The sequence below is a fragment of the Paraburkholderia largidicola genome, from assembly GCF_013426895.1.
Taxonomy (GTDB): Bacteria; Pseudomonadota; Gammaproteobacteria; order Burkholderiales; family Burkholderiaceae; genus Paraburkholderia; species Paraburkholderia largidicola.
On record NZ_AP023174.1, the window covers coordinates 3332229 to 3389029 of the forward strand.

The 56801-nt window shown below is 63.1% G+C and carries 52 protein-coding genes and 1 riboswitch (2 of these 53 cut by a window edge); of the genes, 16 read left to right on the plus strand and 36 right to left on the minus strand.

All coding sequences use genetic code 11. From position 1 onward, the window contains the following. The 10 genes from PPGU16_RS14805 to PPGU16_RS14850 form a co-directional block, all read right to left on the minus strand. Positions 1-125: the beginning of an STAS domain-containing protein gene (locus PPGU16_RS14805; RefSeq protein ID WP_180720677.1), read on the minus strand. It extends 181 nt beyond the left edge of the window; 125 of the gene's 306 nt are visible here — the first part of the coding sequence; the start codon lies at positions 123-125; its stop codon lies off the left edge, out of view. Further along, positions 122-754 carry an MlaC/ttg2D family ABC transporter substrate-binding protein gene (locus PPGU16_RS14810; RefSeq protein ID WP_180720679.1) on the minus strand — a complete coding sequence of 211 codons (633 nt, stop codon included), beginning with the start codon at positions 752-754 and terminating at the stop codon, positions 122-124. Before PPGU16_RS14810 ends, PPGU16_RS14805 begins: the two co-directional genes overlap by 4 nt. Before the next feature lie 137 nt (positions 755-891). Then, the gene (locus PPGU16_RS14815) at positions 892-1824 is read right to left on the minus strand and encodes an MlaA family lipoprotein (protein ID WP_180720681.1); all 933 of its coding nucleotides are present in this window, start codon (positions 1822-1824) and stop codon (positions 892-894) included. An 11-nt stretch (positions 1825-1835) separates the two neighbouring features. Beyond that, on the minus strand, positions 1836-2387 hold the full coding sequence (mlaD, locus tag PPGU16_RS14820) for an outer membrane lipid asymmetry maintenance protein MlaD (RefSeq protein WP_180720683.1): 552 nt from the start codon (positions 2385-2387) through the stop codon (positions 1836-1838). 77 nt (positions 2388-2464) lie between these two features. Beyond that, positions 2465-3232 carry a lipid asymmetry maintenance ABC transporter permease subunit MlaE gene (gene mlaE / locus PPGU16_RS14825; RefSeq protein WP_180720685.1) on the minus strand — a complete coding sequence of 256 codons (768 nt, stop codon included), beginning with the start codon at positions 3230-3232 and terminating at the stop codon, positions 2465-2467. Further along, positions 3229-4050, minus strand: coding sequence for an ABC transporter ATP-binding protein (locus tag PPGU16_RS14830; protein ID WP_180720687.1), 822 nt, complete (start codon positions 4048-4050; stop codon positions 3229-3231). Before PPGU16_RS14830 ends, mlaE begins: the two co-directional genes overlap by 4 nt. Positions 4051-4136: 86 nt before the next feature. Further along, the gene (gene thiE, locus PPGU16_RS14835) at positions 4137-5258 is read right to left on the minus strand and encodes a thiamine phosphate synthase (protein ID WP_180720689.1); all 1122 of its coding nucleotides are present in this window, start codon (positions 5256-5258) and stop codon (positions 4137-4139) included. After that, complete coding sequence (locus PPGU16_RS14840) at positions 5255-6079, minus strand: thiazole synthase (RefSeq protein ID WP_035988932.1); 825 nt, start codon at positions 6077-6079, stop codon at positions 5255-5257. Before PPGU16_RS14840 ends, thiE begins: the two co-directional genes overlap by 4 nt. A 41-nt stretch (positions 6080-6120) precedes the next feature. Beyond that, positions 6121-6318 (minus strand): sulfur carrier protein ThiS, encoded by a 198-nt coding sequence (gene thiS / locus PPGU16_RS14845; RefSeq protein ID WP_009771314.1) that lies wholly within the window; start codon positions 6316-6318, stop codon positions 6121-6123. A 10-nt stretch (positions 6319-6328) separates the two neighbouring features. Further along, entirely contained in the window at positions 6329-7468 is a 1140-nt protein-coding gene (locus PPGU16_RS14850; RefSeq protein ID WP_180720692.1) for an FAD-dependent oxidoreductase, read from the minus strand. 231 nt (positions 7469-7699) lie between these two features. Beyond that, a riboswitch (TPP riboswitch) is annotated at positions 7700-7810 on the minus strand. 317 nt (positions 7811-8127) lie between these two features. Between PPGU16_RS14850 and PPGU16_RS14855 the strand changes: the two genes are divergently transcribed. From PPGU16_RS14855 to PPGU16_RS14875, 5 genes are all read left to right on the plus strand, one after another. Next, a complete protein-coding gene (locus tag PPGU16_RS14855; RefSeq protein WP_180720694.1) occupies positions 8128-9861 on the plus strand; it encodes an ABC transporter ATP-binding protein/permease in 1734 nt (577 codons plus the stop codon). Beyond that, positions 9858-10631, plus strand: coding sequence for an SDR family NAD(P)-dependent oxidoreductase (locus tag PPGU16_RS14860; protein ID WP_180720695.1), 774 nt, complete (start codon positions 9858-9860; stop codon positions 10629-10631). Before PPGU16_RS14855 ends, PPGU16_RS14860 begins: the two co-directional genes overlap by 4 nt. A gap of 196 nt (positions 10632-10827) precedes the next feature. After that, entirely contained in the window at positions 10828-11334 is a 507-nt protein-coding gene (locus PPGU16_RS14865) for a hypothetical protein (protein ID WP_180720697.1), read from the plus strand. A gap of 110 nt (positions 11335-11444) precedes the next feature. Further along, positions 11445-11972 (plus strand): hypothetical protein, encoded by a 528-nt coding sequence (locus tag PPGU16_RS14870; RefSeq protein WP_224032756.1) that lies wholly within the window; start codon positions 11445-11447, stop codon positions 11970-11972. Between the two features lie 817 nt (positions 11973-12789). After that, positions 12790-13536, plus strand: coding sequence for a response regulator (locus PPGU16_RS14875; protein ID WP_180720702.1), 747 nt, complete (start codon positions 12790-12792; stop codon positions 13534-13536). A gap of 100 nt (positions 13537-13636) precedes the next feature. On the opposite strand, the gene PPGU16_RS14880 is transcribed toward PPGU16_RS14875, so the two are convergent. From PPGU16_RS14880 to PPGU16_RS14895, 4 genes are read right to left on the minus strand one after another with little or no spacing between them, the layout of a single operon-like run. Beyond that, positions 13637-14323, minus strand: a complete 687-nt coding sequence (locus PPGU16_RS14880; RefSeq protein ID WP_180720704.1) for a flagellar basal body L-ring protein FlgH — start codon at positions 14321-14323, stop codon at positions 13637-13639. 54 nt (positions 14324-14377) lie between these two features. Continuing rightward, positions 14378-15103, minus strand: coding sequence for a hypothetical protein (locus PPGU16_RS14885; protein ID WP_180720706.1), 726 nt, complete (start codon positions 15101-15103; stop codon positions 14378-14380). Between the two features lie 30 nt (positions 15104-15133). Then, entirely contained in the window at positions 15134-15343 is a 210-nt protein-coding gene (locus PPGU16_RS14890; protein WP_180719566.1) for a DUF6726 family protein, read from the minus strand. 16 nt (positions 15344-15359) lie between these two features. After that, the gene (locus PPGU16_RS14895) at positions 15360-15551 is read right to left on the minus strand and encodes a hypothetical protein (protein ID WP_180720708.1); all 192 of its coding nucleotides are present in this window, start codon (positions 15549-15551) and stop codon (positions 15360-15362) included. A gap of 408 nt (positions 15552-15959) precedes the next feature. Here PPGU16_RS14895 and PPGU16_RS14900 point away from each other — a divergent pair, with 408 nt between their 5' ends. Beyond that, entirely contained in the window at positions 15960-16697 is a 738-nt protein-coding gene (locus tag PPGU16_RS14900) for a response regulator (protein ID WP_007739205.1), read from the plus strand. A gap of 16 nt (positions 16698-16713) precedes the next feature. Beyond that, positions 16714-18027, plus strand: a complete 1314-nt coding sequence (locus tag PPGU16_RS14905; RefSeq protein ID WP_180722638.1) for an ATP-binding protein — start codon at positions 16714-16716, stop codon at positions 18025-18027. A 209-nt stretch (positions 18028-18236) separates the two neighbouring features. On the opposite strand, the gene PPGU16_RS14910 is transcribed toward PPGU16_RS14905, so the two are convergent. Beyond that, a complete protein-coding gene (locus tag PPGU16_RS14910) occupies positions 18237-19196 on the minus strand; it encodes a tyrosine-protein phosphatase (protein ID WP_238270293.1) in 960 nt (319 codons plus the stop codon). A 371-nt stretch (positions 19197-19567) separates the two neighbouring features. On the opposite strand from PPGU16_RS14910, the gene PPGU16_RS14915 reads away from it, so the two are divergent. Further along, complete coding sequence (locus PPGU16_RS14915; protein WP_180720711.1) at positions 19568-20839, plus strand: MFS transporter; 1272 nt, start codon at positions 19568-19570, stop codon at positions 20837-20839. An 8-nt stretch (positions 20840-20847) separates the two neighbouring features. Continuing rightward, positions 20848-22116 carry a D-amino acid dehydrogenase gene (locus PPGU16_RS14920; RefSeq protein ID WP_180720713.1) on the plus strand — a complete coding sequence of 423 codons (1269 nt, stop codon included), beginning with the start codon at positions 20848-20850 and terminating at the stop codon, positions 22114-22116. A 34-nt stretch (positions 22117-22150) separates the two neighbouring features. On the opposite strand, the gene thpR is transcribed toward PPGU16_RS14920, so the two are convergent. The 4 genes from thpR to PPGU16_RS14940 all read right to left on the minus strand — a co-directional run bounded on the left by thpR (position 22151) and on the right by PPGU16_RS14940 (position 30943). After that, positions 22151-22765, minus strand: coding sequence for an RNA 2',3'-cyclic phosphodiesterase (gene thpR, locus PPGU16_RS14925; protein ID WP_180720714.1), 615 nt, complete (start codon positions 22763-22765; stop codon positions 22151-22153). 878 nt (positions 22766-23643) lie between these two features. Continuing rightward, complete coding sequence (locus tag PPGU16_RS14930; RefSeq protein WP_180720716.1) at positions 23644-25110, minus strand: glutamate synthase subunit beta; 1467 nt, start codon at positions 25108-25110, stop codon at positions 23644-23646. A gap of 111 nt (positions 25111-25221) precedes the next feature. After that, positions 25222-29925: a glutamate synthase-related protein gene (locus PPGU16_RS14935; protein WP_180720718.1), complete on the minus strand. Its 4704-nt coding sequence runs from the start codon at positions 29923-29925 to the stop codon at positions 25222-25224. A gap of 310 nt (positions 29926-30235) precedes the next feature. After that, on the minus strand, positions 30236-30943 hold the full coding sequence (locus PPGU16_RS14940) for a transposase (RefSeq protein WP_035988887.1): 708 nt from the start codon (positions 30941-30943) through the stop codon (positions 30236-30238). A 187-nt stretch (positions 30944-31130) separates the two neighbouring features. On the opposite strand from PPGU16_RS14940, the gene PPGU16_RS14945 reads away from it, so the two are divergent. Together PPGU16_RS14945 and PPGU16_RS14950 are read left to right on the plus strand one after the other, a co-directional pair. Next, positions 31131-31853 carry an OmpW/AlkL family protein gene (locus PPGU16_RS14945; protein ID WP_180720720.1) on the plus strand — a complete coding sequence of 241 codons (723 nt, stop codon included), beginning with the start codon at positions 31131-31133 and terminating at the stop codon, positions 31851-31853. A gap of 341 nt (positions 31854-32194) precedes the next feature. Continuing rightward, a complete protein-coding gene (locus PPGU16_RS14950) occupies positions 32195-32581 on the plus strand; it encodes an ElaB/YgaM/YqjD family protein (protein WP_180720721.1) in 387 nt (128 codons plus the stop codon). A gap of 153 nt (positions 32582-32734) precedes the next feature. Here the strand turns inward: PPGU16_RS14950 and PPGU16_RS14955 are convergent, their stop codons facing one another. The 7 genes from PPGU16_RS14955 to pilM all read right to left on the minus strand — a co-directional run bounded on the left by PPGU16_RS14955 (position 32735) and on the right by pilM (position 39848). Beyond that, entirely contained in the window at positions 32735-33931 is a 1197-nt protein-coding gene (locus PPGU16_RS14955; protein ID WP_243460596.1) for a deoxyguanosinetriphosphate triphosphohydrolase, read from the minus strand. Positions 33932-34016: 85 nt separating this feature from the next. Continuing rightward, the gene (gene aroB / locus PPGU16_RS14960; RefSeq protein ID WP_434064420.1) at positions 34017-35099 is read right to left on the minus strand and encodes a 3-dehydroquinate synthase; all 1083 of its coding nucleotides are present in this window, start codon (positions 35097-35099) and stop codon (positions 34017-34019) included. Between the two features lie 16 nt (positions 35100-35115). Then, on the minus strand, positions 35116-35667 hold the full coding sequence (locus tag PPGU16_RS14965; protein WP_180720727.1) for a shikimate kinase: 552 nt from the start codon (positions 35665-35667) through the stop codon (positions 35116-35118). Positions 35668-35804: 137 nt separating this feature from the next. Beyond that, positions 35805-37376, minus strand: coding sequence for a type IV pilus secretin PilQ (locus PPGU16_RS14970; RefSeq protein WP_180720728.1), 1572 nt, complete (start codon positions 37374-37376; stop codon positions 35805-35807). Continuing rightward, positions 37373-38284 (minus strand): type 4a pilus biogenesis protein PilO, encoded by a 912-nt coding sequence (locus tag PPGU16_RS14975; RefSeq protein ID WP_180720730.1) that lies wholly within the window; start codon positions 38282-38284, stop codon positions 37373-37375. Before PPGU16_RS14975 ends, PPGU16_RS14970 begins: the two co-directional genes overlap by 4 nt. After that, positions 38281-38892: a fimbrial assembly protein gene (locus PPGU16_RS14980; protein WP_180720733.1), complete on the minus strand. Its 612-nt coding sequence runs from the start codon at positions 38890-38892 to the stop codon at positions 38281-38283. Before PPGU16_RS14980 ends, PPGU16_RS14975 begins: the two co-directional genes overlap by 4 nt. Next, positions 38889-39848 (minus strand): type IV pilus biogenesis protein PilM, encoded by a 960-nt coding sequence (gene pilM / locus PPGU16_RS14985; RefSeq protein WP_180720734.1) that lies wholly within the window; start codon positions 39846-39848, stop codon positions 38889-38891. The genes PPGU16_RS14980 and pilM overlap by 4 nt, the downstream gene beginning before the upstream one ends. A gap of 253 nt (positions 39849-40101) precedes the next feature. On the opposite strand from pilM, the gene PPGU16_RS14990 reads away from it, so the two are divergent. Further along, positions 40102-42495 carry a penicillin-binding protein 1A gene (locus tag PPGU16_RS14990; protein WP_180720736.1) on the plus strand — a complete coding sequence of 798 codons (2394 nt, stop codon included), beginning with the start codon at positions 40102-40104 and terminating at the stop codon, positions 42493-42495. Between the two features lie 106 nt (positions 42496-42601). Here the strand turns inward: PPGU16_RS14990 and cyaY are convergent, their stop codons facing one another. Then, a complete protein-coding gene (cyaY, locus tag PPGU16_RS14995) occupies positions 42602-42919 on the minus strand; it encodes an iron donor protein CyaY (protein ID WP_180720738.1) in 318 nt (105 codons plus the stop codon). Between the two features lie 35 nt (positions 42920-42954). On the opposite strand from cyaY, the gene lptM reads away from it, so the two are divergent. Together lptM and lysA are read left to right on the plus strand one after the other, a co-directional pair. Further along, the gene (gene lptM, locus PPGU16_RS15000; protein WP_180720740.1) at positions 42955-43272 is read left to right on the plus strand and encodes an LPS translocon maturation chaperone LptM; all 318 of its coding nucleotides are present in this window, start codon (positions 42955-42957) and stop codon (positions 43270-43272) included. A 9-nt stretch (positions 43273-43281) separates the two neighbouring features. After that, positions 43282-44544, plus strand: a complete 1263-nt coding sequence (gene lysA, locus PPGU16_RS15005) for a diaminopimelate decarboxylase (RefSeq protein ID WP_180720741.1) — start codon at positions 43282-43284, stop codon at positions 44542-44544. 104 nt (positions 44545-44648) lie between these two features. Here the strand turns inward: lysA and msrQ are convergent, their stop codons facing one another. The 5 genes from msrQ to PPGU16_RS15030 all read right to left on the minus strand — a co-directional run bounded on the left by msrQ (position 44649) and on the right by PPGU16_RS15030 (position 50755). Next, on the minus strand, positions 44649-45347 hold the full coding sequence (gene msrQ, locus PPGU16_RS15010; RefSeq protein WP_408429156.1) for a protein-methionine-sulfoxide reductase heme-binding subunit MsrQ: 699 nt from the start codon (positions 45345-45347) through the stop codon (positions 44649-44651). An 11-nt stretch (positions 45348-45358) separates the two neighbouring features. Further along, the gene (gene msrP / locus PPGU16_RS15015; protein ID WP_180720745.1) at positions 45359-46351 is read right to left on the minus strand and encodes a protein-methionine-sulfoxide reductase catalytic subunit MsrP; all 993 of its coding nucleotides are present in this window, start codon (positions 46349-46351) and stop codon (positions 45359-45361) included. A 175-nt stretch (positions 46352-46526) separates the two neighbouring features. Then, complete coding sequence (gene ccsB / locus PPGU16_RS15020; protein ID WP_180720747.1) at positions 46527-47744, minus strand: c-type cytochrome biogenesis protein CcsB; 1218 nt, start codon at positions 47742-47744, stop codon at positions 46527-46529. 4 nt (positions 47745-47748) lie between these two features. Then, positions 47749-49983, minus strand: coding sequence for a cytochrome c biogenesis protein ResB (locus PPGU16_RS15025; protein WP_180720749.1), 2235 nt, complete (start codon positions 49981-49983; stop codon positions 47749-47751). Between the two features lie 118 nt (positions 49984-50101). Continuing rightward, positions 50102-50755: a c-type cytochrome gene (locus PPGU16_RS15030; protein ID WP_180720751.1), complete on the minus strand. Its 654-nt coding sequence runs from the start codon at positions 50753-50755 to the stop codon at positions 50102-50104. 267 nt (positions 50756-51022) lie between these two features. On the opposite strand from PPGU16_RS15030, the gene yihA reads away from it, so the two are divergent. Together yihA and hemB are read left to right on the plus strand one after the other, a co-directional pair. Further along, positions 51023-51685, plus strand: coding sequence for a ribosome biogenesis GTP-binding protein YihA/YsxC (gene yihA, locus PPGU16_RS15035; RefSeq protein ID WP_180720753.1), 663 nt, complete (start codon positions 51023-51025; stop codon positions 51683-51685). A 247-nt stretch (positions 51686-51932) separates the two neighbouring features. After that, positions 51933-52931 carry a porphobilinogen synthase gene (gene hemB / locus PPGU16_RS15040; protein ID WP_180720755.1) on the plus strand — a complete coding sequence of 333 codons (999 nt, stop codon included), beginning with the start codon at positions 51933-51935 and terminating at the stop codon, positions 52929-52931. Positions 52932-53075: 144 nt separating this feature from the next. On the opposite strand, the gene dsbD is transcribed toward hemB, so the two are convergent. The 4 genes from dsbD to PPGU16_RS15060 all read right to left on the minus strand — a co-directional run. Further along, the gene (gene dsbD / locus PPGU16_RS15045) at positions 53076-54932 is read right to left on the minus strand and encodes a protein-disulfide reductase DsbD (RefSeq protein WP_180720757.1); all 1857 of its coding nucleotides are present in this window, start codon (positions 54930-54932) and stop codon (positions 53076-53078) included. Then, a complete protein-coding gene (cutA, locus tag PPGU16_RS15050) occupies positions 54925-55257 on the minus strand; it encodes a divalent-cation tolerance protein CutA (RefSeq protein WP_434064400.1) in 333 nt (110 codons plus the stop codon). Before cutA ends, dsbD begins: the two co-directional genes overlap by 8 nt. Positions 55258-55409: 152 nt before the next feature. Further along, positions 55410-55805, minus strand: coding sequence for a 50S ribosomal protein L17 (rplQ, locus tag PPGU16_RS15055; protein WP_007730705.1), 396 nt, complete (start codon positions 55803-55805; stop codon positions 55410-55412). A 145-nt stretch (positions 55806-55950) separates the two neighbouring features. Continuing rightward, positions 55951-56801, minus strand: partial view of a DNA-directed RNA polymerase subunit alpha gene (locus PPGU16_RS15060; protein WP_007730697.1) — the 3' portion only. The gene runs 127 nt beyond the window's last position; only the last 851 of its 978 coding nucleotides appear in the window; the start codon falls outside the window, past its right edge; its stop codon occupies positions 55951-55953.

Genomic DNA, 56801 nt, shown 5'->3' on the forward strand with positions numbered 1-56801 from the left:
GCGCCGCTGCCGATGCGCGCGAGACCCGCCGCGAGCGCAGCCTTCGCGCTCGCGTGAGTCAGGGTGCTGCCGGTTTCGAACGTGTTGACGGGCGTGCTGACCGGCGCGCTTGCAAAGTTGTTCACGACTGTTTGCCGTTCGCGAGTTGCTGGTTGCGTGCCGTCAGGAACTGGATCAGGCCGTCGACACCGCTCTTCTGGATCTGCTCGTTGAACTGCTGCTGGTACGCCTGGATCAGCCATGCGCCGAGCACGTTCAGGTCATACACGCGCCAGCCTTGCGGCGTCTTGTACAGACGGTAGTCGAGTTCGACGGGCGAGCCGTTGTTCATCACGACCGAGCGGACCACCACGTCGGTGTCTTCCGGGCTCGCGCGGAACGGCTTGTACTGGATTTCCTGGTCCTTCACCTGAGCCAGCGCGCCCGAGTAGGTACGGATCAGCAGCGTCTTGAACTGCTCGACGACGGCGTTCTGTTGCTCCGGCGTCGCCGTGCGCCAGTTACGGCCCATCGCAAGCTGCGTCGTGCGGCGGAAGTCCGTGTACGGAAGAATCTTCTCGTTCACGAGCTTCGTGACGGCATTGATGTTGCCGCTCTGGATCGTCTTGTCGGCGCGCACGGCGTCGATCACCTGCTGCGTGACGGTCTTGACCATCGTGTCGGGGTTGCTGCTATCGACGGCCTGTGCGGACGCCGCGCCACTGAATGCAAACAGACCTGCAATAAACGGGATAAGGAAGAAGAATTTTTTCATTTCCAGTCCTGCAAAAAAAATAAGCTTAGGTTGGAGGCGACGATATCACGCGAGTTCAGCCGCAATCCACGCCCAAACTGCGAGAATCGTATCCGAGTGTTACGACAGACGGATACGCCACCCGCATTTGTTATGCCTCAGCGCAGCTTCAGCGACGGATAGCCGAAGTGCGCCGGCGGCACGATCTGGCCACCGGGGACAGTCGGCGGTGCATCGGTGCCCGAGGCGGGCTGTGCGGCACCTGCCGCATCGTTCGTCGACGCGCCCGAAGCCGCCTCCGGCGCCGAAGCCGGCGTGGGCGCAGGCGGTGTCGCCGCGCCGCCGTCGACGTCTTCGTATTTCGGCAGCGGCGCTTCGCTGCCGTAGTCCGGCAGCCCCGTCGATGCATTGCCGCCGGTCAACAGATAGCGGCGACGCTGAAGATACGCGTTACGCACGAAGGAGTATTTGTCGAGCGCCGCGCCTTCCAGCACGTCGCTTGCGTTCAGCAGGTTCGCGCGCGTGTTGACCACGTTCAGACCGTAGAGCGCCCAGCTCACGCTGTCCGGCTTCACGTACGTGAGCGGATTGATGAAGTAGTTGCCCGCCATGCCCACGCCGTCGCGCACCGTGCTCGGCCCGAACAGCGGCAGCACCAGATACGGACCGGGCGGCACGCCATAGTGACCGAGCGTCAGACCGAGGTCGTTGTCGTGCTTCGGCAGCTTGGCGAGCGTCGCAACGTCGAACAGGCCGCCCACACCGAAGATCGTGTTGATCACGATACGCATGATGTCCGATACACCGTCGGCGATCTTCAACTGCAGCAGATTGTTCGCCGCGATGTAAACGTCGCCGATGTTCGAGAAGAAGTTCGTGACGCTGTCACGCACCGGTTGCGGCGTGACGAACACGTAGCCCTTCGCGACCGGCTTCAACGCGTACTTGTCGAGCGTGTCGTTGAACGTGAAGACCGTACGGTTGAAGCCCTCGATCGGATCTTCCTTCGTCGGATTCTGAACAGTTGCGCAACCCGCCAGCGCTGCCACCGCCAGCGTGATCCCCGCGACACGTAAGCGTGTCGAGTTCATTGTTATTCTCCTTATTGGCCGGATGCACCCGAAGCAGCGGCAGCCGAAGCTGCAGGAGCCGGCTCTGCCGGCGCAGGCGCAGCAGATGCACCGGGTTTGGCAGCGCCCGAATCCGCTGCCTTGCTATACAGGAACTGTCCGATCAGATTTTCCAGGACGATAGCCGATTGGGTCATCGTGATCGTGTCGCCGGCTTTCAGCATTTCGCTGTCGCCACCCGGCTCAAGACCGATGTACTGCTCACCCAACAGGCCCGACGTCAGAATCTTCGCGGACGTGTCTTTCGGAAACTGATATTGCTTGTCGAGATCGAGCGTCACGACGGCCTGATACGAATTGCTGTCGAAGCCGATCGATTCGACGCGGCCCACCGTCACGCCCGCGCTCTTCACGGGCGCGCGCACCTTGAGGCCGCCGATATTGTCGAATTTCAGCTTGACCGGGTACGTCGCCTGAAACGACAGCGAGCTCATGTTGCCGGCCTTCAGCGCGAGGAACAGCAACGCGATGAAGCCGAGCACCACGAACAGACCTACCCAGAAATCGAGAGCAGTTTTTTTCATCGTCATCCCAAAGAGAATCTATGCCGCTGCGGCGCGAGCCCTGCGCGGCGCACCGCGCGAGGTTGGCTCGTCACCGCCTAGCTGAACATCAGCGCGGTCAGCAGGAAATCGAGACCGAGCACGGCCAGCGACGCGTAGACGACCGTCTTCGTGGTCGCGCGCGACACGCCTTCCGGCGTGGGCTTCGCTTCGTAGCCCTGGTAGAGCGCGATGAACGTCACCGCGAAGCCGAACACGACGCTCTTGATCACGCCGTTGCCGACGTCGCGATACGCATCGACGCCGCCCTGCATCTGCGACCAGAACGCGCCCGCGTCGACGCCGATCATCAGCACGCCCACGACATAGCCGCCGAGCACACCCACCGCGCTGAAAATCGCCGCGAGAATCGGCATCGAAATGATGCCCGCCCACATGCGCGGCGCGACGACCACTTTCAGAGGATCGACGGCCATCATTTCCATTGCCGTCAGTTGCTCGCCCGCCTTCATCAGGCCGATTTCGGCCGTGAGCGACGTGCCCGCGCGCCCGGCGAACAGTAGCGCCGTCACGACGGGCCCGAGTTCGCGCACGAGCGACAGCGCAACCAGCAAGCCGAGCGCCTGTTCGGAGCCGTAGCGATTGAGCGTGTAGTAACCCTGCAAGCCAAGCACGAAGCCAACGAACAGCCCCGACACCGCGATGATCACCAGCGAATAGTTACCGACGAAGTGGATCTGCTTCGTGACAAGACGCGGACGGCGCAGCAGCGGGAAAAATTCCAGCACGAGGCGCACGAACATGCGCGCCGCATAACCCGTCTGTCCGAGCCCGCAAATGACGGAACGGCCGATGAAGCTGATCATGCGCGGCCTCCGCCAATGCCGAAATCCGCCGCAAGCGGCGTGCTGCTCGGATAGTGAAATTTGAACGGGCCATCAGGCGTGCCGTCGATGAACTGACGCACGGTCGGATCCGTCGACGCACGCAGCTCGGCGGGCGTGCCTTCGGCGAGGACACCGCCGTTGGCGAGGAAGTAGACGTAGTCGGCGATGGCGAACGATTCGGGCACGTCGTGTGTGACGAGGATCGACGTCGCGCCGAGCGCCGTGTTCAGCGCGCGGATCAGGTTAGCCGTGATACCGAGCGAAATGGGGTCGAGGCCGGCGAACGGCTCGTCGTACATCATCAGTTCGGGATCGAGCGCGATGGCGCGGGCCAGCGCGACACGACGCGCCATGCCGCCCGAAATCTCCGACGGCGCGAGATCGCGCGCGCCGCGCAGACCGACCGCGTTGAGCTTCATCAACACGAGGTCGCGGATCAGTTCTTCGGGAAGATCGGTGTGCTCGCGCAGGGCGAAGGCGACGTTTTCGAACACCGACATGTCGGTGAACAGCGCGCCGAACTGGAACAGCATGCCCATCTTGCGACGCAGCTCGTACAGGCCTTCACGCGTCTGCGCGCCGATGTCCTGCCCGTGGAACAGCACCTGGCCGCGCTGCGCGCGCACGAGGCCGCCGATCAGCCGCAGCACGGTCGTCTTGCCGCATCCCGAGCCGCCCATGACCGCGACCACCTGGCCGCGTTTGAAGCGCAGATTCAGGTTGGACAGGACGAGCCGGTCGCCGTAGCCGAAGTCGACGTCGCGCAGCTCAAGGAGGGTCTCGGAAGAGGAAGGCACGTAGCTGACAGTCCTTTTACACGGAAGGCCGAATTATAGGGCCTTCGTGCAAACCCTGCCTTGACGACGCTAACGATTTAACTTTTCTAAACTTTTTGTTGCAAAAACGCTTTTTGCAGCGCCTGGGCGGCCGATGCGGGATCGGCAGCTTCCGTGATCGCGCGGACGACGGCGGCGCTCTTCACGCCTGTCGCGAGTACCTGCGGCAGCACATCGCCACTAATCCCACCGATCGCGACCAGCGGCACGACGCCTTCCAGCAGTTTCACGTAGCGCGCGAGCCTTGCCAGACCTTGCGGCGCGGTCGGCATCACTTTCGTCGTGGTCGGGAACACGGCGCCAAGCGCGATGTAGCTCGGACGGAAGTGCAGCGCGGTCAGCATTTCGTAGTAACCGTGCGTCGACAGGCCGAGGCGCACGCCTGCCTGCGACAAGGCGTGCAGATCCGCTGTATGTACGTCTTCCTGGCCGAGGTGCACGCCATAGGCACCTGCGTCGATGGCGGCTTGCCAGTGGTCGTTAATGAAAACGCACGCGTCGTGCTCACGGCCCGCCGCGATCGAGCGTGCAATTTCCCGCTTCAGTTCGTCCGGTTCCGCCGTCTTGCGACGCAGTTGCAAGGTCTTCACGCCGAAGCTTGCTACGCGCTCGACCCATTCCGCTGTCGGCAACACCGCGTAGATGCCGAGTGCGTCCGGACAGGCGGCAAAAGCTTGCGCAGGCGCGTCCGGCAAACCGGCGACGCGCGGGAAGCGCGAAATGTCACAAGGCCAGGCATCGTCGGATTTCGTTTCGTCGCCGTCGCGCCATGCGAGCGCGAGCACCAGCGCGTCGTGCGGATCGAAGCCGCAATCGAGAAACGCGGCGAGCGCGGCAATCCAGTCTTCGGCCAGATGGCCTTCCAGCTGATAGCGCACGCCGCCCAGATGCAACACCGCGCGGCCCGCCGCCGCCTCGATCACCCCGGCGCCCTGCGTCATCCAGCGCGCGATCTGCTCGAGGTGCTGCTCGCTGCTTTGCTTCAGGTCGGTGAAGACGATCAGGTCGCCGCCATTCACGTCGTCGGGCGCCGTCAGGCAGATGCGCCAGTTGACGTGCGTCGGCGGCCAGTCGCCCAGGCGCGCGCGGATGCGTTCCGCCGCTTCCGTGAGTTCATCGGCGGGCGGCCAGAACAGATCGCGGCCCGCGAGTTTCAGAGTCTCCGTCATGCCGCAGCGCTCCCATCCTGATGCCAGAACGGCATGCCGACGACGGGCGTGCTCGCATGGGCAGTTTCACGTTCGGCCATCGGGCCGGCCAGATAAGCCTCGCGGCCCGCTTCGACGCCCATGGCAAAGGCGCGCGCCATCGTCTCCGGGTGCGTGGCCTGCGAGACAGCCGTGTTCAGCAGCACGCCGTCGAAGCCCCACTCCATCACCTGACACGCATGCGACGGCACGCCGAGGCCCGCGTCGACGATCAGCGGCACATCGGGCAAACGCTCGCGCAGCACGCGCAAGCCATACGGATTCACGACGCCCTTGCCCGTGCCGATGGGCGCGCCCCACGGCATCAGCGCCTCGCAGCCCGCATCGAGCAGACGCCGGCCGATCACGAGATCTTCCGTGCAATACGGCAGCACCTTGAAGCCGTCCTTCACCAATTGCGCAGCAGCTTCAATCAGGCCGACCGGGTCGGGCTGCAGCGTGTAATCGTCACCGATCAGTTCGAGCTTGATCCAGTCGGTGTCGAAGACTTCGCGCGCCATGTGCGCCGTCGTCACCGCCTCGCTCACCGTCTGGCAGCCGGCCGTGTTCGGCAGGAGCGGCACGCCGTGGCGCTTGAGCAGATCGAAGAAGCCGGCTTCCGCGCCGCCTTCGCTCATCTGCCGGCGCAGCGCGACCGTCACCATGCCCGGCTTCGACGCCGCGATCGAATCCGACAGCGACTGCAGCGACGGATAGCGCGAGGTGCCCAGCAGCACGCGGCTCTGGAAGGTTTCGCCGTAAAGCGTGAGCGCGTCGGCGGGGGCGTTCGCGTGTGAGTTCATGTGTGATTCCTTGTCAGTGGCTTGCGTCGCGTGGTCCGGCCTCAGCCGCCCGCGACGGGATGCACGACGTCGAGCTTGTCGCCCGCCTGCAATGCGCGCGCTGCATGCTGCCCACGCGCGACGAAATTGCCGTTCAGCGCCACGGCGAACGGCGGCCGCGCGCCGTACGCGCTGAGCGCGTCGGCGACGGTCGCGCCTTCGGGCAGCGACAGCGGCTTCTGATTGATCTGAATGTCCATGTCCATGAGTTCAAACATTGAGAGTGACAGCGGGCTCGCGATCCAGCCGGAACAGCTCGCTCCAGCGCGCGTTGCGTTGCCAGTCGGCAAAACCGTCGGAATCGGCGACGCGACCATCGAGCAGCGCCGACGCGAGCCGCACCGCTTCGCCCGCGACTTCGGGCACGATCATGTAGCCATGCCGGTACAACCCGTTCACGCGCAGCGTGCTTGCGCCGTCCCATAGCAGCACGGGACGATGGTCGGGCAAAGTCGGCCGGCATTGCGAGTTCAGCTCGAGAATGCGCGCCTCGCCGAAACCGGGATGCACCGAAAACGCCGCGCTCAACAATTCGAGTGCCGAGCGCACGCTGACGGGCGACATGTCCTCGCCTTCCACTTCCGTCGCGCCGATCACGTAAAGATCGTCCTGCTTCGGCGCGATATAGAGCGGATAGCGCGGATGCAATAACCGCACCGGACGCGTCAGATCGATGCCGGGCGCGTGCACGCGTGCGACTTCGCCGCGGATGCCGCGCAACGTCGGCATGACGGGCTTCGCGCCCAGCCCGCGGCAATCGATCGTGATCCTCGCGGGCGGCAGCGCGCCGTCGTCGACGGACGTGTTCCAGTGCGTCTCGACGCCGCGTTGCGCCAGCCCCGCAGCCAGCGCCGACAGCACCTGCCGGTTATCGAGCTGGCCTTCGTGCGGCAGCAGCCAGCCTTGCGAGAAGCGGCCCGCGAGCGCGGGCTCGGCCGCGCCGACCTGCGCGCCTGACAGCGCGACGAGTCCGCCGTCGAGCAGTTCGGCGGGCGCATTGGCGCGCAGCCGTCGCTCGAACAGCGGCGCCTCGGCGCGATCGCCGTGATGCCAGACGATCAGCGAGCCGTTGCGCTGGAAAAACACCGGCTCGGGCAATTGCGCGAGCAAGGTCGGCCAGGTTTCCAGCGACGCCGCGCCCAGCCGCGTAATCAGCAGCTCGGCGCTGGCGGCCTCCGCGAGCGGCGCCAGCATCGCGGCGGCGACCCACGCCGCCGCCTGCGAGCCAGCCGCGTCGCCGCGCTCATAAAGCGCCACGCGATGCCCTTCGCCCGCGAGTTGCCACGCGACGAGGCGTCCGCACAGCCCGCCGCCGATCACGGCGAAATCCGGTTGAGCAGAAGTCCTCATCGTGTGGCTCCGAAGCAAACCCGGAGCGCCGCAAACCGCGCGCCCACGACGGAACGACGGGCGAAACCCGCAGCCATGAAGCCAGAAATTGAAGAATGAGCGGTCATCGAATCCTTTCCGTACGGCAAAAGTGCGCACGTACCCAAGGACGAAACCGGCGGGCGAAGCCGGCCGGGCAAGGGCGTTCACAATGCAACGGGAACGCCGCCCGGCGGAAGGAGAACTTCCAGGAAATACTTCCCGAAAACTTCCCGCGCCGGTATTACCCGGATCGGGTGCGAAGGGTCTCTCTCAGCCTCGCTGCAGCGACTGCCAGCGCACGAAGCACCCCTGTTTCGTCCGGACCATTAGACCATAAAAGCCGCGCGCGCCGCAAACCCGGGCAGACCTCAATCGGCGGCGGCTGATTTTGGCGAGGTTCGCTATTGCTCTGGCACAATGGCACGCGTCAATGCGGACGGAATGCTGCGCCACTGCAAGGCCTTTGTCGGGTTTGGGCAGCCGCGCCGGGGCACGGTGAAACGTCCGCTTAAGTTCAGATTAAGTCGGTGCCGGAACAATCGCAGCCGGGCCACCAACACGACGGGACGCGACAGCGGCGCCATGCCGCTGCGCAATGCACCTCGCCGCCGCCCGGCCGACCGTATGAAAGGATGCTTATGATCGACAATTCGAAAAATCCGGCGGACATCACCGCGTGGGGCCTCATCAAGCCCTACTGGGTGTCCGAGGATCGATGGAAAGCGCGGGGCCTGCTCGCGCTCGTCATCGCGATGAACATGACGATGGTCGCGGCCAACGTCTGGTTCAACACCTGGCAGCGCACGTTCTTCGACGCGATCCAGCAGTACAACTACCCCGTCTTCAAATATTCGCTGCTGCAGTTCACGGTCATTGCGCTCGCGCTGATCCTGCTCGGCTCGTACCGGACCTACTTCCGGCAGATGCTCGAATTCCGCTGGCGGCAGTGGCTCACCAATCGCTATCTGAACGACTGGCTGGGCGACCGCGCGTATTACCGGATCGAGCGCGACAGTCTCGCCGACAACCCCGACCAGCGGGTTTCCGCCGACCTGCAAGGGTTGGCCAGCGCGTCGCTGAATCTGTCGCTCGGCCTGCTGTCGACCACGGTCACGCTGTTCTCGTTCATCGTGATCCTGTGGAACCTGTCGGGCGCGTTCGCGTTCCACATGTTCGGCACGGAGTTTTCGATTCCGGGTTACATGGTGTGGGCGGCGCTGATCTACGCGGCAGTCGGCTCGTGGGTCACGCACAAGGTCAACCATCCGCTGGTGTCGATCAACTACCAGCAGCAGCGTGTGGAAGCCGACTTCCGTTTCTCGCTGATCCGCATCCGCGAAAACGCCGACCAGATCGCGCTGTATCAGGGCGAGCGCTCGGAAGAGCAGCAGCTCAAGGGCGTGTTCTCGCACATCCGGGAAAACTGGCGCCTCATCATGCGCTTCACGCGGCGCTTCAACATCGTCGTCATCAGTTATTCACAACTGGCCATCGTCTTCCCGTACATCGCGGCTGCGCCGAAGTACTTTTCGAAGAGCATCTCGTTCGGCATGTACCAGCAGGTGACGGGCGCGTTCGGCACGGTCAGCGATTCGTTCTCCTGGTTCATCAACAATTACGATTCGCTCGCCGAATGGCGCGCCACCGTCAACCGTCTGCGGGAATTCCATCGCGTGATGCGCTCGCAGCATCTGCATGAGTCGGTTGTCGAAGGCACTGCGCACGGCGGCATCAACGTGCACGTCACGGATACCGATTCGATAGACGTGACGAATCTTCATCTGCAGCGTCCTGACGGCGAGCCGATGGCGAACGTCGGATCGTTCCATATCGCGCCGAAGTCGCGCTGGCTGGTGCGCGGTCCGTCGGGCGCGGGCAAGAGCACGCTGATGCGCACGCTCGCGGGCCTGTGGCCGTTCGGCGAAGGCACGATCGAAAAACCCGCCGACGCGAAACTGCTGTTCATCCCGCAACGCAGCTATCTGCCCATCGGCACACTGAAGGCGGCGCTCTGCTATCCGTCGGAGGCTTCCGCGTATTCGGACGAAGCATGCCGCGAGGTGCTCACCGTGTGCCGCTTGCCGGAACTCGCGGATCGCCTGGGCGAATCGACGCACTGGGAACGCTCGCTGTCGCCTGGCGAGCAGCAGCGTCTCGCAGCAGCGCGCGCGTTGCTGCAACAGCCCGACTTCCTGTTCCTCGACGAAGCGACGAGCGCGCTCGATCCCGAGAACGAAAGCATCATCTACAACGCACTGATCGAGCGTCTGCCGAACGCGGCGATCGTCAGCGTCGCGCATCGCAAGACGCTCGAAGCGTTCCACGACCAGACGCTGTTCATCGAACGCGCCGTCGAGCGCGTGGCGGCGTGAGCGACGCGCCGTTCGAGCGCGTCGTGCTGGTGACGGGCGCAGGTTCCGGCATCGGCGCCGCGCTCGCCCGGCGCATTGCGGCGCCGCGTGTCGCGCTGATGTTGCATGCGCGCGGCGCGGACGAAGCGTCTCGCGTGCGGCTCGATCAGGTCGCGGCGACCTGCGCGGCGAACGGCGCGACATGCGCAACGGTGCTTGCCGATCTCGCCGAACGCGGCGCGTCCGAACACGCTGTCCATCAGACGCTCGCGCGTTTTGGCGCGCTCGACCAGATCGTCGCCAACGCGGGACACGCGCAGCGTCAAACCATCGGCACGCTCGATTTCGATGCGCTCGCGGAGTCGTTCGCGGCGATGCCTGCTGCGTTCGGCGCGCTCGTCAAACGGGCGGCGGCTGCGCTCGAAACCTCGAAACGCGGTCGCGTCGTGGCCGTGAGTTCGTTCGTCGCGCATCGCTATCGTGCGGACTCGGCGTTTGCGGGTACGGCTGCCGCGAAGGCCGCGCTCGAATCGCTGGCAAAAACGGCAGCGGCCGAACTGGCGCCGCACGGCGTCACGGTGAATTGCGTCGCGCCGGGTTACACGCGCAAGGATCGCGGACCGAGCGCGGAGAATGCGCCCGCGTGGACGCGTGCTGCGGAGGCGACACCGCTCGGGCAGGTCGCCGAACCCGACGACATCGCCGCGCTGATCGCCTTTCTGCTTTCCGACTCCGCGCGCCACGTCACGGGTCAGGTGATCCACGTCGACGGCGGGCTGACGCTCGGCTAAGCGACGCGCGAGTCTTACGCGCTTCCAGTCAGCGCAACATCCTGAAAGACTCTCGAACAGTTCGAAAGCACTTCCGAAGCGCATGCGCTGTTCCGTGCTTTGCGCGCGGGCATTTCCAGCGACGATTGCATCGTGGGCCAAACGCTCCCCTGGCGCAGCCCGCGACGCAAACTCAACGTCACTGGAAATACCTGCCATGTCATTCGACCGCCGCCTCCTTTCGCTTTCCCGTTTGTCCCGCCTGTCTGCTGGTATCGCGCAGTCCGGCCGCGACGCCGCGCTGACGGCCACGGCCGTGTTGCTGTTCGCGACGGCCGCGAACGCCGCGCAGACCACGCCCGTGAAACAGGCCGAACCCGCCGACGTCTGCCCGGCGCTGTCGCACATCGTGTCGTCCGCCGACTTCAAGAAACTGCGCGACGAGCCTGCTGCGACGTTGCCGGGTGTCGACCCGATCGAAGACTGCCGTGCCAACTCGCATGCGTACGATTGCCGCTGGCGCGCGCACTGGGAAGCTGACGGCTTCGTCAACGATCCGCTCGAGGAAATCGGCGCGGACATCGCCGCGTGCTTCCCGAACGTCGTGCACGACATCAACACGCCGACGCGCCAGCACTTCATCGTGAAGACGGCCGACCGCCGCGTGAGCGTCACGGCGAGCGTGCAAGGTCAGAACGAACTGCGTCTGCGCATTGCGCGCTGAGCGCTCTTGACCCGACCTGACGTCATCTCAACCAGCCTGCTCGCGAGCGCATCGTGATCGCTTCTTCATTCGCGCATGTCTTGCGGTTCGTGCTCGCGGCGCTGTGTTTGATGTCGCTGGGTGGTTGCGCGTGGACGCTGATTACGGCCGCCGATGCGACGGGTTCTGTGATTCAGGCAGGCTACGCGATCGCGTCGAACTATTCGTCGCCGACTTTTATCAGCGGGCGGCGCGCGAAGATCAGCACGGTGTGCATCGAGGTGAACCAGCTGGTTTCGGTTGGCGACTTCGTGCCTGCTTTGCAGCTTGCGCTCGATAAGCGCGGGATTCGATCTGACGTGTATAACCCGGGGACTTCGCCGGCCGGGTGCGAGGCACGGCTCGTGTATAACGCGTCTGTCGACTATGGGCGCCGCTCGTTCAGCGATGAGCCTACGCAGTATCTTTCAATGATCGATCTCACGCTGATTCAGCATGGGCGGATTCTCGTGACCGCGCGGTATCAGACGGGTGGGCTTGGGGTCGATCGATACTCGAGTGCTTCGGTGAAGCTGGATGGGTTGATCGATAAGATGGTCGTGAATCAGATCGCTGATTTGCAGGTTGAGACTATTCAGACTTCAGCAATCGGGAAGTAGTGCTCTGCAGGGGCTTTGCCGGTCGGTGGGGTTTGCCTTTTCGCTGGCATCCGCGTTTTGTTACTGGTGCTTCAAGCGTTGCCCCTGTGCGGGGCGGCACCTACTTTTCTTTGCCGCCGCAAAGAAAAGTAGGCAAAAGAAAGCGGCTCACACCGCCAGCACGTGTGTTTGCCTGAGGGCCCCCATAGGTTCTTACACTTCAAACGGCAACGCCCCCGTTCGCGCTCGTTGCCAACGCTCTCCCTGTACGCCTCACCCACTTCGTGCCCCGCGTCTCAGCACGCCGTGCCAGACAGTCCTCAGCCGCCCAGGTGGCAAACTGTGTGTAGGCATTCGCGCCATGACCGCATCACTCCGGACTGGGTAGCACGGCTGGTGTTTCTGATAAGAGCACTAACCTGTGCGGTGCGACACCCTACACACAGTTTGCCACCTGGGCGGCACAAACCGTTCGCTGCCGCTGGCTCTTGTGAGGGTGTCTGAAGCGGGTGAGGCATCTGTTCGGAGCGTTGGCAACGAGCGCCAACAGAGACGTTGCCGTGTGGAGCATAAGACCAGTTGAGGGCCCTCAGGCAAATACACGGGCTGGCGGTGTGAGCCGCTTTCTTTTGCCTACTTTTCTTTGCGGCGGCAAAGAAAAGTAGGTGCCGCCCCGCACAGGGGCAACGCTAGCAAACCAAATGCATAACGCGGATGCCAGCAAAAAAAGCCCAAACCACCACCCAGCGTCGCAGACGAAAAAAACCTCTTACGGAGGAAAGATTTCGAAAGCACCCCCAGCTTCCGCGCGAAGCGCACCCCAACTACTATCGCCAGGATGAACTCATCCATTATGGTCGTCGACGACGACCCCGTCGTCCGCGACATCGTGCGCGACTATCTGCAAGGCCGGGGCTTCACGGTCTCCGTGCTCGAAAACGGTATGGCGCTACAACAGGCGCTCCAGAACGAACGGCCCGCGCTCGTCGTGCTCGACATCATGATGCCCGAGCTGGACGGTATCAGCGCATTGCGCGCGCTGCGCCTCGCCGGCGACAACATCCCCGTGATCCTGCTGACCGCGCGCGCGGATGTGATCGATCGCGTGATCGGTCTCGAACTGGGCGCAGACGACTACCTCGGCAAACCATTCGATCCGAGCGAACTCGTCGCACGCATCCGCAGCGTGCTGCGCCGACGCGAAAGCGCAGCGCCTAGCGCGCCCGAAAATCGCGCGCCGTATCGCTTCGGTCGCTTCGAAGTGAATTTCCCCGCGCGCGAACTGCGCCGCGACGGCGAACGCATCGCCCTGCGCTCCAGTGAATTCGCGATGCTCAAAGTGTTCGTGTCGCACGCGATGACCGTGCTCACGCGCGCGCAGCTGCTCGAAAAGCTGCACGGCGGCACCGATACGCACCGCAATCGCAGCCTCGATGTGTCGATCTGGCGCCTGCGCCGGCTGATCGAAGTCGATCCGTCCGAGCCGCGCTACGTGCAGACCGTGTGGGGCAAAGGCTATGTATTCGTGCCGGACGGCGAGATCGGCGCAGCGGAACGTTATGACGCGCCCGTCGCGAATCTCTGACACGCTGCAACGCCGCGTTTCATGAACGGATCGGCAAGCGCCGACAGCTTGCGCGCGAGCGCAAGAACCACCGCGCCTGCCGCGCGGCCCGCGCAAAGCATCAGAACGTCAACACGCTCATGAACATCCGCTGCAGCCAGCCGAGCGTCGTCGAATCGGCGAGCATGCCTTGGCCCGCCTGTTCGATGCGTGCGTTCGCCACCTTGCTCGACGCGACGTAGTTCCCCGACTCGATATCCTTCGGGTTCACGATGCCCGACAGCCGCAGCCGGTCACGGTTGCCGCCCATCGAAATCAGCTTCTCGCCCGATACCACCAGGTTGCCCGTCGGCATCGTGCCGATCACCGTGACGGCGAGCGTGCCCGTCATGCCGCTCGTATCGGCGATCGATCCCTGCCCCTTGAACGTCGTGCTCGCCGAGCCGATGTTGAACAGCCGCGCAAGACGCGCCGCCGTGCCCGTCGATTTGTCGGCGGCTTCGGCTGTGATGTCGCTCGCGCGGCTCGCCTGCGCGTTCGTGCTGTTCGAGCCGGTGTATGACTCCGACAGACGGATCGTCAGCACGTCGCCGATATGCTGCGCGCGCGGCGTCTCGTACAGCAGAATCCCCGTGCCCGCCTGAAAGATCGCGCCCTGCGTGTTCACGTTGAGCGGCGCGGTCGACAGCGGCGGCAGCATCGGCGTGTCGACGATCGAATCTTTCGTGGCGCCGCAGCCGGCGAGCGCGTAGAAAGCGGCGGCGCTCGTCAGCACGGCGACGGCGCGTGGCATGTACATGACGTTCATGGTGTGTCGTGCCCCTGCGTGTGATGAAGCAATGAAGCCAATCGAAATCTCTCGTCAACCCGCGTCGGGACTGCTCGCCTGCCACTGCCGCACGACCGACTTCATATACGCGTCCGGGTCCTTCAGCAGATAGATGAGCGTCGCGTTGTGCGTCGCGGGCAACAGGCACAACGTGATCGAACTCACGTCGTTTTCCCAGATATAGACGGGCAGCGCGCCCGCCGTCGGCGAGCTGACCTGCGTCGCGGTGCGCGGCGCGCCATAGCGGTCTTCGAACGCGTCGCGCAGATCGTCGGCCGTGATCTCGTCGATCACGAATGAAATCTCATACAGCCGGAAGCCGCTCTGCCCATCGACGCGCACAAAGCGCAGCACATGCTCGTCGGCAGGCGCGCCGTCCACGACGGCGCGCGACACTTCCCAGCCGTCCGCCGCGCGATGCGCCCATTGGCACGCGATCGTCAGGCTCTGCGACGTCTTCAGCCGCATGCCGAGCGAACCCGCGACGTTGTCCGTCTCGCAGACAGGCACGCTGCCGAGCGGCGTCGCACGCACCCGCGAGACGGCGCGAAATTCGTCGAGCGTGATGCCGAGCGGAATGCCGCGAAACGCGAACGGCTTGTCGGCGGTGCGCTTTTTCGCGCCGACCGCCGACATGCGCAACGTGGCCGCCTGTTGCGGCGACAACATGTTCTGCGCGCTCGCCGCCAACGGTATCAGCGCGCAGGACAAGGCCACGGCGCATGCGGTCAGCGCGCGCCCAATCGAAGTGAGTTGCATGGCTCGCCTCGCGTAACTGATGGCAGCAGCTCAGTCGATGGCTGCCGCACAGGCGTCGAACGGCGTCGCGGCCACATGGCCGACGACGGGCAGAATCTTCAGCGTCGCCGAGGTCAGCCGGCACGGCAGCGCCGCGACGGCGCAGCCGTCGAGCGGCAACACCGCCGCGCCCACGGCCGACCACATCGCGAGACGCGTAGCAGCGCGTCTTGCGCGCAGGTAAAAGCGTGATTTCGGCACGGCGAACTCCGGCACGTCAGGCCGTCGTGTTGACGTGATTGCCGACCATGCCGACAGGCGAGCCGGACGTTTGCGCGGTGCTCGCCTTGTCGCCCGTTGCCGTCGCGGCGGCCGTCGTGGACGTGCCGCGCGCGGCGGGCTTTTCAGCGGCGGATGGTCGAGCAATGTTCTGCAGTTGCGTCGTGAAGTGGTTGTTCTGAACAGTCATGGCAAACCTCATGAAGTGCGAGAGTCTTCGGAATCGCCGTGCGCCCGTTTGCGACAGGCATCGCGGAGTCGGCGCACACGGCGGCGTGTGGCATGACGAATGATCCCGTCTGCCTCGTTGTCACGATGGCTCAAGCAACGCACGTATTTCTGAGGTGCTTACGACCGCTTGCGAATGCACGCGAAATCTTTCCAATGCCGCAAAATGCAGAGGTTTTCGCTCAACATCCGGAATGCGCGCGCGAGAGAAATATTGCGGACTGCAACGCGCGCGACGGACCGCGACGCCCCGCCTGGCAAGGAAGGCTTCAGAAGGGGTGCCCCGCGCGCACGCTGCGCGAGAGTTTGAGTAAGTGTTGGTAAGGAAAGCTTCAACCGCCGACAAGCCCTGCCGGACTAGAATTTCGGTATGAATCCACAGGTCCTCATCGTCGACGACGATCCCGTCGTGCGCGATCTGCTTTGCCGCTTCCTGCAATCGAATGGCTACGATGCATCCGTGCTGCATGACGGCACGCATCTGCAACGCCGTCTCGAACGGGAGCGGCCTTCCGTCGTCGTGCTCGACATCATGATGCCGAACACCGACGGCCTGCGCGCGCTCACCGCATTGCGTGCCGCCGGCGACGACATTCCCGTGATCTTCGTAACGGCGCGCGGCACGGTGGCCGATCGCATCATCGGGCTGTCGCTCGGCGCCGACGACTATCTGACGAAGCCATTCGATCCACGCGAACTGCTCGCGCGCATCCAGACGGTGCTGCGGCGGCGCGGCCCGGCGACGACGAGCGCGCCGGAAGCGCGCAAGCGTTATCGCTTCGGTCCGTTCGAACTCGACTTCGCAACGCGCACGCTGTCACGCGACGAGACGCGCGTCACGCTGCGCGACAGCGAATTCGCGCTGTTGAAGATCTTCGTCAACAATCCGTACAAGGTGCTGTCGCGCGTGCTGATTCACGATCTCGTGCATCGCGACGACCTGCCGTTCCGCGACCGCAGTCTCGATGTGCCGATCTGGCGTTTGCGCCGCGTGATCGAAAACGATCCGTCGAATCCGTGCTACGTGCAGACGGTGCGCGGCAAGGGCTACGTGTTCGTCCCCGACGCGGACCCGAATGGCGCGCCCTTCGCCGCCGATCCCGCGTGATTCTCGCGTGACCCGCATCAGGAATCCGCTGAATACGCTGTTCGGCAGGATGGCGTTGCTGTCGTCAGCGGTGCTGTTTGCGATTCAGGCTGGCTGGTTCGTGCTGGTCGTGATGCAGCCGCCGCATCACGAAGTGGACGGTTACGCACGCGGCATTCTGCTCGCGCTGCAGGCCGCGAACGGCGAGCCCGTCAACGGCGCCGACGTCGCGCCCGCGCTGCGCGTGCATCTCGTGCCGACATGGAACATGCCCGCCACCGTCCATCTCGAGCCGCCCACGCGCAGGCCCTTCGTCGAGCTCACACGCCATTTGCGTGCGAGCCTGCCCGCCGGCACCGAGATCGCCGTCGACGACACGCATATGCCGCGTCTATGGGTGCGCTTTCCGCGCAAGTCGATGTGGGTCGTGATACCCGTCGATGTGCCGCCGCGTCCCCGCTTCGTGATCGAATCCGTCTCGATGCTGCTCGCCGCGCTGCTGCTGTCGCTGCTCGCCGTCTGGCAGATGCAGCGGCCGCTGACACGCGTCGCGCATGCGGCGCGCGCGTTCGGCGCGGGCAGCCGGCCCGAGCCCGTCTCCGAACAGGGTCCGCGCGAACTGCGCGATCTGATCGGCTCGTTCAACGACATGATGCGACGCCTGAACGAAGCCGGCGACGATCAGGCCGTGATGCTCGCAGGCGTCGCGCACGATCTCAAAGCACCGCTCACGCGTTTGAAGTTGCGCGCCAGCGTGCTCGCCGACGAGAACGAACGCGCGGGCCTGATCCGCGACGTCGATTCGCTGACGAACATCGTGCAGCAATTCCTGGAGTTCGCGGGACAGTCGGCGGAGTCGGGACCGATGACGGAAGTGGACGCTTTCCTGCGCGAGCAGTTTTCTTCCACGGACGGCATTGAAGGCGATGAAGTTGATGGAGCCGACGAAGCCGACGACGGCGAAGCGCCGCTTTTCAGGCTCGATCTGCAGGCCGGTTCGCACTTCACGCTGCCGCGCACGCTGCTGGACCGGCTCGTTACCAATCTCGTCGACAACGCGTTCGAGCACGGCGCGCCGCCCGTCGAAATCGCGACGTCACACGACGGGGAACAATGGATCATCGATGTCCGCGATCACGGGCCTGGCATTCCCGAAGACCGCATCGCGGCGGCAATGAAGCCGTTCGTGCGGCTCGATGCGGCGCGCGGGGGCGAAGGACATTGCGGGCTCGGCCTCGCGATCGTCGTGCGCCTTGCGCATCATCGCGGCGGCAAGTGCACGGTGGAGAATCACCCGGAAGGCGGGCTGCATGTGCGCGTCGCGCTGCCTGTCGCCGTGCCGGAAGCGTGAGGCGACGCCAGCCCGTGAATAGCGGCTAACGCACGCTGGATACGTTACTCACGTTACGCACGCGCCGTTTGCGCTTACCTTGCCTTACGGTTACGCCATTTCACTGCCCTGCGGACCTATAGTGCAATCCGGCGTCCTCGGCGCCTCCCTGTTCGGTCCGTCCCGCTGCCACCTGGGACGGGCCGTTTTTTCTTTGTGCGCCGGAAAAGTCAGAGAAGAAAACGGTCGCGCAAGGTATCGACCGTCGATTGCGTGAGGCCGAGGCCGCGCGTGAGATAGCCCGACATCGTGCCGTAGCTGGATTGCACCTGATCGAACGATGCCTGCAAATAGCTGCTCTGCACGCTCGCGAGCGGCCTTTCCGCATTCGCGGCCAGATCGCCGCTTTGCTGGCGGCGCGCCTCGACGCGCGCCGAAATCGCATTTGCCATATACGTGTTCGACAGCAGATAGTCCTGCATGATGATGTCGAACGGCACGTTGGCGATGCTCAGCAACAGCGCTGCGGCCCAGCCCGCGCGATCCTTGCCCGCGCTCGAATGAATCAGCTGCGGGCCGGCCGTGTCGGCAAGCTGCGAAAGCAGGGAGCCGAATGCCGCGCGCTGCACGGCATCCGTCACGTAGAGCCGCTGTGCGCGTTCCATCGACGACACCGCGCTCCCCTCGCTATCCAGCATGGGTGTGATGACGTCCTCGCGTCCTGTGACGTTGATCTTCATGTAGGCCGCGTTGGCGGGCAGTACGTCGGATGCGCGCTCGATCTCGCCGGGCGTGCGCAGATCGTAGACTGCCGTGATGCCGAGCGAATCGAGTACCGCGGCATCGGCGGCGTTTTGCGTCAGCGCATTCGAGCGATAGAACGCGTTGCGCCGCACGACGCGGCCGTCGACCGTCGGATAGCCGGCTGCCGTCCCACCCACATCACGAAAGTTTTCCAGCGACGCGAGACGCGGCGTCGGCGCCTGATCCGAGCCCGCGTTGTTGCCGCCGCACGCCGTCAGCAGCGTGCTGCCCATGCCGGAGAGCAGCAGCGCACCCGCCGTGCTCTTCAGGAAGCGGCGGCGCGACGCGAGCTGCGCCCGCGCGTGCGATGGCGCCAGCGCAATCGGCAAGGCGTAGAGATCATGCGCAGCGGCGAGCGAAATGTCCGCTTTCGCAGAGGAGGTCATCGTTGTGTCTACAAGGTGCGGCGCGGGTGCCGCGCGCAAATGCGAAAGACGCACGCGGGTGACGTGCAGGTTTGACGAACCGATCGACAGTGTCATCAACCGCATGGGTCGATCACTTACGGCGTCGACGTGCAGTGTAATGGACGAAAACAGCTCGATGGTTACACAGTAGCAATCAGTAAGGAATCGCAATGTGGGCGTCTCGCGCGGTGTTCCTGACATGTGAGACGCGGGTTGAAATAGCCCAGCGCTTTTTTGGCCGCGCATTGGCCCTGATCGAGGCGGACCGTAGAATACAAGCCACCTGCGGCACGCCGGACGAACACAGAATCACAACAGCAACCCACGTACACGGGATCACAGGAGAGGGGATGGCGTCATTTCAGTGGTTTACCGAGCTGTCGACGCGCGAAAGGCGCACGCTCTACGCAGGCTTCGGCGGCTATGCCGTCGACGCGTTCGACTTCATGATTTACTCGTTCCTGATCCCGACGCTGATCGCGACGTGGGGCATGTCGAAGAGCGAAGCGGGCATGATCGCGACGAGTTCGCTGATCTCGTCGGCGATAGGCGGCTGGATGGCGGGCGTACTCGCCGACCGCTACGGCCGCATCCGCGTCTTGCAATGGACGATCGCGACCTTCGCCCTGTTCACCTGCCTGTCGGGCTTCACGCACAACTTCTGGCAACTGCTGACGACCCGCACACTGCAAGGCATCGGCTTCGGCGGCGAGTGGTCGGTGGTGACGATCATGATGGCGGAGACGATCCGCTCGCCGCAGCACCGCGCGAAAGCTGTTGGCACCGTGCAGAGCAGCTGGTCGTTCGGCTGGGGCGCGGCGGCGATTCTCTACTGGGCGTTCTTTGCGCTGCTGCCCGAAGAGTATGCGTGGCGCGCGTGCTTCTGGATCGGCATCGTGCCGGCGCTGTGGATCATCTATATCCGCCGCAACGTCAGCGATCCCGACATCTATATCGCGACGCGGCGCGCGCGTGACAGCGGCTTCGACAGCTCCCATTTCCTGCAGATTTTCTCCGCCGCGCACCTGAAAACGACGATCCTCGGCAGCGCGCTGTGCAGCGGCATGCTGGGCGGCTACTACGCGATCACGACCTGGCTGCCCACTTACCTGAAGACCGTGCGCCATCTGTCCGTGTTCAACACGAGTGGCTATCTGGTGGTGCTGATCGTCGGTTCGTTCATCGGGTATATCGTCGGCGCGATTCTCTCGGACCGGATCGGACGGCGCGCGTCGTTCATCCTGTTCGCGGTCGGCTCGTTCCTGCTGGGCATGATCTATACGATGCTGCCCATCACCGATAGCGCGATGCTGCTGCTCGGTTTTCCGCTCGGCATCGTCGTGCAGGGAATATTCGCGGGTGTCGGCGCGTATCTATCAGAGCTGTATCCGAATGCGATTCGCGGCTCTGGACAGGGTTTCTGCTATAACCTCGGGCGCGGCATCGGCTCGTTCTTTCCGATTCTGGTGGGCACGCTGTCGCAGACGATGACGCTCGTGAAGGCGATCGGCATCGTCGCGGGTTCGGGCTATCTGCTCGTCGTCGTGGCGGCGCTGGCGCTGCCCGAAACGAAGGGCAAGTCGCTTGCCGCCGAGAGCGCGGAATCGGCGGAACACGTGTAATACCACCCATGCAAACCATCGTTCTCGGCGGCGGCATCATCGGCGTCGCCACTGCTTTCTACCTGCGCGAGCGCGGCTGCGACGTCACCGTGATCGAGCGCGAGTCCGACGTGGCGCTCGCGACCAGCTTCGGCAACGCGGGCGTGATCGCGCCCGGCTACGTCACGCCGTGGGCCGCGCCCGGCATGCCGTTCAAGATCCTGAAGTACCTGTTCAAGCCCGCGTCGCCGCTGATCTTCCGGCCGACCTTCGATCTCGCGCAATGGCGCTGGATCGCGCGCTGGCTGCGCGAATGCGATCTCGCGCGCTTTCGCGTCAACAAGCAGCGGATGCAGCGCATCGCGTACTACAGCCGCGAATGCCTGCGCGAGTTTCGCGGGCATCATCCGTTCGAATACGGACGCAGCCAGGGCTATCTGCAACTCTTTCGCACGGCGTTCGACGTCGAACTCGCGCAGCCCGCGCTTGCCGTGCTGCGTGACGCGGGCATCCGGCATCGCGAAGTGAGCGCGGCCGAATGCGCGGTGATCGAACCGGGACTGCGCTGGGCGCGTCAGGCGCCGTTGAGCGGTCTCTATCTACCCGACGACGAAGCAGGCGATTGCGCGCGCTTCACGCGGGAATTGCGTGCGATCTGCGAGGCGAACGGCGTACGCTTTCGCTTCGACACGCGCGTGACGGCGCTCGACGTGCGTGGCGGCACGGCGCACGGCGTGCATGTCGAGAGCGCGGCGGGCAGCGAGACGCTGGTGGCGAATGCCGTCGTGGTAGCGGCGGGCGTCGATAGCGCGGATCTGCTTGCGCCGCTTGGCGTAAAAGTGCCGCTGTATCCCGTGAAGGGTTACTCGGCGACACTGCAGATCGTCGACGATGAAAAGTCGCCGCGCGCCGCGTTGATGGACGAGTCGCTGAAAACAGCGATCACGCGCTTTGGGCCGAATCTGCGCGTCGCGGGCACGGCCGAGCTTGGCAACCGGCAGACGACCTTGCGCGAGCAGGCGCTACAGACGCTGATGAAAGTGCTCGACGACTGGTTCCCGCATGCGACGGCGCCCTCTTCCGCGCAGTTCTGGGTCGGACGCCGTCCGATGACACCCGATGGCGCGCCGTTGCTCGGGCCGTCCGGGATCGACAGGCTGTGGATCAATCTCGGGCATGGCTCGACGGGGTGGGCGATGTCGCTGGGATCGGGGCGCGTGGTGGCTGATCTGATCACGCAGCGCAAGCCGGAGATCGATCTGGATGGGTTGACGCTGGCGCGGTATCGCGGGTCGTGATTTGGGTTTGGTTTCGGTTTGGCCTGCTTGCGCGTCATGCGTAGACGACGGGCACGCTGGCCAGTGATCGATATCGCGCGCCTGTACGAGCCAGCGTGCTCGAATAGAGCGTCAACGAGTCGAAGCGCGCGATCAGTTCGTTTTGCAAGTCCGTTGCGGGACCGACTGGCGCCGCGTCTTGCCGGTAGCGCGCGAGCGTCACGTGCGGACGGAACGTGCGGGCGTCGACGGGCAAACCGAGCGCGATCATCGACGAGCGCACGCGCCAGTCCAGAGCAATGAATTCATCGGACAGTGCGAGTGTCGCGACGGTCAGGCGTGGGTGTGAGGCGCGCGGCCAGTGTTCGATTTTTGTTATCGGTGTGAGCTTGAGCGGCACCGTTTCTTGCGTGAGTGCTTCGATCAGCGGTGTGCTTTTCTCTTGCGGCAGTATGCCGATGAACGTTACCGTTAGATGCAGTTGTTCGTAGGGAACGCGGCGCGCAGTCGTCGGGACGTCGATGGCGGAGAGTGCGTCGCGAGTCGCGGTGTCGGGGACGAGAGCTATGAAGCAGCGCTGGTAGTCGTGCTGATCGGTCAGTTCGTTGTTCGGGTCTGAGGCGGACCCTGCGCTTTCTTTTTGATCTGGCTGCGGATCGGTGCGTTGCATCGGAGGTCTCCTGGCGCGTTCCCGCTTTTTGATACTTTATGCCTGTTCGGTGGGGTTTGCGCGGGCATCCGCATTGTGTCTTTGGCTTTTTCGCTGGCATCCGCGCTTTGTTAGCGTGCTTCACGCGTTGCCCCTGTGCGGGGCGGCACCTACTTTTCTTTGCCGCCGCAAAGAAAAGTAGGCAAAAGAAAGCGGCTCACACCGCCAATCCTTGTTCTTATCCACGGGCCCCCAACGTCCCCACGCTTCACACGGCAACGCCGCTGCTCGCGTGCGTTGCCAACGCTTTGAATAGAAGCCTCATCCACTTCAAACAGCCACACAAGAGCTGGCGACAGCGAATTGTCCATGCCGCCCAGGTGGCAAACGGTGTGTAGGTTGTCGCGCCGCACAGGTCAGCGCTTTTATCAGAAACACCGGCCTTGCTACCCAGTCCGGAGTGATGCGTGTGAGGCGCGAATGCCTACACACCGTTTGCCACCTGGGCGGCAGAGGGATGTCTGGCTCCGCGTGCTGCGACGCGGGCGCAAGAAGCGGGTGAGGCGTACAGGGAGAACGTTGGCAACGGGCGCGGACTGGCGCGTTGCCGTGTGAAGTGTAAGAGCCTTTGGGGGCCCTCAGGCAAACACAAGAACTGGCGGTGTGAGCCGCTTTCTTTTGCCTACTTTTCTTTGCGGCGGCAAAGAAAAGTAGGTGCCGCCCCGCACAGGGGCAACGCTAGCAAACCAAATGCATAACGCGGATGCCAGCGATAACACATGCAAACCAGACCGCCCGCCACCGCCTGCAAAAACCAAAAACCAAAAACCAAAAAACAAACGCCAGAGCAAAGGCAAAAAACCGCCCCCACCCCAGCGTCGCAGACAAACAAAAACCCCTTACCTCGGCAATTCAGAATGCCCCATCAAATACGCATCCACTGACCGCGCGCACTGCCGCCCTTCACGAATCGCCCACACAACCAGCGACTGCCCACGCCGCATATCACCCGCGGTGAACACCTTCTCCACCGACGTGTAATAAGCCTTATCCCCTTCGGTAGAAGCACGCACATTCCCACGCGCATCCTTATCGACGCCGAAGGCCTCGAGCACCGGCGAAACCGGCTGCGTAAAGCCCATCGCCAGCAACACGAGATCGGCCTTCATTTCGAACTCGGAACCCGGCACTTCGACCATCTTGCCGTCCTTCCATTCGACACGCGCCGCGATCAGTTTCTCGACCTTGCCGTTCTTGCCTTCGAAGCGCTTCGTCGCAACCGCCCAATCGCGCTCACAGCCTTCCTCATGCGACGACGACGTGCGCAGCTTGACCGGCCAGTACGGCCACACCAGCGGCTTATTCTCTTCTTCCGGCGGCTGCGGCAGCAGTTCAAACTGCGTGACCCCCTTCGCGCCATGACGGTTCGACGTGCCGACACAATCCGAACCCGTATCGCCACCACCGATCACGACAACATGCTTGCCCTTCGCGAGCAGTTGATCAGCAACCTTGTCGCCCGCGTTGACCTTGTTCTGCTGCGGCAGGAATTCCATCGCGTAATGGATGCCCGAAAGCTCACGGCCCGGCACCGGCAGATCACGCGGCGTCTCGGAACCGCCCGTCAGAATCACCGCATCGAACTGATCCTTCAGTTCTTCCGGCGTGATGGTTTCCTTCGCGGTGTTGCCAATGTGCGCCGGAAGCGGATCCTTGCCGACGAACACATTCGCGCGGAACGTCACGCCTTCCGCTTCCATCTGGCGCATGCGGCGGTCGATCAGCCACTTCTCCAGCTTGAAGTCGGGGATGCCATAACGCAGCAGGCCACCGACGCGGTCGTTCTTCTCGAACACCGTCACGTCATGACCGGCGCGCGCGAGTTGCTGCGCGGCCGCCATGCCCGCGGGACCCGAACCGACGACGGCAACCTTCTTGCCCGTCTTGTGCTTCGGCGGTTGCGGCGCAACCCAGCCTTCGGCCCATGCCTTGTCGATGATCGCGTGCTCGATCGACTTGATGCCGACCGGGTCGTCGTTGATGCCGAGCGTGCACGCCGCTTCGCACGGCGCCGGGCAGATGCGGCCCGTGAACTCGGGGAAGTTGTTCGTCGAATGCAGGACGTCGATCGCGTTCTTCCAGTCCTGACGGAACACCAGGTCGTTGAAGTCCGGAATGATGTTGTTCACCGGGCAGCCGTTATTGCAGAACGGGATGCCACAGTCCATGCAACGCGCGCCCTGAATCTTGGCTTCGTCGTCGGTCAATGCCGCGACGAATTCCTTGTAGTGCTTCACACGCGTGAGGGGTGCTTCGTACGCCTCGTGGCGACGCTCGAACTCGAGAAAACCGGTTGCCTTGCCCATGTGGTTCTCTATTTCTATCTGAATCGGTGAGGGGATCGGCACCCGCCGCATGCGTTTTCACGCGCGCGGCAGGTGCGCTTCGTTATGTCGTCTGATTGGGTCGGGGAACGATCAGGCTGCGAGCACTTCCTTGGCAGCCTTCTTCGCGCCCATTTCGCCCAGCGCGCGCTTGTATTCGGTCGGGAACACCTTCACGAATTGACGGCGCGACGCATCCCAGTTTTCGAGCAGCGCCTTCGCACGCGGCGAACCCGTGAACTGGAAGTGACGTTCGATGAGCCCCTTGAGCAGCGCTTCATCGGTCTGGCCCATGTGCCACAGTGCCTTGTCGACCGTGCGTTCCTGTTCGGCCTGTTGCAGCACCGGCTCGAGCGCGACCATCGACTTGTTGCACTTCGCCGCGAACGAACCGTCCACGTCGTACACGTAGGCAAGACCGCCCGACATGCCTGCCGCGAAGTTCCGGCCCGTTTCGCCGAGCACGACGACCGTGCCGCCCGTCATGTATTCGCAGCCGTGGTCGCCCGTGCCTTCGACAACCGCCGTCGCGCCCGAGTTACGCACGCAGAAGCGCTCGCCCGCGACGCCGCGGAAGAACGATTCGCCTTCGATCGCGCCGTACATCACCGTGTTGCCGCAGATGATGTTCTCTTCGGACTTGCCGCGGAAGTCGTTCGTGGGACGGATGATGATGCGGCCGCCCGACAGACCCTTGCCGACGTAGTCGTTACCGTCGCCGACCAGATCCAGCGTGATGCCCTTTGCAAGGAACGCGCCGAAGCTCTGACCCGCCGTGCCCTTCAACTGGATGTGGATCGCGTCGTCGGGCAGACCGTCGTGGCCGTACTTCTTGGCGATCGTGCCGGACAGCATCGCGCCGACCGTACGGTTCACGTTGCGCACCGGCTGGATGAACGACACGTGCTCGCCCTTCTCGATAGCCGCCTTCGCCTTCTCGATCAGCGTGTGATCGAGCGCGCGGTCGAGGCCGTGATCCTGCGATTCGACGTGCATGCGCGCGACGCTCGCCGGAACGTTCGGCTGATAGAACACGCGCGAGAAGTCGAGACCCTTTGCCTTCCAGTGCTCGATGCCCTTCTTCATATCGAGGAATTCGCTGTGGCCGATCAGGTCGTCGAACTTGCGCACGCCCAGTTGCGCCATGATTTCGCGCACTTCTTCAGCGATGAAGAAGAAGAAGTTCACGACGTGTTCCGGCTGGCCCTGGAATTTCGCGCGCAGCACGGGGTCTTGCGTCGCGACGCCGACCGGGCACGTGTTCAGGTGGCACTTGCGCATCATGATGCAGCCTTCGACGACGAGCGGCGCCGTCGCGAAGCCGAATTCGTCCGCGCCGAGCAGCGCGCCGATCACGACGTCGCGGCCCGTCTTCATCTGACCGTCGGCCTGCACGCGGATACGGCCGCGCAGCTGGTTCAGCACCAGCGTCTGCTGCGTTTCAGCAAGGCCCAGTTCCCACGGCGTGCCGGCGTGCTTCACCGACGACAGCGGCGATGCGCCCGTACCGCCATCGTGGCCGGCGATCACGACGTGATCGGCCTTCGCCTTCGCGACACCCGCGGCGACCGTGCCGACGCCCACTTCCGACACCAGCTTCACCGAGATGCTCGCCACCGGGTTTGCGTTCTTCAGATCGTGAATGAGCTGTGCGAGGTCTTCGATCGAGTAGATGTCATGGTGCGGCGGCGGCGAAATCAGACCGACGCCCGGCACCGAGTAACGCAGCTTGCCGATGTACTCGGACACCTTGTGACCCGGCAACTGGCCGCCTTCACCCGGCTTCGCGCCCTGCGCCATCTTGATCTGGATCTGGTCTGCGGACGCAAGATATTCCGCCGTCACGCCGAACCGGCCCGACGCGACCTGCTTGATCTTCGAGCGCAGCGAATCGCCTTCCTTCAGCGGGATGTCGGTCACGACTTCATCGCCGAGGATGGTCTTCATCGTGTCGCCATTCTTGATCGGAATGCCGCGCAGTTCGTTGCGATAGCGGTTTTCGTCTTCGCCGCCTTCGCCCGTGTTCGACTTGCCGCCGATCCGGTTCATCGCCACAGCCAGCGTAGCGTGCGCTTCCGTCGAGATCGAGCCGAGCGACATCGCGCCCGTTGCAAAGCGCTTGACGATTTCCTTCGCCGATTCGACTTCGTCGAGCGGAATCGCCTTCGACGGGTCGACCTTGAATTCGAACAGGCCGCGGAAGGTCATGTGGCGCCTGGTCTGATCGTTGATCAGATGCGCGTATTCCTTGTACGTCTGATACGAGTTGCTGCGCGCCGAGTGTTGCAGCTTCGCGATCGCATCCGGCGTCCACATATGGTCTTCGCCGCGCACGCGGTACGCGTACTCGCCACCCGCGTCGAGCATGTTGGCGAGAACCGGGTTGTCGCCGAACGCGTCGCGGTGCAGACGGATCGCTTCTTCAGCCACGTCGAAGAGGCCAATGCCGCCCACCTTCGACGCCGTGCCCTTGAAGTACTTGTTCACGAGATCTTCGGCGAGACCGACCGCCTCGAAAATCTGCGCGCCCGTGTACGACATGTACGTCGAAATGCCCATCTTCGACATGACCTTCTGCAGGCCCTTGCCGACTGCCTTCGTGAAGTTGTAGACCGCCTTGTCCGCCGACAGGTCGCCCTTCATGCCCGCTGCCATCTGCGCCAGCGTTTCCATGGCGAGGTACGGGTGAACGGCTTCCGCGCCGAAGCCTGCGAGCAGCGCGAAGTGGTGCGTCTCACGCGCCGAGCCCGTTTCGACGACGAGGCCCGTGCTCGTGCGCAGACCTTGCTGCACGAGGTGCGAGTGGATGGCCGACGTAGCGAGCAGCGCCGGGATCGCGACGTTGTCGCGGTCCGTCTTGCGGTCCGACACGATCAGCATGTTGTAGCCGGACTTCACCGCATCCACGGCTTCCGCGCACAGCGACGCGAGGCGCGCTTCGATGCCTTCCTTGCCCCAGCTGACCGGGTAGCAGATGTTCAGTTCGTACGAGCTGAACTTGCCGCCCGTGTACTGATCGATTGCGCGGATCTTCGCGATGTCCCTGAAGTCGAGCACAGGCTGCGACACTTCGAGGCGCATCGGCGGGTTGATGTTGTTCGTATCGAGCAGGTTCGGCTTCGGACCGACGAACGACACCAGCGACATCACCATGTTTTCACGGATCGGATCGATAGGCGGGTTCGTGACCTGCGCGAACAGCTGCTTGAAGTAGTGATAGAGCGTCTTGTTCTTGTTGGACATGACGGCCAGCGGCGAGTCGTTGCCCATCGAGCCAACGGCTTCTTCGCCTGCCTGCGCCATCGGCGCCATCAGGAACTTGAGGTCTTCCTGCGTGTAGCCGAATGCCTGCTGGCGATCGAGCAGCGCAGCCGCTTCGCGGCGTTCCGTGACGACGTCTTCCGCGTTCGGCTCGATTTCGTCGAGCTTGATGCGAACGGCATCGATCCAGCTCTTGTACGGCTTGGCGTTGGCGAGGTTGTCCTTCAGTTCCTTGTCGTCGATGATGCGGCCGTGCTCCATGTCGATCAGGAACATCTTGCCCGGCTGCAGACGCCACTTCTTGACGATCTTCGACTCGGGAATGGGCAGCGTGCCCGCTTCCGACGCCATGATGACGAGGTCGTCGTCGGTGACGATATAGCGCGCCGGACGCAGGCCGTTACGGTCGAGCGTCGCGCCGATCTGGCGTCCGTCCGTGAACGCGATGGCAGCGGGGCCGTCCCACGGCTCCATCATCGCGGCGTGGTATTCGTAGAACGCGCGGCGGTTGTCGTCCATCAGCGTGTGCTGTTCCCATGCTTCGGGAATCATCATCATCACTGCGTGGACGAGCGGGTAGCCAGCCATCACGAGCAGTTCGAGACAGTTGTCGAACGATGCCGTGTCCGACTGGCCCGGATAGATCAGCGGCCACAGCTTCGGCAGGTCGTCGCCGAGCACGTGCGAGGCGATCGCGCCCGTACGCGCGTTCAGCCAGTTGACGTTGCCCTTCACCGTGTTGATTTCGCCGTTGTGGGCGATCATGCGATACGGGTGAGCCAGTTCCCATGCCGGGAAGGTGTTGGTCGAGAAACGCTGGTGCACGAGTGCGAGCGCCGACACGACGCGCTCGTCCTGCAGGTCGCGGTAGTACACGCCGACCTGGCCCGCCAGCAGCAGACCCTTATAGACGACCGTGCGCGCCGACATCGACGGCACGAAGTATTCCTTGCCGTGCTTGAGCTTGAGCGCCTGGATACGGTGGCTGGCCGTCTTGCGGATCACGTACAGCTTCCGCTCCAGCGCGTCCGTCACCATGATGTCCTTGCCGCGGCCGATGAAGATCTGGCGGATCAGCGGCTCGCTCGCCTTGACCGTCGGCGAGATCGGCATGTTGTGGTCGGCGGGCACGTCGCGCCAGCCCAGCACGACCTGGCCTTCGGCCTTCACCGTGCGCTCCAGTTCCTGTTCGCAGGCGAGACGCGACGCGTGTTCCTTCGGCAGGAAGATCATGCCGACGCCGTATTCGCCCTCGGGCGGCAGCGTCACGCCCTGCTTGGCCATTTCCTCGCGGTAGAACGAGTCCGGAATCTGGATCAGGATGCCTGCGCCGTCGCCCATCAGCGGATCGGCGCCGACGGCGCCCCGGTGATCGAGGTTCTCGAGGATCTTCAGGCCCTGCTGGATGATCTCGTGGCTTTTCTTGCCCTTGATATGCGCAACGAAGCCGACGCCGCATGCGTCGTGCTCGTTTGCGGGGTCGTATAGACCTTGCGCGGCGGGAACCGTGGAAAGCGGCTGCTGATGGTCGTTCATGGGGACACCGTCTGTCAGGGGCCGTGGGGCCGTTGAACCATTTTGTTTTTGCCCGCGGTGCGGACTTCGACCGCGCGGGCGGCCGCGGACGCGCGATATTGCAGTTGCACATCGGGACGCCGGAAATCGGAATATACGCGACGAATCAAAGGAATAGCAAACAAAATGTGATGTTCGGACCCCTATTATCAATGTGGTGCATTTTCCGCCCCATTAATTGGTGCCATATCAAAACAGGGCAAAAGAAAACGGCATACATGGATGCCGTTCACTTTCTGCTGCAGCCAGTAAGCCCCTGAGCGAAAAGGCTTTATTGGGTTTGCGGCGTCTCCCGCACCTTGCGCGGCCGGCCTCGCGGCAAGGGCGAAACCCGCCGGTTCGCCGCCCGCGCCGCCCACTCGCGATACGAGTCGCTACCGAGCACCCAGCCCTTTAACGTGGCCTGTTGAAGCTGACTGGCTTCGCGTTCGTCGAGCGGTTGCTCGCACAATTCGCGGTACGCGCGCTGCCGTTCGAACGGCGTATTGCCGAGTGACCAGTACAAACGATGATCGGTGATCAAACTGTCTAAGGTCAGGCCGATGTGATGCCGATAACTGGACCATCGGTAGTCTTCGGGCGTGCTCACCAGCTGGTTGCGCACCGGCGACATTTCGACCACGCGGCTCGCGAGCAGGAAGTATTTCTCGCCTTCGATGACCGTTGCGCGATAGCGGCCTTCCCACAACGTGCCACGCCGCGAGTAACGGCGATTGAAGTGCGCGACGTAACGCCTGCCCACGGCCTGCATGGCTTTGGGCAGGCTCGATTCGTCGGTAGGCGTGACGAGCAGTTGCACCGCGCCGGGCATCAGCGCGTATGCATGAACGGAAAGATGGTGATCGCGCGAAGCCGCCTTCAGGCAATCGATGAACAGTTCGTAATCCTGGTCGTCCACGAATGCGGGCTGCTGGTCGAGTCCGCGCAGGATCACGTGCTGCGGCTGGTCGGGGACATAAAGACGTGCAAGCCGTGCCATGCTGGATTATCCAAAGTCGCGTTGGTACATACCCGAAGGTCCGAAAAACTGCGCCGGCGCGGCCTCACGCGCCAAGCGGGTCTGCCGGGAAACGGCATAAAGCCTAGGCAGAACGCTCTAGCCGGCGCGTATGGTTTGTTTGAAACGTTGTGGTCATAATTGGCGGGCCTTTTTTGGAGGAGCACAAATGAAATTAAAACAGGCCTTGGGGGTCGCGGCACTCGCTTGCATAACAACCACAGCGCACGCGCAATCGGCCGGCAGTTTTTTTATTACGACAGGGTGGTTCCATCTCGCGCCTCAGTCCAGTAGTGACCCGTTGAGAGAGACAAACGTCAACGGTACGCCCGTCAACATCACCGTGCCCAATACGGGCGCCGAACTCGGCAGCGGCGACACCATCGGCTTCACCGGCGGCTACTTCGTCACCGACCATATCGCCACGGAATTCGTGATCGGCGTGCCACCGCAATTCGACCTGAAGGGCACGGGCGCATTCCAGCAATACGGCAAGCTGGGCTCGGCAAAACAGTGGAGCCCCACGCTGCTGTTCAAGTATTACTTCAACCAGCCGCAAGCGAAGTTCCGTCCGTATCTGGGCCTGGGCGTGAGCCGCGTTTCGTTTACCGACGAGCACATCACGAACGGCGCTTTCGAAGCCAACGTACTTCATGGTCCGACCACAGTCACGACGGATAGTTCGTGGGAGCCCGTGTTTAATGCCGGCTTCACGTACGCGTTCACCGACCACTGGTTCGCGGGCTTCTCGATCTCGTACCTGCCGCTCTCTACTACCGCCAAGCTGAACACCCAGGCGCAGACGCCGATCGGTACCGTCAACGTGCAATCGGAGACGAAGATTCGTCTGAACCCGATCGTCACGTATGTGAACCTCGGTTACCGGTTCTAACTCAACAGGGTAGACGAGATTTTCGGGCTTGAACAACGCCGATGCGCAAAAGCGCGTCGGCGTTTTTCCATGCTTTCACGATACCTGTATGTGCACGCCTTCGTCTCCGACGTATCGCGACATCATTCCTGCCATACACGCCGCCAGCGCAGATCGGTCGTTGTAAATTTGACTGAAACGTGCACGCCAGCGGTGCAATTTCTGCCGCATGCGACATGCATCGGTCCAGCCGGAACGACGGTGCGAATCATGTCGCCGGGCGGGCATCGAAGTTGCGTCAGAGGAAACTTCCCGCGCTGTGTTGCGGGGATATTCAAACTACCCTCATCGACGGAGCGACCATGACTGCACTTCCTAACACGCGAGATGCCCTGGGCGAATCCTGGACTACGGCTGGCCGTCGTGCCCGGCGCATTGCGCGCCACAGCCGACATGCTGCTGAAGATATTGCAAGCGAACTGCGCACATTGATGAACGAACTCGAAAACACGCTTGGAGATGGCACGCAAGCCGACGCAGCGGTGCTGCGCACGCAGATGCGCAAGCGTCTCGACGAAGCGCGTAGCCGTCTGAACGATACGCGCGATGCGATGCGCGAACGCGCCGAAGCGGCATTGCACGATGCCGATGACTACGTGCATGAAAATCCGTGGCGGACGATTGCCATTGTTGGCGGCGTTGCGCTGATTGCGGGTGCCTTGATTGCGCGCGGCGGCGGTTCGCGCTGACGGCTCGCTGCGCGTCCAACTGGCCGAAGAGGGCCAGCCTACGACGGCTGGACCTCGGATCGCTGCATAGGACAGGCGCGGCGCGTGTTTGCGCGCCGCTTCTTTTGTAATGCGAGCCGAGCGTCGTTGTCGCGGGATTTGTCGCGCGCCCGATCAATCGCCGTCGACGATAAACAGCCGCTGGTATTCCTTCGACGCGTACCGGTCCGTCATACCCGCGATGTAATGCGCAATGAGGCGTGGCTGCTTCGCCGCGTCTGTCGTCTGGTAGGCGGGCGGCAGCAGGCGAGGATCGTTGATGAACGCGTCGAACAAACCGGCGATGACGCGCTGTGCCTTGTTCGCCATGCGCATCACGCGATAGTGGCGGTACAGATTTTTGAACAGAAACCGCTTGAGTTCGGTCGCCTGCGCAGCGACGGCGTCGCTGTGCGCGACGAGTGGCGGCGCACGGCGCACGTCGTCCAGCGACGCGGGCGCATGCTGCGCGATATTTCGCGTGGTCGTGTCGATCAGATCGACGATCAGCGTGTTGATGATGCGCCGCACTGTTTCGTGGATGAGCCTGCGCCCTTCTATCTGCGGATAGTCACGACGCGCCGCGTCGTAATGCGTGTGCCATAGCTCGACTTCGGCAAGCTGATCGATCGTGAGCAATCCCGAGCGCAGACCATCGTCCACATCGTGATTGTTGTATGCGATTTCGTCGGCGAGATTCGCGATCTGCGCTTCGATCGACGGTTGTCGCCCTTGCAAAAACCGCTCGCCCAGTTCGCCGAGACGCCGCGCGTTTTCGCGCGAGCAATGCTTGAGGATGCCTTCGCGCGTTTCGAAGCACAGATTCAGGCCGTCGAATGCGCCGTAATGCTCTTCGAGATCGTCGACGACGGCAAGGCTTTGCAGATTGTGTTCAAAGCCGCCGTAGTCGCGCATGCATTCGTTCAGCGCGTCTTGTCCTGCATGGCCAAACGGTGTGTGACCGAGATCGTGCGCCAGCGAAATCGCTTCGACCAGATCTTCGTTCACGCGCAGATTGCGCGCGACAGACCGCGCGATCTGCGCGACTTCGAGACTGTGGGTGAGACGAGTGCGGAACAGATCGCCCTCGTGATTCACGAAGACCTGCGTCTTGTACTCGAGCCTGCGGAAAGCGGTCGAATGGACGATGCGGTCGCGATCGCGCTGAAATTCGGTGCGCGCGCTCGGTGGCGCTTCGTGATGGCGCCGGCCGCGCGATTGCGAAGAATGCGCGGCGTACGGCGCGAGGTGCGCTTCTAGCGCGGCGGTGGTGGGCTGCGACACGACGCCCGTAGCGGGTGTCACAGAAGCGGCGTCGAGTGATTCGCTCAGATGGTCGCTGCGTATTTCACTCACCGATATCTCCGAATCAGATGCGACGGCCGCTGTGGGTTGTGCCAGGCCGCTGCGCTTCGCGTCAGGTCCCGACGCTGGCGTCGAGCGTTTCGAGCACCGCGTGGTCGGGTGCACGGGTGATCAGTGTGTCGCCGAAACGCTTCAGCAGGATGAATTTGATCTCGCCCGCTTCCGCCTTCTTGTCGACGCGCATCAGATCGACATAACGCGCCGCGCCGAGCGTGGGCGCCTGAGTAGGCAGATGCGCCGCCTCGATGACAGCGACGAGCCGCTTGCGCGCGGCTTCGTCCAGATGGCCGAGCCGCACCGACAGGTCCGCCGCCATCACCATCCCGCAGCCGACCGCTTCGCCGTGCAGCCACTCGCCATAGCCGAGACCCGCTTCGATCGCGTGACCGAACGTATGGCCAAAATTGAGGATTGCGCGCAGACCGCCTTCGCGTTCGTCCTTGGCCACGACAGAAGCCTTGATCTCGCACGAACGCTTGACCGCTTCGGCGAGCGCTTCCGGTTCGCAGCGGTTGAGCGCTTCGATGTTCGCTTCGATCCAGTCGAAGAACGTTGCGTCGGCAATCGCGCCCGTCTTGATGACTTCCGCAATTCCCGCCGCCAGTTCACGCGGCGGCAGCGTGCGCAGCGCGCCGATATCGGCGATCACCGCTTGCGGCTGGTAGAACGCGCCGATCATGTTCTTGCCAAGCGGATGGTTGATGCCCGTCTTGCCGCCCACCGACGAATCGACCTGTGACAACAGCGTGGTCGGCACCTGAATGAACGGCACGCCGCGCATGTAGCAGGCGGCCGCGAAACCCGTCATGTCGCCGATCACGCCGCCGCCGAGTGCGATCAGCGTGGTCTTGCGATCGGCCCGCGCGCCGAGCAGCGCGTCGAAGATCAGATTCAGCGTTTCCCAATTCTTGTGCGCCTCGCCGTCGGGCAGCACGACTGTCGTCACGTCCTTTCCGAGCGGCGCGAGCGCCTTGCGCAAGGTATCGCCGTACAGAGGATTGACGGTCGTATTGGTGACGATCGTCACCGACGCGCCGCGAATATGCGGCGCAAACAGCTCGCTGCGGCCGATCAGATCGGCGCCGATATGAATGGGATAGGCGCGCTCGCCCAGTTCGACGTTGACGGTAATCATGGAAGTCATCTCGCCATTATGACGTAGCAGGCTTGGCGACGCCCGCCATCTCGAGTTGCATCAGCACCATGTTGACGAGCCCGTTGACGGACGGACGGCCCGTTTCGATCACGAAATGGGCGCATTCACGGTAGAGCGGATCGCGCACTTCGTAGAGCGCTTCGAGGCGCCCTTTCGGGTCCTCGGTCTGCAGAAGCGGCCGGTTCTTGTCGCGGCGCGTGCGCAGCCAGAGATCGTGCGGATTGGCGCGCAGATAGACGACGATGCCGTGTGCGCGCAGCGCGTCGCGGTTTTCCGGGCGAAGGACGGCGCCGCCGCCCGTGGCCAGCACGATGCTTTCGCGCCCGGTGAGCTCGGCGATCACTTGCGCCTCGCGGTCGCGAAAGCCCGCTTCGCCTTCGAGTTCGAAGATCACCGGGATGCGCGCGCCCGTGCGCGCCTCGATTTCATGATCGGAGTCGAAGAACGGGCGATCCAGCCGGCGCGCCACGGCCCGGCCCACGGTGGTTTTGCCTGCCCCCATGAGCCCTACAAAAAAAACGTTGGCGTGTGCGTCCCGCGCTTGCAACTTATCCTCTGGCTAATCCGGTGTAGTTCGTGCGGCAGCTTACTGGCAAAGCGCCTGCCTTGTCGAGCCTGACGGCCGGCGCAACTGCCGCCGATCATGCTTTAGGCCCGCGCCCATGGCGCTTTCCCGACGTTCCGTCAATTTGTCTGCACAACCCTCGGCGTAATGAAAACGACGAGTTCGCTGGTCAGATCGCGGTGGGCGCGATGCCGAAATAGCGCGCCCAAAAGCGGTATTTTGCCCAGGAGCGGCACGCGCGTCACATCATCCCGGTCGTCCGACTCGTAGATTCCGCCAATCGACACCGTTCCGCCGTCCTCCACCTCGACGCGCGTCTGCACATGTTTGGTGTTGATGGCCGGCCCCGACGCCGTCTGCTCGCCGACGCTGTCCTTCGCGACGTCGAGATCCAGCACGACCCGGCCGTCCGGTGTGATTTGCGGCTCGACCTCCAGTTTGAGGCTGGCGCGGCGAAACTGCACGCCCGACACGCCCTGCCCGACTTTCGCCTGATACGGCAGTTCGGTGCCCTGCTCGACGATCGCCTTCATCCGATCCGCCGTCACCACGCGCGGGCTGGATACGATCCTCCCGAGCCCTTCCGCTTCGAGCGCGCTCAGTTCGATGTTCACGAGGCGCGTCGCCTGCGCGGCGAACAGCGTAAAGCCCGCCGTGGCCGCGTCGAAGCCGGAGATCGGCCGCGCCGACAGATCGAAGATCGCGCCGTCCTTGCCGCCCACCAAGCCCGTCGCCTTGCCATCCTCGTTCGTGGCGAGCATCGACAGCTTCACGCCGAGATTACGCGAAAAGCCCTTCTCCGCTTCCACGATGCGCGCCTCGATCAGCACCTGACGCGTCGGCCGGTCGAGCGATGCGATCAGTTCCGCGATCTGTGCGAGTCGCGCGTCGAGATCGGTGACGAACAGCAGATTGGTGCGCGGGTCGGCCATCGCCGCGCCGCGCTTCGATAACACACGCTGGTTGCCCGACGCCGTCAGCAGCTTGCGCAGCTCTTCAGCGTGCGCGTAGTGCAGCTCGAAGGTGCGGCTCGCGAGCGGCTCGAGTTCGGCGGCGCGCGCATGCGCTTCAAAGCGCTGTCGCTCGCGCGCAGCCAGTTCGGACAGCGGCGCCACCCAGATCACGTTGCTGCGCTGTTCCATCGCGAGCCCGTTGACGTCGAGCAGCGTATCGAACGCGGCGCGCCACGGTACGTTGTCCAGATGCAGCGTGACCGCGCCGTGCGCCTTGTCACTGGCGACGATATTCAGGCCGGTGAACTTTGCGAACGCGCCGAGCACGGCGCCCAGCTCGGCGTGCTGGAAATGCAGCGTGATCGGCCGGTCGACGGGAATCGACGGTGAGGCGTCCGTGCTCAGACGCGCGGCGGGCGCGAGCGGAACGGGCGGGCCTTCGAGCGCGTCCGTTCGCGCTTCGTCCTGGCGTTTCGATTCGGCTTCGTCGCGCGAGGTGGCAGACGATTGCGCCGAGTCCGCCTCGCGCCCCGGCGCGGCGGCTTCGTCGGCTGCATCCGGCGTGAACGGATTGGCGACGTCCGTCGTGATCACGCGCGGCAACGGCGGCATGCCGGCGGGCGCGAGCGCATCGTCGAGCGGCATGTCGGCGGGAAGCGGCGGCAACGATGCGCGCGCCGCCGTGACGACGAAAGCAGCACACACGAACATCAGACGCATGACGTTGAACCGCCTCATTCGACGGCCTCCGCAAGCGTCAGCGAGTACACGCTGCCATCGCGCTTTGCGAGCGTGAGGGCGCGTGCATCGACATGCGCAACCCGCTCGTCGCCCCACTGCTGTCCCGGTTCGAGCGTCGCTGCGCTATCGCCCGCTTCGATCAGTGCGAGGCCGCGCAGGCGGTCGGCCAGCAGCCCGACCAGGCGCATCGATGAAGAAGCGCTCGCCGCGGCCGACGCAAACGCCGCGGGTTGAAACGGATCGTAGAACACGATTTCTTCGTCGGGATCGAATGCGTGAGGGTCATCGCGCACGGTTCGACGTGCGGCGTTCCGCACGGGATGAATCGCGCTGAACGAATGGAGCGTCGCGTTGATCGACAATGCCTCGCCCTGCCGCTTGAGCGTCACGTCTTCAGGCACGACGAGGACGGGCAAACTCGCAAGCGCCTCGAAAAAATCGACGACATGATCGAAGTCCGCCTGAGCCGTCACATGCAGCGGACGCATGGCGTCGATTCCGCTGCCCGAGACGATGCCCGGCTCGATTGCAAGCAGCGTCACGTCATTGCGTGCCGCGAGCTGCGAAATCACGCGTATGTCGTCGGCCGAGGTCCAGTTCGCGGGCATCGGCACGACGCTCGCCGCCTGATGCAATGCAGGCAGCTGCGCGACGTCCGCTTCGGCTTCGCCCAGTTTGCGTTGCGCCGCCAATGACGCTTCCCGGCTCGCCTGCACGCCGCTCATATCCGCGGCGAGCCACGCATTCGCGCCGAGCACGAAAACAGCGACGGCGATGCACAATGCGACGGCCCAGCGCCGCCGCACGCTCCATGCTTCGAGCGGCACGCGCAGGCGCTCGATGAGCATCCGTCCGAGCCGCTCGTGCGGGGCCAGCATGATGCGGCCAGCAATAGTCGTGTTCATTGCTTCCCTCTCGTGTTCTGATGAGCCGTTGCCGGGGCCGGGCGTTGTTCAGGCGGCCCGCCCCATTTCAGATGCGCCTTGATTTCGAACGGCGTCGAGGCATCCGTTGCGTTGTTCGCACGATGCACGTCGCTCAAGTCCGAATCCTTCACGCCTTTCAACGCGGCAAGGCGGTTCAGCCACGCCGCCGACGCCGCATGATCGGACGATGCGGCAAGCAGTTCCGTATCGCGCTCGCGTTGCCGCAACTGCCTGACGACGACAGCCTCGGACGACTCCCCGCTCAACGCATCGAGCAGATCGAGCAAGTGGGTGAGCGGTTCGGAAAGCGTCGCCGCGCGCTCGTCCCTGAGGCGCTCGTCGCGTGCTTCGCGGACGAGCCGTGTTTGCTCGGCAAGCGGCGGCGCGAGCGCTGCAAGGCGTTGCTCGATCGCCGCACGCTCACCGTCGCTACGCGCCCGCTCGAACGTCTGCCACGTCACCAACAACGCCACGGCGACACAACCGCAAAGCATCGCACTCGCCCATTCGACATAGCGACGCCGACGCGCGAGCCGCGCATCGCGCTGCCGGTGCGGCATCAGATTGAAACCGCAGGCCGACGTCATTGCGTCATGCCCCGCAACGCAAGGCCGAACGCAACCGCGAACGCAGGCTCGTGCAACCGATCCGAATCGGGTATCACGTTGCCGTCGCTGAGCGACGAACAGTCGAACGGCAACACGGAACAGCCCAACACGTCGCCGATATCGGCAAGCGAAAAGCACACGCCTTCGAGCAACGCGATTTCGCCGCCCACCAGCGCGCACACGTTCAGATTGTTTTCCGCGAGATCCCGCAACGCGTCGGCGACGCACGAATATTCGGGCGATGGATAACGGATTTCTTCCGCGATCGTTTCCTCTTCGATACGCCAGCCGTACACGCCATCGCTGCCGATCCAGATTGCCGCATACGGTTCGTGCAGTTCGAGTTCGAAGGTCGCCGCGTGGCGCAGCGCGCGCAACGCCGCATGCGGCTCGACGTCGACGGTGGTCAGCGTCACGCCCGCCATCGCCGCGCTTTCGATACGCGCCTCGAGATGCTCGCGCGCCGTCGCGGCAATCGACACCGAGCCAGGATGCGGCGTCGACTCGTCGACATACCAGTCGACGGCGAGCGCATGACGCTCGATGCCCGCAACGCGCTCGGCTTCCATCAGCACCGTAGGCTCGATTGACGCAGCCGAACGATGCGAGCCGTTCACCTGACTAATGGGCAGATGCGCCGTGAAGGTCGCGGAACCCGGAATCGCCATTGCGCAACGCAGGACCGCCGACGCGCATTGCTCCGGCAAATGACCAAACGCCTCGGACAACGCGCGTGACACCGCTTGCCGGTCCACGATCTCCGCGCCCGCCATCGCGCCCGGCGCCAGCGGCTCCAAAGCAACGCATTCGATGCGCACGGGTCCCATCTTTCGCGCGCTGCAGCTGAGCGCCACGATCCTCACCGCTTGCGCGCCGACATCGATGCCGACTGCCTGACGCCGCATTGCCATTCGTAACGAGTGTTTCAACGCCATTCCTTCCTCCCTCAGATACCAACGGAAACTGAAGGCCCGCGGCATCCAGAGAACGCGGGCAACGGAAGGCATTCTGCGCAGCGCGACACACAAGCGAAATTCAGCCGAATGGCTAATGGTCGGGTAACCGATATCCGGCGACAATCAAAGGCACTACAGTGTTCTCATAGCCGCACGGTCGCGTCGGCCGTAAGCACGCCGAAAGCTGCCGGATCGGGCGGCTATAATCGCGGGACCGTTTTCTGGTGTTCATATGCAATCCACGACTCCTACGTCTCCGCCCCCAGCCCCGCAGAAGCGCAAGCGTCCACTCTGGTTGACGATCATCCTCGGCTTCATCGGGCTGATCCTCGCCGGAATCCTCTGCGTCGTGCTCGTGCTGGGCTATGCGCTGGTCGTCGCCACGCCCAACCTGCCTTCGCTCGACGCGTTGACCGACTATCGCCCGAAGGTGCCGCTGCGCATCTACACGGCAGATCACGTGCTGATCGGCGAATTCGGTGAAGAGCGGCGCGACATCGTGCATATGCGCGAGGTGCCGGACAATCTCAAGAAGGCCGTGCTGGCCATCGAAGACGCGCGCTTTTACGATCACGGTGGCGTCGATCTGACGGGCATCGCGCGCGCCGGCGTGGTCGCGCTCACCAACGGCCACGCAACGCAAGGCGCGAGCACGATCACGATGCAGGTTGCGCGCAACTTCTTCCTGTCCAGCGAAAAGACCTACACGCGCAAGATCTACGAGATGCTGCTGGCGTACAAGATCGAGTCGAAGCTGACCAAAGATCAGATTCTCGAGGTGTACATGAATCAGATCTATCTCGGCCAGCGTGCGTACGGCTTCGCGAGCGCGGCGCGGGTGTATTTCGGCAAGGACCTGAAAGACCTGTCGCTCGCCGAATGCGCGATGCTCGCCGGTCTGCCGAAAGCGCCGTCCGCGTATAACCCGGTGGTGAATCCGAAGCGCGCGAAAGTGCGTCAGGAATACATCCTTCAGCGCATGCTGGAGTTGGGCTATATCACGCAGGACCAGTACGAAACGGCGAGCCGCCAGCCGCTCATCGTGAAGGGCGCGGGCAAGGAATTCAGCGTGCACGCGGAGTACGTCGCGGAAATGGTGCGGCAGATGATGTATGCGCAGTACCGCGAAGAAGCCTACACACGCGGCCTGAACGTCGTAACCACCATCGATTCCGCCGATCAGGACGCCGCCTACCGGGCGCTGCGCAAAGGCTTGATGGACTATGAGCGGCGTCACGGCTATCGCGGTCCGGAAGCGTTCATCGACCTGCCCACCGACGCGGACGAACGCGAGCAGGCCATCGACGACGCGCTGCTCGAGCATCCCGACAACGGCGAAATCATCGCGGCCGTGGTGACCTCGGCCAGTCCGAAGCAGGTGCAGGCGACGCTGATCGACGGCAACGCCGTGACGATCACAGGCGACGGACTGCGCTACGCGACCTTTGCGCTGAGCACACGCGCGCAGCCGAACCAGCGCGTGCGGCCGGGCGCGATCATCCGTATCGTGAAGAACGACGACGGTAACTGGTCGATCACGCAGTTGCCGCAGATCGAAGGCGCATTCGTCTCCGTCGTGCCGCAGGACGGCGCGATCCGCGCGCTGGTCGGCGGCTTCGACTTCAACAAGAACAAGTTCAATCACGTGACGCAGGCATGGCGTCAGCCGGGTTCGAGCTTCAAGCCGTTCATCTATTCGGCGTCGCTCGAAAAAGGTTTGGGACCGGCAACCGTCATCAACGACGCGCCGCTTTTCTTTAGCGCCGCCGAAACGGGCGGCCAGGCGTGGGAGCCGAAGAACTACGGCGGTGGCTTCGATGGCCCGATGTCGATGCGCACCGCGCTGCAGAAATCGAAGAATCTCGTGTCGATCCGCATTCTCAACCACATCGGCACGAAGTACGCGCAGCAGTACATCACGCGCTTCGGTTTCGACGCGGAACGTCATCCCGCCTATCTGCCGATGGCGCTCGGCGCGGGCCTCGTCACACCGCTGCAGATGGCGGCTGGCTATTCGGTGTTCGCGAACGGCGGATTTCGTGTGAATCCGTATCTGATCGCCGAAGTCACCGATCAGCGCGGCATGGTGGTCGCGCATGCGGACCCGCTGGTCGCTGCGAGCAACGCGCCGCACGCGATCGAGCCGCGCAACGCGTACGTGATGAACAGCTTGCTCATGAGCGTCGCCCAGCGCGGCACGGGCGCAAAGTCGAACGTCCTGAAGCGCACGGACCTCGCGGGCAAGACAGGCACCACCAACGATTCGCGCGACGCGTGGTTCGCCGGCTATCAGCACACGCTCTGTGCGATCGCGTGGATGGGCTACGACAACCCGCGCAGTCTCGGCGACAAGGAAACGGGCGGCGGGCTCGCGCTGCCCGTGTGGATCGACTATATGGGACGCGCGCTCAAGGGCGTGCCCGAGTACAAGATGCCGATGCCGGAAGACGTCGTATCCATCAGCGACGAGCTGTACTTCGACGACTTCACGCCGGGCAACGGTTTCGTGTCGACAGTCGGGGTGACGCTGCCGCCGCCGGGAGCCAGCGATGCGGCCAGCGCCGCGCCCGCCGCGGTCGGCGCGCAGGAAAAAGAGGACATCATGAACCTGTTCAAAGGTCACTGAGTCCACCAAGCTTGCCGAACGAAAAAAGCCGCCGCGTGAAGAACGCGGCGGCTTTTTTCGTTTTCAGCGAACGCGCGTCGGGGACACGCGCGTCGAAGCGAAACGCTTACGGCTCGATCTGCACCGGCTCGCCTGCCTGCTGCGTCGCGTAGTCGGAAAGCGCAGCGTAGAACTCGGTGCCATTGCGCGTATCGCGCCACGCGCCGTCGACAAAACGGAAGTGGTATCCGCCCGACTTCGCGGCGATCCAGATCTCCTGCATCGGCGGCTGGAGATTCACGATGATCTTCGTGCCGTTCTCGAATTCGAGCGTCAGCACGTTGCCGCTGCGCTCGAATTCGATGTCGGCGTCCGTATCGTCGAGCGAGCGTTCGATGGCTGCCAGCACAGCCTCGGCGCGGGTCAGGTATTCACTGTCGGACATGCTAAACTCCAGCGATTAATTATTCAGGGACAGTCATGCGAGTCGTATTCCGGACGAGCGCCACGGCCACGATTCTAGCGACTCTGGCTATTGTCGCAGGTGTCGCGCTCAGCGGTTGCGGACAACGCGGTTCGCTTTATCTGCCTACCGTTCCGCCGCTTCCGGCCAAACCGACCGCACAGACCCAGCCGACCTCGCCCGACGAAACGAAACCCGGTGCCGAATCCGCCGAGGGTTCCGTTCCGGATACATCGGGCACGCCGCTGTCCCTGTCGCCCGATTCCGAACTGCGCACTGCGCCGACGTCGAACGCGCCCGCCCAACCGGCGTCCGGCGCGTCCGAAGCTCAATAAGACTGCCGTATGACTCAATCCGCTTTTGCCTACGTCGACGGCGTGCTGCACGCTGAAGGCGTGTCCGCCGCATCGCTTGCCGAGCAGTTCGGCACGCCGCTCTATGTCTACTCGCGCGCTGCGCTAACCGAGGCGTGGCACGCTTACGCCGACGCATGCGCGGGCCGGCACGCGACCGTGCACGTCGCGGTCAAGGCGAACAGCAACCTCGCCGTGCTCAATCTGTTCGCGCGCATGGGTGCGGGGTTCGACATCGTGTCGGGTGGTGAACTGGCGCGCGTGCTCGCGGCAGGCGGCAAAGCGGAAAACACCGTGTTTTCGGGCGTCGGCAAGAGCGTCGCGGAAATGCGCGAGGGGCTCGCGGCGGGTGTGAAGTGCTTCAATGTCGAATCGATTCCCGAACTCGACCGCCTCAATACCGTTGCGAGCGAAATGGGCAAGAAAGCGCCCGTGTCGCTGCGCGTGAATCCTGATGTCGACGCAAAGACGCATCCGTATATCTCGACGGGCCTCAAGTCGAACAAGTTCGGCGTCGCATTCGACGACGCGCGCGCCACGTATCGCGCCGCCTCCGCGATGAAGAACCTCGATGTGGTGGGCATCGACTGCCATATCGGTTCGCAGATCACGGAAGTCGCGCCGTATCTCGACGCCGTCGACAAGCTGCTCGAACTCGTCGAGCAGATCGAAGCGGACGGCGTGAAGATCAAGCATATCGATGTCGGCGGCGGCCTCGGCATCACCTACGACGACGAAACGCCACCGGATATCGGCGATTTCGTGCGCACGCTCCTCGACCGGATCGAAGCACGCGGGCACGGCCATCGCGAAGTGTATTTCGAGCCGGGCCGCTCGCTCGTCGGCAATGCCGGCATGCTGCTTACGCGCGTCGAGTTTCTGAAGCCGGGTGCTGAGAAGAACTTTGCGATCGTCGACGCGGCAATGAACGACCTCGCGCGCCCTGCCATGTACGAGGCGTATCACGCGATCGAACCCGTCGTGCAGCGTGCAGGCGACAAGCATGTGTATGACGTCGTCGGTCCCGTGTGTGAAAGCGGCGACTGGCTCGGTCGCGAACGCGAACTCGCTGTCGAACCGGGCGATCTGCTCGCGATCCGTTCCGCGGGCGCCTACGGTTTCGCGATGAGCTCGAACTACAACACGCGTGCGCGCGCGGCCGAAGTCATGGTCGACGGCGACCAGGCGTACGTCGTACGCAAACGTGAGGAAGTGAAAGATCTATTCGCTGGCGAGACGGTTCTGCCCGAATAACGCTGATTCACGCGCCGCAAGTTTCGGACGCGCAAAACAGAAAGGCGATGCGCTCACCGCGCATCGCCTTTTTTTATCGCACCCAGCTTCCAGCTTCGGACGTTTCAGGTTTTCGCCCGTTGCCTGATCCTGTCTCGCGCCCAAACCAGCACGCGCCAGCCCAGCAAAGCAATCACGATCGCTCCGTAAATCTTCGGCAAGATCAGATCGTGCTTGCCGGCCTTCATCCACCAGAAGTGCAGGATGGCGAGCGCCGCGATCGGGTAGATCGCGCGATGCAGCGTCTGCCAGCGCCGGCCGAGCTTGCGCACCATTGCCTTCGGCGACGTGATGGCCAGCGGCAACAGCAGCACGAACGCCGCGAAGCCAACCGTGATGAACGGCCGTTTGCCAATGTCTTTCACGATCGCGGCGATATCGAACCACTTGTCGAACCAGAAGTACGTCGTGAAATGCAGCGCCGCGTAGAAGAATGCGAAGAGGCCGAGCATGCGGCGAAAGCGCAGCAATGCGTTCCAGCCGGTCAACTTGCGTAGCGGCGTCACCGCGAGCGTGATGCAGATGAACACCAGCGTCCACAAACCCGTCGAGCGCGTGACAAACTCGATGGGATTCGCGCCCAGGCCGCCCGTGAAGCCGAACAGCACGAGCCGCGCAAGCGGATACAGCGCGGCGACGAATACCGCAATCTTCGCTGGGACGATCCAGCGGCCGGCGCTGGCGCTCGTGCCGGCTTTTCGCGGCGAACGCACGGTATTCGTGGCGTTGCTGGCGGGTGCGGTTTGGGTCGTATCGGATGCCATGCGCGCCGCCATCAAAAGTTTTTCTTCAGGTCCATGCCCTGATACATCGACGCGACCAGATCGCCGTAACCGTTGTACATCAGCGTGTTCCGCTTGGGCGTGAAGATGCCGTCACCGATGCGCCGTTCGGTCGCCTGGCTCCAGCGCGGATGGTCGACGTTCGGGTTCACGTTCGAATAGAAACCGTACTCGCTCGGCGCGTAGGTGTTCCAGCTGGTGGGCGGCTGCTTGTCGACGAAGCGGATTTTCACCAGCGACTTCGCGCTCTTGAAGCCGTACTTCCACGGCACGATGATGCGTACGGGCGCGCCGTTCTGATTCGGCAGCACCTGACCGTAAACGCCCATCGTCAGCAGCGTCAGCGGATTCATCGCTTCATCCATCCGCAGACCTTCCGAATAGGGCCATTCGAGAATCGGCTCGGACAATCCAGGCATCTGCGACGGATCGGCAAGCGTGATGAACTGCACGTATTTCGCGTTTGCCGTCGGTTGCGCCCGCTTGATGACTTCCGACAGCGGAATGCCGATCCACGGAATCACCATCGACCAGCCTTCCACGCAGCGCATCCGGTACACGCGCTCTTCGAGCGGCGCGAGCTTCAGCAATTCGTCGATGTCATAGACCTTCGCGTTCTTCACCTCGCCTTCGACGCTCACTTTCCATGGCCGCGGCCGCAGCGTCCCGGCGTTGTGCGCGGGGTCGCTTTTGTCGGTGCCGAACTCGTAGAAGTTGTTGTACGTGGTGATGTCTTTGTAAGACGTGACCTTGTCGGTGACGACGAACTTCGGATTGGTCTTCGCGCCGAGCTTCAGCGCTTTCGGGTCGGGCGACGAATATTCCGCGAACGCCTCGCCATGTACGCCGATCAGGCTGCCGAGCGCCACCGCGCCCGCCGCCTGCAGGATGCGCCGACGATTCTCGAACACGCGTTGCGGCGTGATTTCGCTGCGCGCGATGTCGTCACCATAGAGCTGGCCCCGGTCGCTTCGCTTGATCCACATGCTGAAAACTCCTTGCCGGGCGCCTTCGCCCGATCGGTATCCATTCGACTCGCGCGTGGGAGTCGCCGTTCTTCGATTTGTTAACACACGCGGCGAGCGATTCTTCCATACCGGCATAAAAAAAACCGCCGGTGCAGCGCACACGGCGGTTTCAGTCGATCCGATCCGGCGAAATTTACAGCTTGCCGTAGCTATGCAGCCCCGACAGGAACATGTTCACGCCGAGGAACGCGAAGCTCGTCACCAGCAGGCCAGTCAGCGCCCACCATGCGGCGACCGCGCCGCGCAGGCCTTTCATCAGACGCATGTGCAGCCACGCCGCGTAATTCAACCAGACGATCAGCGCCCACGTTTCTTTCGGGTCCCAACTCCAGTAGCCGCCCCACGCTTCGGCCGCCCACAGCGCGCCGAGAATCGTCGCGATCGTGAAGAACGCGAAGCCGACGGCGATCGACTTGTACATCACGTCGTCGAGCACGTCGAGCGTGGGCAGGCGGTCGGCCAGCACGCCGCGCTCCTTCATCAGATACGCAACGCCGACCATCGCCGACAAAGCAAAGCTGCCGTAGCCGATGAAGTTCGCCGGCACGTGAATCTTCATCCACCAGCTTTGCAGCGCGGGGACGAGCGGCTGGATCTGCTGCGCGTCGCGCGCGATCGAGTACCACATCAGGAAGCCGACGGCCGCGCTGATCACCAGCAGCACGAACGCGCCGAGCGAGCGCGTGTTGTAGTGCTGCTCGTAGTACAGGTAGAAGAGCGCCGTGATCAGGCTGAACAGCACAAACACTTCGTACAGGTTCGAGATGGGAATATGGCCGACGTCCGAGCCGATCAGGTACGACTCGTACCAGCGCACCATCAGGCCGACGAAGCCCATCAGCACCGCGACCCACGTCATCTTCGAGCCGATCGCGGCGCCCGTCGGCGAGCGCGACAGCGTGCCGATCCAGTAGAACAGCGTGGCCAGCACGAACAGCGCGCTCATCCACAGGATGGCTGACTGGCTCGACAGGAAATATTTGAGGAAGAATGCGTGGTCGGCGCGGGCGAGATCGCCGCCGTAAATCTGGATAGCCGAAAGCGACAGCACCGCGATGCACGCCATCAGCAGGCGCACCGGCTTCCAGCGCCAGCCGAGCACGACGAACACAGGCACTGCGCACACCAGCACCAGTTTGTCGTAGTAATTCATGTACTCGTGGTAACGCGACAGCCCGAAGCCGGCGCCCGCGACCATAGCAAGCGCGAACAGCCAGTCGAACAGGCCGAGGCGCTTCAGGAATGGACGATCGTCCAGCAGCGCTTCGCCGGTCAGATGCGGGGTCGAGTGGACCGCCGTATCGGAGCGCGGCTTGGCGCGCGAGGATGAGGAAACTTGAGTCAGGTCCATGATCTTACCGGGTCGAATCGGATGAATCTGCGGACGCTTCGCTCGTTGCACGGACGGCGCCCTTTGCCTCGTGGTCGGGATCGGCATCGACAGGCTTGCCGCCCAGCGCGACGCCGACGGCATCGCGGGTTTGAGCGAATTCCTTCTCGAAATCGAACGTCTTGCGTGCCGTCGACATCGCCATCACGACGTTCACGCCATTTCCGCCGCGCTCCGCGTCCTTGAGCCAGAACCACAGCCGTCGTTCGCGGACGTAGAACATCGAAAAGATGCCTAGCACGAGTAGCAGGCTGCCAAGATACACGACTTTTTTGCCCGGCGCGCGCGTCAACTGAAATACCGAAGCTTGCACCTGCTTGAAGGAGTCAAGCTGCAAATAGACGGGCGAACCGTACAGAAAGCTGTCCGAAATCGCGTTGATCGAGCTCTGTACAAAGCGGCTGGTGGTTGGATCGGCCGTTGCCGGGCCTTCTCCCGCCTGCTTGCGCGCGAGTTGCCACACGTCCCACATCGAACCTTCGAGCATTCGAAGCAAGAGTCCTGCCGCCTTCTCCTGCTCGGGCTTGGGGACAGAGCGGTCGATGAACGCAGCGACCGCCTGGAAGCCACCAATCTTCTCACCATTGGTTGCCTTGCCCAAGCTAGGGTCATCCCCGGCGAACAGCGTCAGCACGCGCGCCGCGCTCTCTTCCAGATGCTGCTGCAATTCCGCATTCGACTGCACCGAGCGCTGCGCGAAGTCGCGCGCCGCCTGCGCGCGGATGGCCGGGTCCTGCAGCGCGGCGCGCATGCGCATCCATTCGTTGACCGTGCCGCCCGCGTCGGCGGGAATGCGCAGATAGCGGAATGCATCGTCGGGATTCGAGCGCATGCCCGCGAGGAACACGCGCTCGCCGTTCACGTCGACGGGCAGCATGTAGTTGTTGTACTCGCGCGCCTGGCCGTCCTTGTCGCGCACTTTGTACTGCACCGACGGACCGACGTTATGCAGATCGACCGGCTTCGACGTCTTGGCACCGGAGCCGAGGCGCTCGTCGAACGCTTCCTTCAGCGACTGATGCGCAGCGACGCCGCGTGCGTCGTTCTGGCCGTTGCCGTTCGAGATGTTCTCGACGTTGATTGCGCGGAAATCGGCAAATTCGACCGTCTGGCCATCCGCGCCCGGCAGCGACGCGCTCAACACCTTCGAGCCGCCGATCTCGCCATTGAACGGCTCGCTCTTGACGTTGTTGCCCGTCATCGGCCAGGCCGTCGTCTGCATCTGCGAGCCGCCGTCCTGGAAGCTCGACTGATAGATCGACACGCCGTCGTATTCGAACGGCTTGTTCACTTCCACGCGTGCCGGCACGCGCGCGCCCGTCTTGTGGTCGATCACGACGATGTCGCTGGCAAAGAGCTTCGGCATGCCCGTCGAGTAGTAATCGACGATGAACTTGTTCAGTTCGATCGAAAACGGCAGATCCTGGATCAGCGAGCCGTCCTGCTGGTTCAGGATCGCCGTCGACACATGCTGGCCCTCCGGCACCCACGCGTACCCGCGGAACGTCGGATTGCCCTGCGACAGACGATGCTCGGGCGGGATCTCGTTGATGACGGTGTTGCTGCGGATCGGCGTCTTGTCGAACATCCACATCTGCAGCTTGATGGGCAGATTGCTGTCGAGCAGCCCGCCAATGCAGATGATCACGATCGCGATATGCGCGGAGATGTAGCCGAGCTTGGTCAGCGCGCCGCGCTTCGCAGCGATCAGCGTCGCGCCTTCCGATTCGCGCGTCACGTACTTGTAGCCGAGCTTCGTCGACAGCTTGCCGAGCGTGGCGGCAGCTTGCGCGCGCGTCGCGTTCGGCACCTCGAATTCGCCCTTGTGATGGAACGCGCGCAGGCTGCCTTCGCGGACCTTGTCCTTCCAGCTTTTCGTGTCGGCGATCATCTTCGGTGCGTTGCGGATCACGCACAGCGAGACCGACACGACCAGAAAACCGAGGATCAGCATGAACCACCACGCGCTGTACACGTTGTACAGGCTCAGCGAGCGGAAGATGTCAGCCCAGAACGGCCCGAACTGGTTGACGTAGTTCGGATACGGATCGTCCTGCGTAAGCACGGTGCCGATGATGCTCGCGATCGACAGGATCACGAGCAATGAGATCGCAAAGCGCATCGAACTGATCAATTCGACCGACGTGCGCAAGAAGCGCTGACGCGACTTCAACTCCAAACCCGACGTGGTGACGCTCATTCAAACTCCGACTGAACAGCAAAAAAGGGTGCAGGGACATCGCTGCTTGCGATTCCCTCACCCTTTTCTTGTTTTTTCGCCGGTCATGTTCCGACCGGCTTCGCTTTCGTACGGACTCTTAGTGCAAGCCCGCGATGTAATCGGCCACCGCCTTGATCTCGCTATCCGACAAACGGGACGCGACGGCGTGCATTGCTTCGTTGTTATTGCGCGCGCCCGGGCCCTGTGTGAACGCGGTCAACTGTGCAGCGGTGTAATCCGCCCATTGCCCCGACAGGCGCGGATACTGTGACGGAATCCCCTGCCCCGTCGGCCCGTGACAGCTTGCGCAGGCTGGGACGCCCTTGTCGGCGATGCCAGCGCGATAAATCTTCTGCCCGAGGGGCACGGTGTCCTTGTTGTGCGCGTAACCGGGCTTCGGAGCCTGCGACGCGAAGTACGCCGACACATTGACCATGTCCTGATCGGTCAGCGCCGCCGCCATACCCGCCATGATTGCATTGTTGCGTGCGGGCTGCTTCGCACCTGGCTGGGTTTTGAAATCTTTGAGCTGCTTGACGAGATACTCGGGGTGTTGGCCTGCGAGCTTCGGATACGCGCCGCCTGCACTGTTGCCATCCGCGCCGTGACATGAGGCGCACACCTGCGCTGCGATTGCCTGCCCCCGATTCAAATCCGGCTTTGCCTGATCTGCTGCTCTTGCCTGTACCGCCAAACCTGAAAGACCTGCTGCTGTGTGAAGTACCACCAGAAACTTGCCCAGTCGATTCATTCGCACACCCTGTTTCGTCTTGTGGGAATTAGAGGTTTTGCAAAATACGACAGCGACCGATCAGCCGCCGAGGCCCGCGCGGCGGCCTCACAGGTTTTCAGTAAACCATCGTATTGTACAATAACTCGCTAATCGATCTGGCGCCAGTCGGGCCTCTCCGGCCTTTACGGCAGGGCTGCATCGCCCTTGCAGGGCAATTCATCACGTCCGCCGATGTGCGCAGGACGTCCGCTCGACGTCCATTCACCCCTCCATCTGGTCTTCTCCATGTCTTTTCTGCTCCACCAAGCGCGCTTTTTTACGACCGTCAATCACTTGCGGGACCTGCCGCCTACGCCGCAACCCGAGGTCGCTTTCGCGGGGCGGTCGAATGCGGGAAAGTCGACGGCCATCAACATCCTCTGCAACCAGAAGCGGCTTGCGTTCGCCAGTAAGACGCCCGGACGCACGCAGCACATCAACTACTTCTCGGTGGGACCGGCGGACGAGCCAATCGCGAATCTCGTCGATCTGCCCGGTTACGGCTATGCCGAAGTGCCCGGCGCGGCTAAGGCTCACTGGGAGCAGCTGCTGTCGTCCTATCTGCAAACGCGGTCGCAACTGCGCGGCATGATCCTGATGATGGATTCGCGTCGCCCGCTCACGGAACTGGACCGTCGGATGATCGAGTGGTTCGCGCCGACGGGCAAGCCGATTCACACACTGCTCACCAAGTGCGACAAATTGACTCGCCAGGAGAGCACCAATGCGCTGCGAGCGACGAAGAAAGGGTTCGATGAATATCGCGCGGCGGGCTATCAGGGCGAACTATCCGCCCAGCTCTTTTCCGCGCTCAAACGGGTCGGCCTCGACGAGGCGCACGAACTGATCGAAAGCTGGATCGCGCCCGGCACGGTGGGCGATTCCGACGAACCGGCTTCGGCTGAATAAGGCCTGAATAACGCGCAAAGCGCCGCCGCTAAACGCGGGCGGCGCTTTTCGTTCGCCCAGAAAAAAACCCGCCGCTAGATAACGGCGGGTTAAACAGCCTAATCGAAAAACGACAGGCACCCGCTCAGGGAGGAGAAGCGGGGAGGTCAGCGCTAGGCGCCTTGCTCGATCGGTATGATATACCATTGTCTCGAAAAGTTTCTGGCAGGGTGCCGCCAGCATTTTTGACTTTTGCCGATATCCCCACATGAGCTTCTATCCGCATCACCGCCCGCGCCGCATGCGCCGGGACGACTTTTCGCGCCGCATGATGCGCGAAAACATCCTCACCACCAATGATCTGATCTACCCCGTCTTCGTGGTCGAAGGCACGAATGTCCGTCAGGCTGTTCCGTCGATGCCCGGCGTCGAGCGTGTGTCCGTCGATCTGCTGATGGGCGTCGCCGAGCAGTGTCTCGAACTGGGCGTGCCCGTGCTGGCGCTGTTCCCGGTGATCGAGGCGTCGCTGAAGACGCCCGATGGTCGCGAGGCAACCAACGAAGCCGGCCTGATTCCGCGCGCGGTCCGCGAGTTGAAGCAGCGCTTCCCCGAACTCGGCGTACTGACCGACGTCGCGCTCGATCCGTACACGAGCCACGGCCAGGATGGCGTGCTCGATGAAAACGGCTACGTGATCAATGACGAAACGGTCGAGATTCTGGTCGAGCAGGCGCAGACGCAGGCGCAGGCAGGCGTCGACATCGTCGCGCCGTCCGACATGATGGACGGCCGGATCGGCGCGATTCGCGAAATGCTTGAAAGCGAAGGCCACATTCACACGCGGATCATGGCTTATTCGGCGAAGTTCGCATCGGCGTTCTACGGCCCGTTCCGCGATGCCGTGGGCTCTGCGGCGAATCTCGGCAAGGGCAACAAGATGACGTATCAACTCGATCCCGCCAACTCGGACGAGGCGCTGCGCGAAGTGCGCGCCGACATCGAGGAAGGCGCGGACATGGTGATGGTCAAGCCGGGTATGCCGTATCTGGATATCGTGCGTCGCGTGAAGGACGAGTTCCGCTTCCCGACGTATGTGTACCAGGTCAGCGGGGAATACGCGATGCTCAAGGCCGCCGCGCAAAACGGCTGGCTCGATCACGACAAGGTGATGATGGAGTCGCTACTCGCGTTCAAGCGTGCAGGTGCGGATGGCGTGCTCACGTACTTCGCGCTGGACGCTGCGCGCTTGCTGCGGGCGCAGAAGTAAGGCTGCGGTTCTTGCCGCGTGCAGCTATGTCGCAGTGTCGCGGTAGGTAGTGGCTTAAAGCGGAGATTGCCTCGGGGCGGTCTCCGCTTTTTATTTTCAAGCCGATGCGGACGGTGGTGATGACGCGTGCGCGACGTTTGACGCTCAGGTCTGAGGTGCCGTCATCGCCCGGTCGAGACTTCTCAGGAATTTATCCGCCGATTCATATCCCACGACCCGCAGCACCTCTTTTCCGCCGCGGTCGAAAAAGATGATTCCCGGCGGCCCAAACAGGTTGAAGCGTTTGAGCAAAACCTGATCGTCTGCGTTGTTCGCCGTCACGTCCGCGCGCAGCAGGTTCATTTGCTTGAGCTTCGCCTGGACGCGCGGGTCGCTGAAGGTGAACTTCTCCATTTCTTTGCAGCTGACGCACCAGTCTGCGTAAAAATCGAGCATGGCGGGCTGTGCAGCCGTTTTGACGGCTTCGTCGAGCTGACCTGAAGACCGCACTGTCGCGAAGGCCAGATCGCTCTGTTGGGCCTGTCCGGACGGCACGTTCGACGTTCGGCTCGCGAGCACGGCAAGCGGCTTCAGCGGATCCGTCGATCCTGCTGCCAGGCCGACGAGCAATGTGGCGGCCCAGATCGCCAGTGCTGCACCGATGCCGCGCCCGAGACCGCGCCAGATCGAGCCTGTGCCAACATGCGGAGAAAATAGCCCCAGGCCGGCTGCCGCGACCAGCAGCCATAATGCGGCCAACAGCATTTGTGCAATCGGACCCAAAACCGGCCACACGATCCAAAGCGCAGCCGCGAGCAGCAGGATGCCAAAGAAAACCTTGACGCTGTCCATCCAGGCACCCGCGCGCGGCAGCAGCGTACCGGCACCCAGCCCGATGATTAGCAGCGGTACGCCGAGGCCGATACCCATCGAAAATAGTGCCGCACCGCCCAGCACGGCGTTGCCGGTATGCGCGATGAACGCCAATACCGCGAACAGCGGTGCCGTCATGCACGCACCGACTACCAGCGCAGAAAGCGCGCCCATCACCGCGACCGCCGCGAACTTGCCTCCGGAGCGCTGCTCGGAAGCCTTTGAAACGCCGCGCTGCAAACGCTGAGGCAAGACGATATCTACGCCCGCGATCAGCGTGAGTGCAAAGAGGGACAGCAAAACGCCAAACGCGCCGAGCACCCACGGGTTCTGCAGCCAGGCGCCAAGGCTTTGCCCAACGAGCGCGGCCGCGATGCCGAGCACCGTGTACACGAGCGCCATCCCGATAACATAAGCCAGCGACAGCGCAAAACCGCGCGATCGCGTAACCCGGGGCCCCTCGCCGATGATGATTGCCGACAGAATCGGGATCATCGGATACGAACACGGGAGCAGGCTCAGCACGATCCCGGCGACGAAGTACAAGCCAACGATCGCAAAGAAGCCGCCGCCTTGTAGCAGCGATTGCGCATAGTCTGCGCTGGTCGCGCGCTCGTACCACGGGGTGCTGCCTTGCGTGTCTTGAGCCGGCTGCGTAGTCGTACTGCCCGCAACGGCCGCGTGCAACGCCGCTCCCGTCACGTGGTAGACGCGCTCCATGGGCGGATAGCAGATGCCCGCGTCGGCGCAGCCTTGCGACGTAACGGCGAGATCGAACGGACCGCCCGCCTCTTTCACGGGCACGCGAACGGTCAGTTCGCCGCGATAGGTTTCAACGTTTTTCGCGAAGGTCTGATCGAACTTCACATGCCCGGCAGGCAATTGAGCGTCGCCGATCGTGGCCGTGCCGTTGCGCGTCGCAAAGGCAAATCGCTCCCGATACATGTAGTAGCCGTCGGCGATCTTGTAGTGCACCAGCACTTCGCCCGGCTCCTCGGACGCGCTGAATCTGAAAGCGATCGAGGGATCGAGAAAGTCGTCCGCCGCACGAACCAGACTCGCCGTAGTCAGCGACAGCAGCAGTACGCCTGCAACAAAGGTGATGAAGCGCGCGACATTCCGCCAGCGCCGGGACAAACCGTTAAACATGGATTGGGCGTTGCGTTTCGGCATTCACCCATTGGCCATACGCAGCCGATGCAGTGACTTGCCAGGAAAGGATTTCGGGGGTGTCGTACGGGTGCTGAGCCTGGATGAACTGTTCGAGTTCAAGCGTGCGGACGATGCTCGTCTTGAACAGCAACTGGATCTCTTCCGCCGATTCGATCTTGCCCTGCCAGTGGAAGCTCGACTGGACGCTGCCAAGTTGCGTCGCACACGCAGCGAGACGAGCCGAGAGTGCGTCCTGAGCCAATTTCTGCGCCGTTGAGAGGTCCGGCACGGTCGTCAATACCAAACTCACATTCACGTTCACCGACCGCTCCAGCGCTTTCCAAAACAGGGTGACGCTATCGTATCACCTTGTCCTGATAACTCGCTGGCGCTCGAATGGCATAGGAAAAACGCACGCCGAAAACAAAAAAGCCAGGCTCATGCCTGGCTTTTTTTCTGTCGCTGTCAGAAAGCTTATTCAGCTTCTGCAACGTTTTCAACTTCTTCGACTTCCGGACGGTCGAGCAGTTCGACCAGTGCCATCGGTGCATTGTCGCCAACGCGGAAACCGAACTTCAGGATGCGCAGGTAGCCACCCGGACGGTTCGCAAAGCGCGGGCCCAGCACGTCGAACAGCTTCGTGACCGAGTCACGATCGCGCAGGCGGTTGAACGCCAGACGACGGTTTGCCAGCGACGGCTTCTTACCAAGCGTGATCAGCGGCTCGACGACTTTACGGAGTTCCTTCGCCTTCGGCAGCGTCGTCTTGATGACTTCGTGCTCGATCAACGAGTTGGACATGTTACGGAGCATTGCCAGACGGTGGCTGCTCGTGCGGTTCAGTTTCCGCAGACCATGACGGTGACGCATTTCAATTTCCTTGAATCAAAGTTTTGGTCCAGCTCTTCTATCGCTTTCCGTGTGTACAGCCTGGAAAGCACGGGCCGGTAGTGGAAAAGGCAAGACGCGGATTTTAAAGGAAAATCCGCGTCCTTACCAGTCGATACTACTGAGCTTACTTGTCGAGACCAGCCGGCGGCCAGTTTTCGAGCTTCATGCCGAGCGTCAGGCCACGCGAAGCGAGCACTTCCTTGATCTCGTTCAGCGACTTGCGACCCAGGTTCGGCGTCTTCAGCAGCTCGTTTTCCGTGCGTTGAATCAGATCGCCGATGTAGTAGATGTTCTCGGCCTTCAGGCAGTTCGCGGAACGAACCGTCAGTTCGAGATCATCGACCGGACGCAGCAGGATCGGATCGATCTGCGGAGCGCGCGACGGTGCTTCTGCTGCTGCTTCCGTGCCTTCCAGCGCTGCGAACACCGACAGCTGATCGACCAGAATACGCGCCGATTGACGGATCGCTTCTTCCGGCGAAATCACGCCGTTGGTTTCGATGTTCATCACGAGCTTGTCGAGGTCGGTACGCTGTTCGACACGCGCGCTCTCCACGGCATAGCTCACGCGGCGAACCGGCGAAAACGATGCGTCCAGCACGATACGACCGATGATCTTGGCCGACTCTTCGCCGTAACGACGCACGTTGCCCGGGACATAGCCACGGCCCTTTTCGACCTTGATCTGCACGTCGAGCTTACCGCCCTTCGACAGATGCGCGATCACGTGATCCGGATTGATCACTTCGCAGTCGTGCGCGAGCTCGATGTCGCCAGCCGTGACAACGCCTTCGCCTTCCTTGCGCAGCGTAACCGTCACTTCGTCACGGTTATGCAGCTTGAACACCACGCCCTTCAGGTTCAACAACAGGTTGACTACGTCCTCCTGCACACCATCGAGCGTCGAGTATTCGTGCACGACGCCTGCGATCGTCACTTCGGTCGGCGCGTAGCCCACCATCGACGACAGCAACA

Excerpts from the sequence above, each read along its gene's own strand:
- PPGU16_RS14875 (WP_180720702.1), top strand. The coding sequence starts at position 12,790 with ATGAACTCATCCATTATGGTCGTCGACGACGACCCCGTCGTCCGCGAC.
- msrP (WP_180720745.1), bottom strand. The coding sequence starts at position 46,351 with ATGTGGATCAAGCGAAGCGACCGGGGCCAGCTCTATGGTGACGACATC.
- PPGU16_RS14900 (WP_007739205.1), top strand. The coding sequence starts at position 15,960 with ATGAATCCACAGGTCCTCATCGTCGACGACGATCCCGTCGTGCGCGAT.
- PPGU16_RS14885 (WP_180720706.1), bottom strand. The coding sequence starts at position 15,103 with ATGCAACTCACTTCGATTGGGCGCGCGCTGACCGCATGCGCCGTGGCC.
- rplQ (WP_007730705.1), bottom strand. The coding sequence starts at position 55,805 with ATGCGTCACCGTCATGGTCTGCGGAAACTGAACCGCACGAGCAGCCAC.
- mlaD (WP_180720683.1), bottom strand. The coding sequence starts at position 2,387 with ATGAAAAAAACTGCTCTCGATTTCTGGGTAGGTCTGTTCGTGGTGCTC.
- PPGU16_RS14940 (WP_035988887.1), bottom strand. The coding sequence starts at position 30,943 with ATGGCACGGCTTGCACGTCTTTATGTCCCCGACCAGCCGCAGCACGTG.
- PPGU16_RS14945 (WP_180720720.1), top strand. The coding sequence starts at position 31,131 with ATGAAATTAAAACAGGCCTTGGGGGTCGCGGCACTCGCTTGCATAACA.
- PPGU16_RS14915 (WP_180720711.1), top strand. The coding sequence starts at position 19,568 with ATGGCGTCATTTCAGTGGTTTACCGAGCTGTCGACGCGCGAAAGGCGC.
- PPGU16_RS14910 (WP_238270293.1), bottom strand. The coding sequence starts at position 19,196 with ATGACCTCCTCTGCGAAAGCGGACATTTCGCTCGCCGCTGCGCATGAT.
- PPGU16_RS14970 (WP_180720728.1), bottom strand. The coding sequence starts at position 37,376 with ATGAGGCGGTTCAACGTCATGCGTCTGATGTTCGTGTGTGCTGCTTTC.
- ccsB (WP_180720747.1), bottom strand. The coding sequence starts at position 47,744 with ATGGACCTGACTCAAGTTTCCTCATCCTCGCGCGCCAAGCCGCGCTCC.
- PPGU16_RS14935 (WP_180720718.1), bottom strand. The coding sequence starts at position 29,925 with ATGAACGACCATCAGCAGCCGCTTTCCACGGTTCCCGCCGCGCAAGGT.
- aroB (WP_434064420.1), bottom strand. The coding sequence starts at position 35,099 with ATGATTACCGTCAACGTCGAACTGGGCGAGCGCGCCTATCCCATTCAT.
- PPGU16_RS14815 (WP_180720681.1), bottom strand. The coding sequence starts at position 1,824 with ATGAACTCGACACGCTTACGTGTCGCGGGGATCACGCTGGCGGTGGCA.
- mlaE (WP_180720685.1), bottom strand. The coding sequence starts at position 3,232 with ATGATCAGCTTCATCGGCCGTTCCGTCATTTGCGGGCTCGGACAGACG.
- PPGU16_RS14850 (WP_180720692.1), bottom strand. The coding sequence starts at position 7,468 with ATGAGGACTTCTGCTCAACCGGATTTCGCCGTGATCGGCGGCGGGCTG.
- pilM (WP_180720734.1), bottom strand. The coding sequence starts at position 39,848 with ATGGCGTTGAAACACTCGTTACGAATGGCAATGCGGCGTCAGGCAGTC.
- thiS (WP_009771314.1), bottom strand. The coding sequence starts at position 6,318 with ATGGACATTCAGATCAATCAGAAGCCGCTGTCGCTGCCCGAAGGCGCG.
- PPGU16_RS15030 (WP_180720751.1), bottom strand. The coding sequence starts at position 50,755 with ATGAATCGACTGGGCAAGTTTCTGGTGGTACTTCACACAGCAGCAGGT.
- PPGU16_RS14975 (WP_180720730.1), bottom strand. The coding sequence starts at position 38,284 with ATGAACACGACTATTGCTGGCCGCATCATGCTGGCCCCGCACGAGCGG.
- PPGU16_RS14950 (WP_180720721.1), top strand. The coding sequence starts at position 32,195 with ATGACTGCACTTCCTAACACGCGAGATGCCCTGGGCGAATCCTGGACT.
- PPGU16_RS14980 (WP_180720733.1), bottom strand. The coding sequence starts at position 38,892 with ATGACGTCGGCCTGCGGTTTCAATCTGATGCCGCACCGGCAGCGCGAT.
- PPGU16_RS14810 (WP_180720679.1), bottom strand. The coding sequence starts at position 754 with ATGAAAAAATTCTTCTTCCTTATCCCGTTTATTGCAGGTCTGTTTGCA.
- PPGU16_RS14855 (WP_180720694.1), top strand. The coding sequence starts at position 8,128 with ATGATCGACAATTCGAAAAATCCGGCGGACATCACCGCGTGGGGCCTC.
- PPGU16_RS15025 (WP_180720749.1), bottom strand. The coding sequence starts at position 49,983 with ATGAGCGTCACCACGTCGGGTTTGGAGTTGAAGTCGCGTCAGCGCTTC.
- PPGU16_RS14930 (WP_180720716.1), bottom strand. The coding sequence starts at position 25,110 with ATGGGCAAGGCAACCGGTTTTCTCGAGTTCGAGCGTCGCCACGAGGCG.
- yihA (WP_180720753.1), top strand. The coding sequence starts at position 51,023 with ATGTCTTTTCTGCTCCACCAAGCGCGCTTTTTTACGACCGTCAATCAC.
- PPGU16_RS14990 (WP_180720736.1), top strand. The coding sequence starts at position 40,102 with ATGCAATCCACGACTCCTACGTCTCCGCCCCCAGCCCCGCAGAAGCGC.
- thpR (WP_180720714.1), bottom strand. The coding sequence starts at position 22,765 with ATGCAACGCACCGATCCGCAGCCAGATCAAAAAGAAAGCGCAGGGTCC.
- dsbD (WP_180720757.1), bottom strand. The coding sequence starts at position 54,932 with ATGTTTAACGGTTTGTCCCGGCGCTGGCGGAATGTCGCGCGCTTCATC.
- PPGU16_RS14840 (WP_035988932.1), bottom strand. The coding sequence starts at position 6,079 with ATGAACTCACACGCGAACGCCCCCGCCGACGCGCTCACGCTTTACGGC.
- cyaY (WP_180720738.1), bottom strand. The coding sequence starts at position 42,919 with ATGTCCGACAGTGAATACCTGACCCGCGCCGAGGCTGTGCTGGCAGCC.
- PPGU16_RS14895 (WP_180720708.1), bottom strand. The coding sequence starts at position 15,551 with ATGACTGTTCAGAACAACCACTTCACGACGCAACTGCAGAACATTGCT.
- lysA (WP_180720741.1), top strand. The coding sequence starts at position 43,282 with ATGACTCAATCCGCTTTTGCCTACGTCGACGGCGTGCTGCACGCTGAA.
- hemB (WP_180720755.1), top strand. The coding sequence starts at position 51,933 with ATGAGCTTCTATCCGCATCACCGCCCGCGCCGCATGCGCCGGGACGAC.
- PPGU16_RS14870 (WP_224032756.1), top strand. The coding sequence starts at position 11,445 with ATGTCGCTGGGTGGTTGCGCGTGGACGCTGATTACGGCCGCCGATGCG.
- msrQ (WP_408429156.1), bottom strand. The coding sequence starts at position 45,347 with ATGGCATCCGATACGACCCAAACCGCACCCGCCAGCAACGCCACGAAT.
- PPGU16_RS14865 (WP_180720697.1), top strand. The coding sequence starts at position 10,828 with ATGTCATTCGACCGCCGCCTCCTTTCGCTTTCCCGTTTGTCCCGCCTG.
- PPGU16_RS14920 (WP_180720713.1), top strand. The coding sequence starts at position 20,848 with ATGCAAACCATCGTTCTCGGCGGCGGCATCATCGGCGTCGCCACTGCT.
- thiE (WP_180720689.1), bottom strand. The coding sequence starts at position 5,258 with ATGACGGAGACTCTGAAACTCGCGGGCCGCGATCTGTTCTGGCCGCCC.
- PPGU16_RS14880 (WP_180720704.1), bottom strand. The coding sequence starts at position 14,323 with ATGAACGTCATGTACATGCCACGCGCCGTCGCCGTGCTGACGAGCGCC.
- lptM (WP_180720740.1), top strand. The coding sequence starts at position 42,955 with ATGCGAGTCGTATTCCGGACGAGCGCCACGGCCACGATTCTAGCGACT.